The organism is Streptomyces sp. NBC_01515, from assembly GCF_045040345.1.
Lineage (GTDB): Bacteria > Actinomycetota > Actinomycetes > Streptomycetales > Streptomycetaceae > Streptomyces.
On sequence record NZ_CP109416.1, the window covers coordinates 4,910,056 to 4,967,010 of the forward strand.

51 protein-coding genes, 1 tRNA gene, 1 pseudogene and 1 riboswitch (2 of these 54 cut by a window edge) are annotated in these 56,955 nt (G+C 70.6%); of the genes and pseudogenes, 26 read left to right on the forward strand and 27 right to left on the reverse strand.

Annotation, left to right across the window (positions count from 1 at the left end; translation table 11 throughout):
• Together OG407_RS21800 and hutU are read right to left on the reverse strand one after the other, a co-directional pair.
• Positions 1-891: the 5' portion of an allantoate amidohydrolase gene (locus OG407_RS21800; RefSeq protein WP_405868531.1), read on the reverse strand. Its footprint begins 324 nt before the window's first position; only the first 891 of its 1,215 coding nucleotides appear in the window; the start codon lies at positions 889-891; its stop codon lies beyond the left edge, outside the window.
• 161 nt (positions 892-1,052) lie between these two features.
• Positions 1,053-2,717 carry a urocanate hydratase gene (gene hutU / locus OG407_RS21805; protein WP_405860396.1) on the reverse strand — a complete coding sequence of 555 codons (1,665 nt, stop codon included), beginning with the start codon at positions 2,715-2,717 and terminating at the stop codon, positions 1,053-1,055.
• A gap of 161 nt (positions 2,718-2,878) precedes the next feature.
• Here hutU and OG407_RS21810 point away from each other — a divergent pair, with 161 nt between their 5' ends.
• From OG407_RS21810 to OG407_RS21830, 5 genes are all read left to right on the forward strand, one after another.
• On the forward strand, positions 2,879-4,309 hold the full coding sequence (locus OG407_RS21810; RefSeq protein ID WP_405860398.1) for a diaminopimelate decarboxylase: 1,431 nt from the start codon (positions 2,879-2,881) through the stop codon (positions 4,307-4,309).
• A gap of 183 nt (positions 4,310-4,492) precedes the next feature.
• The gene (locus tag OG407_RS21815; protein WP_405860400.1) at positions 4,493-4,891 is read left to right on the forward strand and encodes a hypothetical protein; all 399 of its coding nucleotides are present in this window, start codon (positions 4,493-4,495) and stop codon (positions 4,889-4,891) included.
• Positions 4,888-5,706, forward strand: a complete 819-nt coding sequence (locus OG407_RS21820) for a transcriptional regulator (RefSeq protein ID WP_405860402.1) — start codon at positions 4,888-4,890, stop codon at positions 5,704-5,706. The genes OG407_RS21815 and OG407_RS21820 overlap by 4 nt, the downstream gene beginning before the upstream one ends.
• A 34-nt stretch (positions 5,707-5,740) precedes the next feature.
• The gene (locus OG407_RS21825; RefSeq protein ID WP_405860404.1) at positions 5,741-6,280 is read left to right on the forward strand and encodes a roadblock/LC7 domain-containing protein; all 540 of its coding nucleotides are present in this window, start codon (positions 5,741-5,743) and stop codon (positions 6,278-6,280) included.
• A gap of 22 nt (positions 6,281-6,302) precedes the next feature.
• Positions 6,303-6,677: a hypothetical protein gene (locus tag OG407_RS21830; RefSeq protein ID WP_033284364.1), complete on the forward strand. Its 375-nt coding sequence runs from the start codon at positions 6,303-6,305 to the stop codon at positions 6,675-6,677.
• Positions 6,678-6,685: 8 nt separating this feature from the next.
• On the opposite strand, the gene OG407_RS21835 is transcribed toward OG407_RS21830, so the two are convergent.
• The 3 genes from OG407_RS21835 to OG407_RS21845 all read right to left on the reverse strand — a co-directional run bounded on the left by OG407_RS21835 (position 6,686) and on the right by OG407_RS21845 (position 9,899).
• Entirely contained in the window at positions 6,686-7,279 is a 594-nt protein-coding gene (locus OG407_RS21835) for a hypothetical protein (protein ID WP_405860406.1), read from the reverse strand.
• A 140-nt stretch (positions 7,280-7,419) separates the two neighbouring features.
• Positions 7,420-8,313: a MurR/RpiR family transcriptional regulator gene (locus tag OG407_RS21840; RefSeq protein ID WP_405860408.1), complete on the reverse strand. Its 894-nt coding sequence runs from the start codon at positions 8,311-8,313 to the stop codon at positions 7,420-7,422.
• A 47-nt stretch (positions 8,314-8,360) separates the two neighbouring features.
• Positions 8,361-9,899, reverse strand: a complete 1,539-nt coding sequence (locus tag OG407_RS21845) for an aromatic amino acid ammonia-lyase (protein WP_405860410.1) — start codon at positions 9,897-9,899, stop codon at positions 8,361-8,363.
• Between the two features lie 142 nt (positions 9,900-10,041).
• Here OG407_RS21845 and OG407_RS21850 point away from each other — a divergent pair, with 142 nt between their 5' ends.
• From OG407_RS21850 to OG407_RS21880, 7 genes are all read left to right on the forward strand, one after another.
• Positions 10,042-11,097, forward strand: coding sequence for an ABC transporter ATP-binding protein (locus tag OG407_RS21850; protein ID WP_405860412.1), 1,056 nt, complete (start codon positions 10,042-10,044; stop codon positions 11,095-11,097).
• The gene (locus OG407_RS21855; RefSeq protein WP_405860414.1) at positions 11,094-11,735 is read left to right on the forward strand and encodes an ABC transporter permease; all 642 of its coding nucleotides are present in this window, start codon (positions 11,094-11,096) and stop codon (positions 11,733-11,735) included. Before OG407_RS21850 ends, OG407_RS21855 begins: the two co-directional genes overlap by 4 nt.
• On the forward strand, positions 11,735-12,406 hold the full coding sequence (locus OG407_RS21860; protein ID WP_405860416.1) for an ABC transporter permease: 672 nt from the start codon (positions 11,735-11,737) through the stop codon (positions 12,404-12,406). Before OG407_RS21855 ends, OG407_RS21860 begins: the two co-directional genes overlap by 1 nt.
• 116 nt (positions 12,407-12,522) lie before the next feature.
• A complete protein-coding gene (locus OG407_RS21865; protein ID WP_405860418.1) occupies positions 12,523-13,458 on the forward strand; it encodes an ABC transporter substrate-binding protein in 936 nt (311 codons plus the stop codon).
• 144 nt (positions 13,459-13,602) lie between these two features.
• On the forward strand, positions 13,603-14,271 hold the full coding sequence (locus OG407_RS21870) for a carbonic anhydrase (protein ID WP_405860420.1): 669 nt from the start codon (positions 13,603-13,605) through the stop codon (positions 14,269-14,271).
• Between the two features lie 79 nt (positions 14,272-14,350).
• On the forward strand, positions 14,351-15,949 hold the full coding sequence (locus OG407_RS21875; protein WP_405860422.1) for a SulP family inorganic anion transporter: 1,599 nt from the start codon (positions 14,351-14,353) through the stop codon (positions 15,947-15,949).
• Positions 15,950-15,968: 19 nt separating this feature from the next.
• Complete coding sequence (locus OG407_RS21880) at positions 15,969-16,403, forward strand: hypothetical protein (protein ID WP_405868533.1); 435 nt, start codon at positions 15,969-15,971, stop codon at positions 16,401-16,403.
• Between the two features lie 9 nt (positions 16,404-16,412).
• On the opposite strand, the pseudogene OG407_RS21885 reads toward OG407_RS21880, so the two are convergent.
• Positions 16,413-16,598 (reverse strand): annotated as a pseudogene (locus tag OG407_RS21885) (short-chain dehydrogenase); the annotation flags it as partial.
• Here OG407_RS21885 and OG407_RS21890 point away from each other — a divergent pair.
• Positions 16,588-17,418, forward strand: a complete 831-nt coding sequence (locus OG407_RS21890) for a helix-turn-helix transcriptional regulator (protein WP_405860424.1) — start codon at positions 16,588-16,590, stop codon at positions 17,416-17,418. The pseudogene OG407_RS21885 and the gene OG407_RS21890 overlap by 11 nt on opposite strands.
• Before the next feature lie 348 nt (positions 17,419-17,766).
• Here the strand turns inward: OG407_RS21890 and OG407_RS21895 are convergent, their stop codons facing one another.
• Positions 17,767-19,158, reverse strand: coding sequence for a cystathionine beta-synthase (locus OG407_RS21895; protein ID WP_328682793.1), 1,392 nt, complete (start codon positions 19,156-19,158; stop codon positions 17,767-17,769).
• Positions 19,159-19,304: 146 nt separating this feature from the next.
• Between OG407_RS21895 and OG407_RS21900 the strand changes: the two genes are divergently transcribed.
• From OG407_RS21900 to OG407_RS21910, 3 genes are all read left to right on the forward strand, one after another.
• On the forward strand, positions 19,305-20,345 hold the full coding sequence (locus tag OG407_RS21900) for an SGNH/GDSL hydrolase family protein (RefSeq protein ID WP_327403507.1): 1,041 nt from the start codon (positions 19,305-19,307) through the stop codon (positions 20,343-20,345).
• Between the two features lie 259 nt (positions 20,346-20,604).
• Entirely contained in the window at positions 20,605-21,825 is a 1,221-nt protein-coding gene (locus OG407_RS21905; RefSeq protein WP_405860427.1) for an acetyl-CoA C-acetyltransferase, read from the forward strand.
• Between the two features lie 274 nt (positions 21,826-22,099).
• Positions 22,100-22,888 (forward strand): hypothetical protein, encoded by a 789-nt coding sequence (locus tag OG407_RS21910; RefSeq protein WP_403589010.1) that lies wholly within the window; start codon positions 22,100-22,102, stop codon positions 22,886-22,888.
• A gap of 284 nt (positions 22,889-23,172) precedes the next feature.
• On the opposite strand, the gene OG407_RS21915 is transcribed toward OG407_RS21910, so the two are convergent.
• Complete coding sequence (locus OG407_RS21915; protein ID WP_043685908.1) at positions 23,173-23,454, reverse strand: hypothetical protein; 282 nt, start codon at positions 23,452-23,454, stop codon at positions 23,173-23,175.
• A gap of 132 nt (positions 23,455-23,586) precedes the next feature.
• On the opposite strand from OG407_RS21915, the gene OG407_RS21920 reads away from it, so the two are divergent.
• Entirely contained in the window at positions 23,587-23,817 is a 231-nt protein-coding gene (locus OG407_RS21920) for a DUF4287 domain-containing protein (protein WP_026151524.1), read from the forward strand.
• 92 nt (positions 23,818-23,909) lie between these two features.
• Here the strand turns inward: OG407_RS21920 and OG407_RS21925 are convergent, their stop codons facing one another.
• From OG407_RS21925 to OG407_RS21935, 3 genes are all read right to left on the reverse strand, one after another.
• On the reverse strand, positions 23,910-24,797 hold the full coding sequence (locus tag OG407_RS21925) for a Bax inhibitor-1/YccA family protein (protein ID WP_405860429.1): 888 nt from the start codon (positions 24,795-24,797) through the stop codon (positions 23,910-23,912).
• A 171-nt stretch (positions 24,798-24,968) separates the two neighbouring features.
• Positions 24,969-26,153, reverse strand: a complete 1,185-nt coding sequence (locus OG407_RS21930) for a 4-hydroxybenzoate 3-monooxygenase (RefSeq protein WP_405860431.1) — start codon at positions 26,151-26,153, stop codon at positions 24,969-24,971.
• A 282-nt stretch (positions 26,154-26,435) separates the two neighbouring features.
• Positions 26,436-26,522, reverse strand: a tRNA-Leu gene (locus OG407_RS21935).
• A gap of 438 nt (positions 26,523-26,960) precedes the next feature.
• On the opposite strand from OG407_RS21935, the gene OG407_RS21940 reads away from it, so the two are divergent.
• Both OG407_RS21940 and OG407_RS21945 read left to right on the forward strand, forming a co-directional pair.
• On the forward strand, positions 26,961-27,731 hold the full coding sequence (locus OG407_RS21940; RefSeq protein WP_328682782.1) for an ABC transporter ATP-binding protein: 771 nt from the start codon (positions 26,961-26,963) through the stop codon (positions 27,729-27,731).
• 433 nt (positions 27,732-28,164) lie between these two features.
• Entirely contained in the window at positions 28,165-30,693 is a 2,529-nt protein-coding gene (locus OG407_RS21945) for an ABC transporter permease (RefSeq protein ID WP_405860434.1), read from the forward strand.
• A gap of 83 nt (positions 30,694-30,776) precedes the next feature.
• Here the strand turns inward: OG407_RS21945 and OG407_RS21950 are convergent, their stop codons facing one another.
• Positions 30,777-32,069 (reverse strand): class I SAM-dependent methyltransferase, encoded by a 1,293-nt coding sequence (locus OG407_RS21950; protein ID WP_405860436.1) that lies wholly within the window; start codon positions 32,067-32,069, stop codon positions 30,777-30,779.
• Between the two features lie 298 nt (positions 32,070-32,367).
• A complete protein-coding gene (locus OG407_RS21955) occupies positions 32,368-33,753 on the reverse strand; it encodes an NAD(P)/FAD-dependent oxidoreductase (protein WP_405860438.1) in 1,386 nt (461 codons plus the stop codon).
• 487 nt (positions 33,754-34,240) lie between these two features.
• On the opposite strand from OG407_RS21955, the gene OG407_RS21960 reads away from it, so the two are divergent.
• The 5 genes from OG407_RS21960 (at position 34,241) to OG407_RS21980 (ending at position 37,557) form a co-directional block, all read left to right on the forward strand.
• Positions 34,241-34,990, forward strand: a complete 750-nt coding sequence (locus OG407_RS21960; RefSeq protein WP_405860440.1) for a methyltransferase domain-containing protein — start codon at positions 34,241-34,243, stop codon at positions 34,988-34,990.
• 6 nt (positions 34,991-34,996) lie between these two features.
• Positions 34,997-35,170, forward strand: coding sequence for a hypothetical protein (locus OG407_RS21965; RefSeq protein ID WP_405860441.1), 174 nt, complete (start codon positions 34,997-34,999; stop codon positions 35,168-35,170).
• A 276-nt stretch (positions 35,171-35,446) separates the two neighbouring features.
• A complete protein-coding gene (locus OG407_RS21970) occupies positions 35,447-36,502 on the forward strand; it encodes a zinc-binding dehydrogenase (RefSeq protein ID WP_405860443.1) in 1,056 nt (351 codons plus the stop codon).
• A gap of 501 nt (positions 36,503-37,003) precedes the next feature.
• A complete protein-coding gene (locus tag OG407_RS21975) occupies positions 37,004-37,291 on the forward strand; it encodes a type II toxin-antitoxin system Phd/YefM family antitoxin (RefSeq protein WP_405860445.1) in 288 nt (95 codons plus the stop codon).
• Positions 37,288-37,557: a type II toxin-antitoxin system RelE/ParE family toxin gene (locus OG407_RS21980; RefSeq protein ID WP_405860447.1), complete on the forward strand. Its 270-nt coding sequence runs from the start codon at positions 37,288-37,290 to the stop codon at positions 37,555-37,557. The genes OG407_RS21975 and OG407_RS21980 overlap by 4 nt, the downstream gene beginning before the upstream one ends.
• 72 nt (positions 37,558-37,629) lie before the next feature.
• Here the strand turns inward: OG407_RS21980 and OG407_RS21985 are convergent, their stop codons facing one another.
• The 14 genes from OG407_RS21985 to OG407_RS22050 form a co-directional block, all read right to left on the reverse strand.
• Positions 37,630-38,580, reverse strand: a complete 951-nt coding sequence (locus tag OG407_RS21985; protein ID WP_405860449.1) for an exopolyphosphatase — start codon at positions 38,578-38,580, stop codon at positions 37,630-37,632.
• Positions 38,577-39,107, reverse strand: a complete 531-nt coding sequence (locus OG407_RS21990) for a DUF501 domain-containing protein (protein WP_405860451.1) — start codon at positions 39,105-39,107, stop codon at positions 38,577-38,579. The genes OG407_RS21985 and OG407_RS21990 overlap by 4 nt, the downstream gene beginning before the upstream one ends.
• An 88-nt stretch (positions 39,108-39,195) precedes the next feature.
• Positions 39,196-39,672, reverse strand: coding sequence for a septum formation initiator family protein (locus OG407_RS21995; RefSeq protein ID WP_318016771.1), 477 nt, complete (start codon positions 39,670-39,672; stop codon positions 39,196-39,198).
• Between the two features lie 107 nt (positions 39,673-39,779).
• Positions 39,780-41,066, reverse strand: coding sequence for a phosphopyruvate hydratase (gene eno, locus OG407_RS22000; RefSeq protein ID WP_317881007.1), 1,287 nt, complete (start codon positions 41,064-41,066; stop codon positions 39,780-39,782).
• Positions 41,067-41,411: 345 nt separating this feature from the next.
• Positions 41,412-42,107: a transglycosylase family protein gene (locus OG407_RS22005; RefSeq protein WP_405860454.1), complete on the reverse strand. Its 696-nt coding sequence runs from the start codon at positions 42,105-42,107 to the stop codon at positions 41,412-41,414.
• 9 nt (positions 42,108-42,116) lie between these two features.
• Positions 42,117-42,298: riboswitch (cyclic di-AMP (ydaO/yuaA leader) on the reverse strand.
• Positions 42,299-42,491: 193 nt separating this feature from the next.
• Positions 42,492-43,487: a transglycosylase family protein gene (locus OG407_RS22010; protein WP_405860456.1), complete on the reverse strand. Its 996-nt coding sequence runs from the start codon at positions 43,485-43,487 to the stop codon at positions 42,492-42,494.
• A 225-nt stretch (positions 43,488-43,712) separates the two neighbouring features.
• Positions 43,713-45,047: a cytochrome P450 gene (locus OG407_RS22015; RefSeq protein WP_405860458.1), complete on the reverse strand. Its 1,335-nt coding sequence runs from the start codon at positions 45,045-45,047 to the stop codon at positions 43,713-43,715.
• Positions 45,044-47,344 carry a tetratricopeptide repeat protein gene (locus OG407_RS22020; RefSeq protein WP_405860459.1) on the reverse strand — a complete coding sequence of 767 codons (2,301 nt, stop codon included), beginning with the start codon at positions 47,342-47,344 and terminating at the stop codon, positions 45,044-45,046. Before OG407_RS22020 ends, OG407_RS22015 begins: the two co-directional genes overlap by 4 nt.
• Positions 47,345-47,413: 69 nt before the next feature.
• Positions 47,414-48,433: a nucleoside triphosphate pyrophosphohydrolase gene (locus tag OG407_RS22025; protein ID WP_405860461.1), complete on the reverse strand. Its 1,020-nt coding sequence runs from the start codon at positions 48,431-48,433 to the stop codon at positions 47,414-47,416.
• A gap of 180 nt (positions 48,434-48,613) precedes the next feature.
• Positions 48,614-49,261, reverse strand: coding sequence for a SurA N-terminal domain-containing protein (locus OG407_RS22030; RefSeq protein WP_403588994.1), 648 nt, complete (start codon positions 49,259-49,261; stop codon positions 48,614-48,616).
• 177 nt (positions 49,262-49,438) lie between these two features.
• On the reverse strand, positions 49,439-50,266 hold the full coding sequence (locus OG407_RS22035; RefSeq protein WP_405860464.1) for a glycoside hydrolase domain-containing protein: 828 nt from the start codon (positions 50,264-50,266) through the stop codon (positions 49,439-49,441).
• 81 nt (positions 50,267-50,347) lie between these two features.
• Positions 50,348-51,835 carry a protein kinase domain-containing protein gene (locus tag OG407_RS22040; RefSeq protein WP_405868535.1) on the reverse strand — a complete coding sequence of 496 codons (1,488 nt, stop codon included), beginning with the start codon at positions 51,833-51,835 and terminating at the stop codon, positions 50,348-50,350.
• Positions 51,836-51,873: 38 nt separating this feature from the next.
• The gene (locus OG407_RS22045; RefSeq protein ID WP_405860466.1) at positions 51,874-52,512 is read right to left on the reverse strand and encodes a hypothetical protein; all 639 of its coding nucleotides are present in this window, start codon (positions 52,510-52,512) and stop codon (positions 51,874-51,876) included.
• Positions 52,513-52,778: 266 nt separating this feature from the next.
• Entirely contained in the window at positions 52,779-55,097 is a 2,319-nt protein-coding gene (locus OG407_RS22050; RefSeq protein ID WP_405860467.1) for an N-6 DNA methylase, read from the reverse strand.
• Positions 55,098-55,356: 259 nt separating this feature from the next.
• Here OG407_RS22050 and OG407_RS22055 point away from each other — a divergent pair, with 259 nt between their 5' ends.
• Both OG407_RS22055 and OG407_RS22060 read left to right on the forward strand, forming a co-directional pair.
• Entirely contained in the window at positions 55,357-55,995 is a 639-nt protein-coding gene (locus OG407_RS22055) for a hypothetical protein (RefSeq protein WP_405860469.1), read from the forward strand.
• 227 nt (positions 55,996-56,222) lie between these two features.
• Positions 56,223-56,955, forward strand: partial view of a hypothetical protein gene (locus OG407_RS22060; protein ID WP_405860471.1) — the 5' portion only. The gene runs 17 nt beyond the window's last position; the window shows 733 of its 750 coding nt (coding positions 1-733); the start codon lies at positions 56,223-56,225; its stop codon lies off the right edge, out of view.

The window sequence follows — 56,955 nt, forward strand, 5'->3', positions numbered from 1 at the left end:
CTCACGGGCCGCCTTCTCGACGCCGGTGACCACGGTGTCGAGGGTCCGCTGGTCGGCGGCGCGGGAGTCGAGCCAGCCGCGCACCAGGGAGGGGATGGCGTTGACGCCGTTCGGTTCTACGGCGATCTTCCCGAACGTGGCGACGGCGCCCGCGAGTTGGGCCTCGCGGCGGGCGGCGAGCACGGTCTCGGCGTACGACAGCATGGGGTCCCGCCGGTCCACCAGCCTCGTCGTACCGGCGTGGTTGGCCTCGCCCCGGAAGTCGAACCGCCACCGCCCGTGCGGCCAGATGGCGCTGGCGATACCGACCCGGTCGCCGGAGAGGTCGAGGGCGCGGCCCTGTTCGACGTGGAGTTCGACGAACGCGCCGATACGGGCGAGCCGTTCGGGGTCGGGACCGATGGCGTCGGCGTCGTAACCGGCCGCCGTCATGGCCTGCGGCAGCGTGAGCCCGTCGCCGTCGGTCAGCCGGTGCGCCTGCTCGACGGTGAGCTGCCCGGAGGTCAGGCGCGACCCGACACAGGCGAGCCCGAAGCGGGCGCCCTCCTCGTCCCCGAAGTTCACGATGGCGAGCGGCCTGGTGAACTCCGCTCCCCTTCCCCGCAGTTCGTCGAGCGCGGCGAAGGACGACACGACCCCGAGGGGTCCGTCGAAGGCCCCGCCATCGGGTACCGAGTCGAGGTGCGACCCGGTGACGACGGCGTCCCCGGCGGCGGGGTCACCGAGCCAGGCCCACTGGTTGCCGTTGCGGTCGAGCTCGTAGGCCAGCCCGCGCGACTTGGCCTGCGCCTCGAACCAGGCCCGGCACTCGGTGTCGGCGCCGGTCCAGGCGAACCGTCGATACCCACCGGAGTCGGCGTGCCGCCCGATGGGACGCAGCTCGCGCCACATCTCGTGGAAGGAGGGCGCGTTGTGGCTTGCGGGCCGCTCGGACCGTGGGCAGTCGTTCCGCAGGGCGGGTCCTTCGTCGTCGGACACGGTCGGACCCGCACCCGGCGACGAAGGGCCCACTCCCACCGAGGAGTTGCCGCCCCGCTCATCTCCCGGAAGGGTCACGCGTCTCCACCCTCGCGCATCGGCACCCGCACGCCCCGCTCGTCCGCGACCCGTTCCGCGATGTCGTAGCCGGCGTCGACGTGACGGATGACGCCCATGCCGGGGTCGTTGGTGAGGACGCGGCGGATCTTCTCGCCGGCGAGGGGCGTGCCGTCGGCGACCGTCACCTGGCCGGCGTGGATGGAGCGGCCCATGCCCACGCCGCCGCCGTGGTGGATGGAGACCCAGGAGGCGCCCGATGCCACGTTGACCATCGCGTTCAGCAGGGGCCAGTCGGCGATCGCGTCGGAGCCGTCGAGCATGGCCTCGGTCTCGCGGTACGGGGAGGCGACGGAGCCGCAGTCGAGGTGGTCGCGGCCGATGACCAGCGGGGCCGCCAGCTCGCCGGAGGCCACCATGTCGTTGAAGCGCTCGCCGGCCTTGTCGCGTTCGCCGTAGCCGAGCCAGCAGATGCGGGCCGGGAGGCCCTGGAAGTGGACGCGCTCGCCGGCCAGCTTGATCCAGCGGTGGAGGGACTCGTTCTCCGGGAAGAGGTCGAGGATCGCCTTGTCGGTCTTGTGGATGTCGGAGGCCTCGCCGGACAGGGCGGCCCAGCGGAAGGGGCCCTTGCCCTCGGAGAAGAGGGGGCGAATGTAGGCGGGGACGAAGCCGGGGAAGGCGAACGCCCGCTCGTACCCGGCGAGTTGGGCCTCGCCGCGGATCGAGTTGCCGTAGTCGAAGACCTCGGCGCCGGCGTCCATGAAGCCGACCATCGCCTCGACGTGCTTCGCCATGGACTCACGGGCGCGGGTGGTGAAGCCCGCCGGGTCCTTGGCGGCCTCGTCGGCCATGTCCTCGAAGGCCATGCCCACCGGCAGGTAGGCGAGGGGGTCGTGGGCCGAGGTCTGGTCGGTCACGATGTCGATGGGGGCGCCCTCGGCCAGCATCTGCGGCAGCAGCTCGGCCGCGTTGCCGAGGAGGCCGATGGAGAGCGGGCGGCGAGCGTCGCGGGCCTCGACGGCCAGCTCCAACGCATGGCGCAGGTTGTCGGCCTTGACGTCGAGGTAGCGGTGCTCGATGCGGCGTTCGATGGCACGCGGGTCGACGTCGATACAGATCGCGACGCCGTCGTTCATGGTGACCGCGAGGGGCTGGGCGCCGCCCATGCCGCCGAGGCCGGCGGTGAGGGTGATGGTTCCGGCGAGGGTGCCGTCGAACTTCTTCGCGGCCACGGCGGAGAAGGTCTCGTAGGTGCCCTGGAGGATGCCCTGGGTGCCGATGTAGATCCAGGAACCGGCGGTCATCTGGCCGTACATGGTCAGGCCGAGGGCCTCCAGGCGGCGGAACTCCTCCCAGTTCGCCCAGTCGCCGACGAGGTTGGAGTTGGCGATGAGGACGCGCGGGGCCCACTCGTGGGTCTGCATCACGCCGACGGGGCGGCCGGACTGGACGAGCATCGTCTCGTCCTGCTTGAGGGTGCGCAGCGTGCGGACCATGGCGTCGAAGGAGCGCCAGTCGCGGGCGGCCTTGCCGGTGCCGCCGTAGACGACGAGCTTGTCGGGGTGTTCGGCGACCTCGGGGTCCAGGTTGTTCTGCAGCATCCGCAGGGCGGCTTCCTGCTGCCATCCCAGGGCGCTCAGTTCCGTACCGCGGGGTGCTCGTACGGGGCGGGGTCCTGACATGGTCTGCCTCCTAGCGGACTGCTCTCAGCGGATCTGCGCTACACGTTTTTACTGTTGCTATTCACATCCTGTCTTCGTGAATAGAACTAGTCAATACATGGGGGCGTCTCTGTGGGCAGGCTCTGAGTGTTTGGCCGGATGTACCGACCATGGGCGACGACATGACGGGGGCTCCAGTGAACGACGGAAACCAGGGTCACACGGACGGCACCGATCCCGGCATGGATCTCGGCATCGATCCCGGCGCCGAACACACCGCCCGCCGGGACGACGCCGTCCGGGCCGCCGTGGAGCAGGGGCTGCTGGGGCCCGGTGCCCCCATCGCCGCGCTGCTGGACGTCACCGGTATCCGGGAGTCCGCGGCGGCGCTCCGCGCGGCGTTCGACGCGGTGACGGCGCCCGGGACGCCCGTGCTGCACGCGTTCGCCGTGAAGGCGAGTCCGCTCGTGCCGGTGCTGCGGCTGCTGCACGAGGAGGGCATCGGCGCGGAGGTGGCGAGCCCGGGTGAGCTGGCCCTCGCGCGGGCGGCTGGCGTACGGCCGGAGCGGACGGTGCTGGACGCGCCCGCGAAGACACCGGCGGAGCTGCGGGAGGCGCTGGCGCTGGGGATCGCCGTGAACGCCGACAATCCGCAGGAGCTGGAGCGCATCGACGCGCTCATGCGGTCCGCGACCAGCCACTCCCCGCTCGGGATCCGGGTCAATCCGCAGATCGGCGGCGGGTCGATCGCCGCGCTGTCCACGGCGACGGCGACCTCGAAGTTCGGGGTGGCGCTGCGGGACGAGGGGGCGCGGGAGTGGGTGGTGCGGGCGTTCGCGGAGCGGCCGTGGCTGACCCGGCTGCACGCGCACACCGGGTCGCAGGGCATCCCGCTGTCGCTGCTGGCGCAAGGAGTGGCGGAGACGTACCAGCTGGCGGAGGAGATCAACGCGCGGCTCGGGCGGCCGCAGATCGACACGCTCGACATCGGCGGCGGCCTGGGGGTGAACTTCGGTTCGGACGCGACGACCCCGACCTACGCGCAGTACGCGCGGCTGCTGCGGGAGGCGGTGCCGGGGCTGTTCGACGGGCGGTACGGGCTGGTGACCGAGTTCGGGCGGTCGATGCTGGCCAAGCAGGGCACGGTGGTGGCCCGGGTCGAGTACGCGAAGAGCGCCGGCGGGCGACCGATCGCGATCACGCACGCGGGCGTGCAGGTGGCGACGCGGACGGTGTACGCGCCGCAGTCGTGGCCGCTGCGGATCGCCGCCTACGACGGGAAGGGGCGGCCCAAGTCGGGGGCGGACGTGGTGCAGGACGTCGCCGGGCCCGCGTGCTTCGCGGGGGATCTGCTGGCCGAGGGGCAGGCGCTGCCCTTGCTGGAGCAGGGTGACTACGCGGCGGCGCTGGACACCGGGGCGTACTACTTCGCGGCGCACTACGCCTACAACTCCCTTGCCCGGCCGGGCATTTACGGCTTCGTGCGGGACGGCTCCGGGGGCGTGTCGTTCGCGACGGTGCGCAAGCCGCAGACGGTCGCGGAGATCGTGGCCGAATCCGGCGGGGCGCACGCCGCCGCGCTCACCACCCTGCGGGCGCCCGGGAGCCGTTGACGCACGCCCGTGCGAGCAGGGTTCAACTGACCCATGCAACTCGTGTGAAGACGGGGTCAGTTGACCCACCTTAGTCACTCGGGGGCATGTTCCACCGGAAAATGCCAGATCCATCACCCCTCGGCCACACGGTGCGTAGCTTCGTCGTCACTCAGCCGAACCGCAGGCGGGAGGGGAGCCACGGTGCCCGGAATCGACGAGTGCTTACTGGAGGCCATGCGACTGCCCGGTGCCCGGGGCGCCGCGCTGGTCGACTGGACGAGCGGGCTTGCCCTGGGCGTCGTAGGGGAGTCGCCCGGGGGTGACCAGGAGGCCAGTGCCGCCGAGGCCGCCGAGTTGGCGCGGCTCGCGGCGGAGCACCGGGCGTTCGCGTCCGTCGGGGAGGACGGTGAGACGGCCGACGATCCTCCGCTGGAGGATCTGATCGTCAGCAACCGGGACAGCTATCACGTGCTGCGGTTCGTTCGGACGTCGTTCGACAGCAGTGTGTTCCTGCATCTGTGGCTGACCCGCGCGGAGGGCAACCTCGCGCTGGCCCGGATCCGGCTCGGCGAGATGGCCGGACGGCTGGTGCTGGGATGACCGCGGTCAAGGCCACGCCCACCACCCCGCCGCCCCGGCTGCCCGTGCGGGCCAAGGCAGCGGCCGGCGAACGGGGTTGGGGCGGTGTCTCGCCGATGCTGACCCGGCTCGCCGCCGAGAAGGCCACCGGTGTCCTCGTCCGCGAGCGCGGCAGCCTGCACCTCGTCGACGGCCACGTCGTGCACGCCGAGAGCCCGTCCGCCCCCGGCCTCGACCTCCTCCTCACCGCGCACGGCACCCTGCGCACCGAGGCCTGGGAGGCCGCGGCCAGAGCGACCGACGACCGGCACGCCACGACCCGACTGCTGCTGGACAGCGGCCAGTTGAGCCCCGGCGCGCTGGAACTGTGCCATCTCGGGGCGCTGTACGACGCGGCGTACTTCGTGCTCGCGCCGAGCAGCACCCCGGGCCGGTTCCGCTACGGCGTCACACATCCGCTCGGAGGTGTGCGGCCGGTTCCGGTGGCCGCACTGGAGCGCGAGACGCTGCGCCGCCGCGATCTGCTGCACCGGGTGTGGCCGGACGCGGCGACGGACGGCGCGCCGCTGGTGCGGGCCGACCCCGTCGCGCCCCCGCCGGTCACCGCCCGGCAGGCGGCGGTGCTGGCGCGGGTGGACGGCGTCCGCACGGCGCCGGACATCGCGCGGGCGCTGGGGCGGCGGGCGTACCCCACGCTGCTGGACGTCCGGCGGCTGGTGTCGGCGGGGCTCGTGTCGCCCCGCCCGCCCGCGCCCGCCGCCGCTCCCCTGCCCGACGTCACCGATCCCGACATCACCTTGCTGAAGAGGCTCAGAGATGCGCTGGAGGCCCTTTGAGTGGCAGCGAGCACGCGCCGAGAGGAGAGAGCCGATGGCCTCCGAGGCAGAGATCCTCGATGAACTGCGCCGGTTGAGAGCCCGCGTGCCCCAGCTGACCGGGGCGCTGGCGACGGGCGTCGACGGTCTCGTCCTGGCGCAGGACACCCCGGGCGTCGAGCCGGAGCGGGTGGCCGCGCTCACCGTGACGGCGCTCGGCGTGGCCGTACGGATGGCGGACGCGACCGGGCAGGGCGACTTCCGCGAGCTGATCGTGCGCGGGGTCTACGGCTATGTCGCGACCTACGCGGCGGGCCGCGGCGCCGTGCTGACCGTGCTCGCCCAGGACCGCGTCCACGTCGGCCGGCTGCTGCTGGAGGGCCGCCGCGCGGGGGCCCGGATCGGGGAACTGGTCGACGCCGGCGCGGCGGCCGCGGCAGAGGCCGAAGCCGCCGTAGCCGCCGTGGCCGAAGAGCAGGCCGACCCGGCGCCGCCCGCCAAGGCGCCCCCGAAAACCACCACCGCACGAACGAGAACAGCGCGCGCACCACGCACCACCACAGGCACCAACGCGCGTACCACCACGGAAAGTTGAACGGAACCAAAGGAGCACTGTCATGGCCAACACCGAAACCTCCCTCAAAGAGGCGCTGACCTCCATCGAGGGCGCGACCGGGGTCGCGCTCGTCGACTACACCAGCGGTATGGCGCTCGGCACGATGGGCGGCAGCAAGACCTTCGACCTCGGCGTCGCCGCCGCCGGGAACACCGACGTCGTGCGCTCCAAGCTGCGCACGATGGAACACCTCGGCCTGAAGGGCGAGATCGAGGACATCCTGATCACCCTGTCCAGCCAGTACCACCTGATCCGCCTGCTCAAGGGGCGCGGTGGCAACGGCCTCTTCCTCTACCTGGTGCTGGACGCCGGCCGCGCCAACCTGGCGATGGCCAGGCACCAGTTGAAGAAGATCGAGGCGGACCTGGAGGTCTAGAACCCCGGCTACGCGAAGACGTCGCTGCGGCGGCGCGCCCCGCCCGGGGTCGCGTCGCCCGCGGCGATGCCGGTGGAGCGGTAGCCCTTGACCGGCTTGCCGGCGGGGGCGCCGTCGCGCTTGTCCAGCCAGTCCACGCGGATCCACAGCAGGGCGTCGTCGGCGCGCTCGCGGCGGCCCAGCCAGGCGGCTTTCAGGCGCAGCCCGGTACCGGCACCGGCGAGCAGCATGCCGCCCGCCGCGGGCACGGCGAACCCGCTGGCCAGCGCGAGGGCGAAGGCGAGGACGAGCCACCAGCGGTGGGCGCGGCGCCAGTTCCGGGTGCTCACCGCGCGGTCCTGGAGCACGTCGTGCTTCCCGGCCCGGGCGGCGCCGCGGGCCAGCGCGGTGTAGCGCCTGCGACGCGCGTACGACACCACGAACGCCGCGAGAATGAACAGCGCGGCCCCGGCCATCACCCCGATCCGGCGCCCCGTGACACCGGGCAGCAGCACCCCGACACCCGCCGCCAGCACCCCGAACCACCACATCGGGGCCGCTCCGGCCCGTACGACGACTGCCACTCGGGCCAGCCCCTGGACTCTGCGATCTCCGCGTGCCACGTCCCGCCTCCTGGTCGTGCCGGCACAGTTCTGTCCGGCCGGGAGACTAGTGAGCGAACGTGAGACGAGTCTGAGAAGACACCGGAAGGGACGGGAAGACACCGGAGGAGACAGGCAGACACCGGAGGGGACAGGGTGTCTCACTCCACGAACAGCCCCCGCGCCGCCGCCCGCGCGTCGAACTCCTCCAGCCTCGCCTGCGCGTCCGGCAGGTCGTCGCACATCGCCTCCAGCAGCACCCGGCCCAGCAGCATCGGCGCGCAGGCCGTGTCGAAGGCGAGGCCGGTGCCGACGGCGGCCGGGATCAGCAGGTCGGAGACCTTGGCGACGGGGGCGAACGCCGAGTCCGCGACGGTGACGACGGTCAGGCCCGCCTCCCTCGCGTACGCCAGGGTGTCGACGACCTCGCGCGGGTGCCGGGGCAGCGCGAAGCAGAGCAGGGTGGTGGCGCCGGCCCGGACGGCCGCGTCGATCCGGTCGTGGATCATCGTGCCGCCCTCGTTGAGCAGCCGTACGTCCGGATGGACCTTGGCGGCGAAGTACGCGAAGCCGTACGCCTGGGAGGCCGCCGCGCGCAGGCCGAGGACGGGCAGCGGGCGCGAGGCGGCGAGCAGGCGGCCGGCCTTCGCGACCGGGCGGGGGTCGGCCAGTATCTCGGCGAGGTGCTTCAGGTTCTCGATCTCGGCCTCTACGGCCTGCTGGTACTCGTTGTACGACGCCGTGTCCGGGGCCGACTCCGAGGGCGCGACCTCGCGGAGGTGTTTGCGCAGCGCCGGGTAGCCGTCGAAGCCGAGGGCGACCGCGAAGCGGGTCACGGAGGGCTGGCTGACGCCGGCGAGTTCGGCGAGTTCGACGCTGGAGAGGAACGGCACGTCGGCGGCGCGGCGCACCATGCTGTGCGCGATGCGCCGCTGGGTGGGCGTGAGCCGGTGCCCCTCGAAGAGCGCCTGCAGCCGTGCGGCCGGGCTGTCGGTCACACCCGCGCTCCTGTCCACGGCCGAGTCCACGCCCGCATCAGCGCTCCCCTCCACCATCCCGTCCCCACTCCTGTCCACACTCCTGTCCCCACTCCCGTCCACGCTCATGACGTGCTCCCCCTCCAGATCTCGGTGAACCGGTCCAGCAGTCCCGCCGCCGCCGTCACATCGTCCGTGAGCGGCCGGTCCGCCGTCTCGTCGTCGAGCACCGATTCGGCCAGCTCCAGCGCGCGGCCGACCGGGAGTTCCGGGTCGGGCCGCAGGTCGCGCTGGCGCAACGCCCGTACGGCGGCGACCAGTTCGCAGCCGACGACGAGACGGTACGCGCGGCAGGCGCGCAGTGTCTGACGTGCGGCGAGCGAGGCGAAGCTGGCCTGTTCCTCGACGCCCCGGGAGAGTACAGCGTGGCCGAGCGAGGCGGGAGCCGAGAACGCGCGCAGGTCGCCGAGGGCGGCGGCAGCGGCGTACTCCAGGATCATCACGCCGGAGGAGGCGGCCTCGTTGTCCGCGAGGAACGGCTTGAGGCGGGTGAACGCGGGCTCGTTCAGCGAGGAGAGCCGGGACGTCGACAGCCGGGCGACCTGGGTGAGCGCGAGCCTGAAGTGGTCCAGGGCGAGGACGAGTTGGGCCTGGTAGAAGCCGCCGTGGTGGTAGGCGGTCATGTCCTCGGCGGAGATGAAGGGGTTCTCGGCGGCGGCGTTGATCTCGATCGCGAGCACCGCCTCCAACGCGTCCGCCGCGTCATGCGCGGGCCCATGGATCTGCGGCAGACACCGGAACCCGTACGGGTCCTGAATCCGCCCCAGCGGAGGAGTGGGCCGGTCGGCGGCCCCGATCAACTCCCGCATCCGCCGCGCGACTTCGACCGACCCGCGATGCGGCCGAGCGGCATGCACCGGCGCGGCATACGGCTCGTGCGACCCGTCGACAGCGAGCAGCGAGAGCGCCCCGACGACCTGGGTCGCCCCGATCAGTCCCCGCAACTCGTGCAGCGCGAGAGCGGACTGGCCGAGGGTGAGGGCGTTGCTGCTGATGAGCGCGAGCGCGTCGTTGTTGTCGAGGGGCTGGGGCTCGGGAACGCCCACAAGACCGGGACCGCCGAAGACGCTCCGCCAAGGATGCTCCCCCACCAACGCCAACCCCACCTGTGCCAGCGCCGCGATGTCCCCCGTCCCCACCGACCCGAACTCGTTGACGACCGGATACACGCCGTTCTCCAGCGCCTCGCACAGCGCCGTGACGACCGTGGGCCGTAGTCCCGCACCCCCGGCCAGCAACTGGTTCGCCCGGACCGCGAGCATCGCGCGGACCTCCCGCGCCGGGAGTTCGTCGCCGATCGCGCCCGCGTGGCTGCGGAGGAGCCGCAGGCCGTGTTCGGCGGCCGCCTCCGTGGGTACGTCCTCGTTCCGGTTGGCGCCGACGCCGGTCGAGCGGCCGTAGACGCGGCCGGTCGCGGCGATCTGGCGGGCCGCGTCCCAGGACTCGGTCGCGCGCTTCATCGCGTCGGTGCCGGGGACCGGGCGGGCGTCCCCGTCGGCGAGGCGTACGACGTCGGTGACCCCGAAGCCGACCCCGTCGAGGACGACCAGATCGGTGCCTCCGGACAGCGCCACATCGGGGGCGTCCACGATCTGAGACGACATAAGGTGACGAACTCCCCTCAATCAGGACACTCGATCTTGCCTGCCGGTCATCCGTTACCTCGGATTAACGCGGAGACATTGACAAACTATTCAGACACCGAGAACTCTGCATGACGTTATACAGCCGGGCAAGGGACAACTCATGATCCAGTTCGACGCGGTCCACAAACGCTTCCCCAACGGCACGACAGCAGTTCACGACCTCTCCCTGGAGATGCCGGAAGGCGGGGTCACCGTACTGGTCGGTTCCTCCGGTTGCGGCAAGACGACCACCCTTCGGATGATCAACCGGATGATCGACCCGACCTCGGGCGTCATCAAGGTCGGCGGCAAGGACGTCACCCGGCAGGACGCGGCCGAACTGCGCCGCTCCATCGGGTACGTCATCCAGCAGTCGGGGCTCTTCCCGCACCGCACCGTCCTCGACAACATCGCCACCGTGCCGCTGCTCCTGGGCCACGGACGGAAGAAGGCCAGGGCCCGCGCGGCCGAACTCCTGGAGACCGTCGGGCTCGCCGCCGACGCCGGGAAGCGGTACCCGCACCAGCTCTCCGGCGGCCAGCAGCAGCGCGTCGGCGTGGCCCGCGCGCTCGCCGCCGACCCGCCGGTACTCCTGATGGACGAGCCCTTCGGCGCCGTCGACCCGGTGGTCCGCACTCAGCTCCAGGACGAACTCCTGCGCCTGCAGAAGGAGTTGAACAAGACCATCGTCTTCGTCACGCACGACATCGACGAAGCCGTACGGCTCGGCGACCGCATCGCGATCTTCCGCACCGGCGGCCACCTCGTCCAGTGCGCGGCCCCCGCCGAACTCCTCGCCCGCCCGGCCGACGACTTCGTCGCCGACTTCCTCGGCGCCGAGCGCGGCCTCAAGCTGCTCTCGCTGACCACCCTCGCCGAGGTCCCGCAGGGCCCGGCCCCCGAGGGCGGCACCTGGACCCTGGTCGTGGACGAGGCCCGCAAGCCCCTCCACTGGGCGGCGAAGGATGCCGAGATACCCGTACGACCCCTGACGGACGGCGACTCCCTCCTCGCCGCCCTCAACGAGTCCGTCGCCTCCCCGAACGGCCTGATCGCCCGCGTCGACGCGGCCGGCGTCCTCACCGGCGTCTCCTCCCGCGACGACATCCACACCCACGCGGGCCAGGCCCACGCGGAAGCGCGGACGCACACGGAGACCGAGGCGGCCGCCGCATGACCATCGACTGGTCGTGGATAGGCGACCACACCGACGACCTCACCAGCCTCACGTTCTCGCACCTCCAGGCCGCGATGACCGCCGTCCTCCTCGGCCTGCTGATCTCGCTCCCGCTGGCGGTCGTGGCCCACCGCGTCCGGCCGCTCCGGGGCTTCCTGCTCGGCCTGTCGAACGTGCTGTTCACGATCCCGTCGATCGCGATCTTCGTCCTCCTGCTCCCGATCAGCGGCCTCACCCGCACCACCACCGTGATCGGCCTGACGGTCTACACGCTGGTCGTGCTGCTGCGGAACACGGTCGAGGGCCTCGACTCGGTCCCCGCGAAGACGAAAGAAGCCGCGAAGGCGATGGGCACGCGCCCCCTGCGCACGCTCCTCACCGTCGAACTCCCCCTCGCACTCCCGGTGATCATGGCCGGCGTCCGCATCGCCACCGTCATGTCGATCTCGCTCGTCTCGGTCGCGACCTACATCGGCGACGGCGGCCTCGGCCAGCTCTTCACCGACGGCTTCCAGCGCGACTTCCCGACGCCGGTCGTCGTCGGCGTCGTCCTGACCCTGCTGCTGGCCGTGGTCGCGGACGGGGCCCTGGTCGCCCTCCAGTACGTACTGACCCCCTGGAAGAGGCGGCGAGCCTGATGTTCGAACTCTTCAAGAACCTCGGCAAGTGGCTGACCAGCGGCTCCCAGTGGGCCGGCACGGACGGCATCGCCCACCGCCTCGCCGAGCACCTCCAGTACTCACTCCTGGCGACCCTCATCGCGGCCGTGATCGGCCTCCCGCTGGGCCTGCTGATCGGCCACACCGGCAAGGGCGCGTTCCTCGCCATCAACCTCGCCTCCTTCGGCCGCGCCCTGCCGACCGTCGGCCTGGTCGTCCTGGTCTTCCTCGCGAGCGGCCTGTCGATGTGGCCGGTGTACATCGCGCTGGTCGCCCTCGCGGTCCCGTCCATCGTCACGAACACCTACGCCGGGATGACGGCCGTGGACCCGGACGTGAAGGACGCGGCACGCGGGCAGGGCATGCGCGGCCACCAAGTCCTCTTCCAGGTCGAGTTGCCCCTCGCGCTCCCCCTGATCATGACCGGCCTTCGGCTCGCGCTCATCCAGGTGGTCTCCACGGCCACCGTCGCCGCGTACGTCTCCTTCGGGGGCCTCGGCCGCTACGTCTTCGACGGACTCGCCCAGCGCGACCTCGTGCAGGTGCTCGGCGGGGCGGTGCTCGTCGCCGTCGTGGCCATCGTCCTGGACCTCGGCCTGTCCGCCCTGCAGCGCTTCCTCTTCCGCCACCGCACGGCGGCGCTTCGCTGACTGTGCCGTCTATCGTCTGCGGCTTCGTCGTGGCTGGTCGCGCTCGCGCGGCGGTAGCCGCAAATCGATACAGTCCCGCCCCCCTTCGGGGCGCGCCGAACCTGAAGGAACCCGAAATGAATCGTCGTACCCTCCTCGGCGCCCTCGCCGGAACAGCCGTCGCCGTCCCCGTCCTCTCCGCCTGTTCGAGCGGCGTCACCTCGCTGGACGGCGGGGGCTCCGCCGGCGGTGGCAGCGCCTCCAGCAAGAACGGCGTCACCGTCGGCACCGCCAACTTCACCGAGAACCAGGTCCTCGGCTACCTCTACGCCGCCGCCCTCGAAGCGGCCGGCGTGAAGGTCAAGGTCCGCCCCAACCTCGGCACCCGCGAGATCGTCTTCCCCGCCCTCAAGAGCGGCGACATCGACCTCCTCCCCGAGTACCAGGGCTCCCTGCTCACCTACCTCCAGCCCAAGTCCAAGGTCGCGGAGGCGGGCGAGATGCAGAACGCCCTCACCCTCGCCCTCCCCTCCGGCCTCCAGGTCCTGCCCTACGGCATCGCCGAGGACGCGGACTGCTTCGTCGTCACCCGCGCGACCGCCAGGAAGTACGGCCTCACCTCACTGGCCGACCTGGCGAAGCACAACGGCAGGCTGACCCTCGGCGCCTCCGCCGAGGTGAAGACCCGTCAGGTGGGCGTCGTAGGACTGAAGGACGTCTACGGCGTGGAGTTCAAGGAGTTCAAGTCCCTTGATTCCGACGGGCCGTTGGTGAAGGGCGCGCTGAAGAAGGGCGATGTGGACGTGGCGAACCTGTTCACCACCGACACCGACATCAAGGCCAACGACTGGGTCGTCCTGACCGACCCCAAGACCCTGATCCCCAGTCAGCACATCGTCCCGCTGATCGCCGACCGCGTGGCCGACCCCACCGTCCGCAAGGCGCTCGCGCGGCTCGGCAACCTGCTCACCACGGCCCAACTCACCGAGCTGAACCGCCAGGTGGACAAGGACAAGAAGGACCCGGAGGACGTGGCGAACACGTACGCGAAGCAGCACGGCATCACGAAGTAATGACCGGTCGATGATCTGACGAGGAATCAGCCAAGTGTCGGCAATGTCCGGCAAACGGCAACTCAGGGTCACTGATCGCATGCGTAGGGTGATTGTGCGCTACAAGCACAACGTGCTCTCCCGGCACACCACCTGAGGAAACGCATGGCCTCGAACCGCAGGGCCTTTCTGACGGCCACCGCCGTCGGCGCGCTGGCCGCCACTCCTACGACCGCCACCGCCGCCGTCGGCCCACCGCCCCACCCGGCCACCGCCCCCGCCGCGCTCGCCGAACTCCTGGACGGCAACCGCCGCTACGCCACCGACCGCTCCCGCCACCCGGACGAGAGCCGCCGGCTCCGTCACCAACTGGCCACCGCACAGCACCCGTTCGCGGTGATCGTCGGCTGCATCGACTCCCGGGTGCCGCCGGAGCTGGTCTTCGACCAGGGCCTCGGCGACCTGTTGTGCATAAGGACGGCCGGCGAGGTCCTGGACGAGGCGGTGCTCGCGTCCATCCAGTACGGGGTGGAGGAACTGCGCATCCCGCTGGTGCTGGTGCTCGGCCACGAGCGCTGCGGCGCGGTGGCCGCGACCCTCGCGCACCTGGAGACCGGCGCCCCCGTCCCCGGCCATCTCGCCCTCCTGGTCGACGAGATCAGCCCGGCCGCGCGCCGCACCCGCGCCCTGCCCGGCGACTGGGCCGAGCACACCATGCGGGCCCACACGGCCTGGGTCCGGGACGCGATCCGCGCCGACCCCGCCTTCACCTCCGCGCAGGTCGTCGCGGCCCGCTTCGACCTCGACACGGGGCTCGTGTCGCTACTGCCGTAGACCCAACTCCCCACGGCGACAAGCCTGTTGGGCCACTCGCAACTCTCCGCTCCCCCACGCTCCTGACGCGAAGAAGCTCATGAACATGAACGGCGTGCTCTCCGTCCTGCCCTCCCCCGCCGACTTCCGCACCATGACCCGTTCCCCGCGCCGCGATCTGCTGTGCGGCCTCACGGTCGCCGTCGTAGCACTCCCCCTGGCCCTCGGTTTCGGGGTCACGTCCGGTCTCGGCGCCGCCTCCGGCCTGATCACCGCGATCGTCGCGGGCTCGCTCGCCGCGCTGTTCGGCGGCTCCGCGCGCCAGGTCAGCGGGCCGACCGGCGCGATGACCGTGGTCCTCGTCCCGATCGTCCACGAGTACGGCGCGAACGGCGTCCTGACGGTCGGTCTGATCTCCGGCTTCATGCTCCTCGTGCTCGCGTTCGCCCGCGCGGGTGCGGCGATGGCGTACGTCCCCGCACCCGTGATCGCCGGTTTCACCATCGGCATCGCGTGTGTGATCGGGCTCCAGCAGGTGCCGTCGGCGCTGGGGGTGCCCACCCCGAGCGGTGACCAGGTCGCGGTGGTCGCGGCCCGGGCGGCGGCGGAGTTCGACGCGACCCCGCACTGGGCCGCCCTCCTGCTCGCCCTCGGCTCGGCCGCGCTGATGCTGGCCGGGGCACGCTGGAAGCCGACAGTTCCCTTCTCCCTGGCGGCAGTTGCGGTGGCGACGGTCGTCTCGGAGGCGTTGCACCTGCACGTCACCCGCCTGGGCACCCTTCCGGCCTCGATCCCGGCCCCGTCCCTCGCCTTCCTGGACGTCTCCCGGGTCCCCACCCTCCTCCTCCCCGCAGCGGCGGTAGCGGCGTTGGCCGCCCTGGAGTCCCTCCTGTCGGCCTCCGTCGCGGACGCGATGCGCCCCGGCGAGCGCCACGACCCCGGCAAGGAACTCTTCGGCCAGGGCATCGCCAACCTCGCCGCCCCGCTCTTCGGCGGCGTCCCGGCGACCGGCGCCATCGCCCGCACCGCGGTCAACGTCCGCACCGGCGCCACCTCCCGGCTGGCCGCGCTCGCGCACGCCGTGATCCTCGCCGGGATCGTCGCGGTCGCGGCGCCGCTGGTGGGCCGTATCCCGCTGGCCGCGCTGGCCGGAGTGCTGCTCGCGACGGCGATCCGCATGGTGGAGACGGACGCGGTCCGCGCGATGGCCCGCTCGACGCACGGCGACGCCCTGGTCCTGGTCCTCACCGCGGCCGGCACCCTCGCCCTCGACCTGGTGCGCGCGGTGCTCATCGGCCTCGGTGTCTCGGTCCTGCTCGCCCTGCGCGCGGCGATGCGCGGCACCCGCCTGACCCCGGCCACGACCGACGAACTCCCGGGCGCGGCAGGCACGGTGACGTACCGCTTCGACGGCCCGCTCCTCTTCGCCGCCGCCCACCGCTTCCGCCGCAGCCTCGCCGACGTCCAGGACGTGACGGCCGTAGACCTACGGCTGTCAGGGCTGACGGCGGTCGACGCGACGGGTGCGCTCGCGCTGAAGGACGCGGTGGGCGAGCTGCGCGACCGGGGTATCGAGGTCAGCATCACGGGCGTCGAGCACGGTCATCGCCGGGTGCTGGAGTCACTCGGGGTGCTCCCGGTGAACCCGACGTCCAACAGGGGGGCTATCCCCAGTGCAGCGGGCGCGGCGGCTCCCTAATCTGAGTCGCATGACGGGAATGGATGCGAACGACGTCGAACTCAAGAAGGAACTCAACGCCACCCTGCAGGCGCGCAGGGAACTGGGCGACGAGTACGAGTCGGCGCTGGTCGACTCGTTCCTGGAGAAGGTCGACCAGCGGATCGACGGCGCGGTGGAGCGCCGGGTGCGCCGGCAGATGGCCGAGCAGCAGATGGTGGTCGCGCGCGGCTCGCGCGGACCGAAGGCCACCGACTCCTGGGGCGAACGCTTCGGCTTCGGCATCGTCTCGATGGTCCTGGCGATCCCGCTGTCCGCGATCGGCGGCGGCATCGCCCACCTCCCCGGCCTGCTGGTGGCCTGGGCCGGCATCGTCGGCGTCAACGCCGTCCAGGCCGCCCGCACCACCCCGGGGCTCTTCGGCGGCCGACGCGCGAAGTCCTCCCAGTCCGCGGACGACGCGTGGGAGGACTGACCGTCCCGGTCACGCCTGGCGGGTCGGCAGCACCACGATCTGCCGCAGGTTGACGTGCCGGGCGCGGCTCGCCGCGTAGGCCACGACGTCGGCGACCTCCTCGGCGGACAGTCCGCCCAACGCCCCGAACAGCTGGTCCAGTTGGGCGCTCAGCTCGGCGCTGCCGACGTGCGTCCCCAGTTCGGTGTCGGTCAGCATCCAGCCCGAGGAAGTGGGGCTGCCCTCGCACGGGCGCCGTCGCGTCCCCGGGCTGCGCCGCGAGGAGGTGGCGCAGCTGGCCGGGGTGAGCGTCGACTACTACATCCGGCTCGAACAGGGCCGCGGGCCTGGGGGCCCCTCCCGGACGAAGTCTGGGGGAGTCTCGGACGCGGTGCTCGCCTCGATCGCCCGCGTCCTGCGCCTGGACGACACGGAACACGCCTACCTGCGTACGGTGGCCCGCCCCCAGCGCGGGAAGAAGGACCGGACGCCCGCGCCCGGGGTCCGCCCCGGTGTCCAGGTGCTGCTGGACGGCATGGACCGCATGCCGGCGTTCGTGCTCGGCCCGCGGATGGACGTGCTGGCGTGGAACACGCTCGCCGACGCCCTGAGCGGCTTCAGCCGCATGCCCCCGGCCGTGCGCAACATCCCGCGCCATGTGTTCCTCGACCCGGCCTCGCGCGACCTCTACCCCGACTGGACCGCGGTCGCCGCCCAGGCCGTCGCCAACCTGCGGGTGACCTCGGGCCGCGACGGGGACGACCCGAAGCTGAGCGCACTGGTCGGCGAACTCTCCCTCCAGAGCGAGGACTTCCGCCGCCTGTGGGCCGACCACGAGGTCAAGGAGTGCGCCTACGGCGTGAAGCGCGTCCGGCACCCGGTCGCGGGCCTGCTGACGCTGCCGTACGAAACACTCGCGGTACCGGGGGAGTTGGCGCAGACGATCGTCGTCTACACACCGGAGCCGGGTTCGGAGACGGCGGAACGCCTTGCGCTGCTGGGGAGTTGGGCCACGACAGGGCCTACCGGGCCGTAGAAGAGTACGAGGCCGGAAAAAGCTGTGCGCGGGGACCGCCGCACCCCCCGTTGCCGGGAGGGCGGGACGACGGCGGTCCCCGCGAGGGACGCGTGCCGGGTCAGGGCCGGGCGTGCGCGTCCTAGGCGTCGGTGGAGGTCCGGGAGCCGCTCCGGAGGTCCGTGACGCCGTTTTTGTGTCGGCGAGGCGGGGAGCCGCTCCCGCCCTGCCGACATCCACTAATCTGCCCGACGCTTGTTAAGCGTGTGCTGCGTGGACGTGACGCCCTCGTACCACTTCCGCGAAGTCCACCGTTTCGGTGGGCAACCGCAAAGTCGCCGTCGGCACGGCCCGTTCACCGGACGTTTCCTACTGCTTCCCGCCCTTGGCGAGGAAGGACAGCAGGTCCTGCCGGCTGATGACACCGGTCGGCTTGCCCTCGACCAGGACGATCGCGGCGTCGGCGGCGCCGAGCACGGTCATCAGGTCGCCCACCGGCTCACCGGAGCCGACCTGCGGCAGCGGGGCCGACATGTGCTTCTCCAGCGGGTCGGTCAGCGAGGCGCGCTGGGTGAACAGGGCGTCCAGCAGCTCCCGTTCGACGACCGAGCCGACGACCTCCGCCGCCATGACGTCCGGGTGACCGGCGCCCGGCTTCACGATCGGCATCTGCGAGACGCCGTACTCGCGCAGCACCTCGATGGCCTCGCCGACCGATTCCTCCGGGTGCATGTGCACGAGGGACGGGATGGCGCCGTGCACCTTGTCGTTGAGGACGTCGGCGACGCGGGCGCTGGGACCCTCGTCCTCCAGGAAGCCGTAGTCGGCCATCCACTCGTCGTTGAAGATCTTCGAGAGGTACCCACGCCCGCTGTCGGGGAGGAGGACGACCACGACGTCGTCGGGGCCGAGCCGCTCGGCGACCCGCAGCGCGGCCACGACGGCCATGCCACAGGAGCCACCGACGAGCAGCCCCTCCTCCTTGGCCAGCCGGCGGGTCATCTGGAAGGAGTCCTTGTCGGACACGGCGACGATCTCGTCCGCGACGGTCCGGTCGTAGGCGGTCGGCCAGAAGTCCTCACCGACACCCTCGACGAGATACGGCCGCCCGGACCCGCCGGAGTAGACGGACCCCTCGGGGTCGGCGCCGACGACCTGCACCCGGCCCTCGCTGGCGTCCTTCAGGTACCGCCCGGTGCCGGAGATGGTCCCGCCGGTCCCCACGCCCGCGACGAAGTGGGTGATCTTCCCCTCGGTCTGCTGCCACAGCTCGGGGCCGGTCGAGTGGTAGTGGGAGAGGGGGTTGTTGGGGTTGGAGTACTGGTCCGGCTTCCAGGCGCCCGGCGTCTCACGGACCAGGCGGTCGGAGACGTTGTAGTACGAGTCCGGGTGCTCGGGGTCCACCGCGGTCGGGCAGACGACCACTTCGGCGCCGTACGCGCGCAGCACGTTGATCTTGTCGGTGGACACCTTGTCGGGGCACACGAAGATGCAGTGGTACCCCTTCTGCTGGGCGACGATGGCCAGGCCGACGCCGGTGTTGCCGCTGGTCGGCTCGACGATGGTGCCGCCGGGCTGAAGCTCCCCGCTCTTCTCGGCCGCCTCGATCATGCGCAGCGCGATGCGGTCCTTCACGGATCCGCCGGGGTTGAAGTACTCCACCTTGGCCAGAACGGTCGCCTGGATGCCCGCGGTCACGCTGTTGAGCCTCAGCAGCGGGGTGTTGCCGACGAGGCTGATCATCGAGTCGTGGAATTGCACCGTTGTCTCCGGTTGCTGCAAAGAAGTGTCGTGAATGGTCCTGTCAGCGTAAGGCCCCGAAATGACGTTCACCGCCCGTTGAGATTGGACGACGTGCTGTTCGGGGCAAGGAGTGGATGACGGCTACGAGGAGGTGGCGGCGACGTATGACGAGGATGTCGAGGGCGCGGGTGGCCCGGCGGATCGCGGCCGGTGCGGCGTACGGCGGTGGCGGGGTCGGACTGGTGGGCGCGGCGGCGATCGGGCTGGTGCTGGCCGAGGTCCGCTTCGTGAAACGGCATGTGGGCAACGACCATGCGCCGGGCAGCAACCATGTGCCGAGCGCCGACGGCCGGTACGGACATGTCTACGACACCCCGGGTGAACCCCCGATCCGGCTGACCATGCTCGGCGACTCCACGGCGGCCGGGCAGGGCGTGCACCGGGCGGCCCAGACCCCGGGCGCGCTGCTGGCGTCCGGGCTCGCGGCGGTCTCGGAACGCCCGGTCGAGCTGCACAACGTGGCCCTCCCGGGCGCCCAGTCCGACGACCTGGACCGCCAGGTGGCGCTCGCCCTCGCGGACACCACCCGGGTGCCCGACGTCTGCGTGATCATGATCGGCGCGAACGACGTCACCCACCGCATGCACCCGACCCGCTCGGTCCGCCACCTCTCGGCGACGGTACGACGGCTGCGCACGGCCGGTGCCGAGGTGGTCGTCGGCACCTGCCCCGACCTCGGGACGGTGGAGCAGGTCCAGCAGCCGTTGCGCTGGCTGGCCCGCCGGGCGTCCAGACAGCTGGCGGCGGCCCAGACGATCGGCACGGTCGAGCAGGGCGGCCGTACGGTGTCGCTGGGCGACCTGCTGGGCCCCGAGTTCGCGGCGAACCCCCGCGAGCTGTTCGGCCCGGACAACTTCCACCCCTCGGCGGAGGGCTACGCGACGGCGGCGATGGCGATCCTGCCGACCGTCTGCGCCGCCCTGGGCCTCTGGCCGGCGGAAGAGGACCGTCCGGACGCGTCCCGCCGTGAGGGCTTCCTGCCGGTCGCGCGGGCTGCCGCGGAGGCGGCTTCGGAGGCGGGCACGGAGGTCACGGCGGCGATGCCGACGGGGCCGCGGGGGCCGTGGGCGCTGCTGAAGCGGCGGAAGAGGAGGCGGGTACCGGAGCCGGAGGCGGCGACCCCCTCCAGCCCGTCCGGCGTTTGAACCCGAGGCGGCACCTTCCAGCCCGTCCGGCGTTTGAGGACGAGGCCCTTCGGGCCGACGGGGGGTCTGGGGGCGCAGCCCCCAGGGACGCCCGCCCCCACCGACCCGCACCACTCGCCCGCCCAACCGCCAGAGGCCCAAGCAAGCGCTTAGAAACTGCGGCCAGAGTCACACCGCGATCCCCGTGACCTGTGCCATACGTACGGGTAACTTCCCAAGAAGCCCCGCACATCACCGTACGTACGCCAATGGAGCCGTGATGCCCGAAGCCGTCATCGTCTCGACCGCCCGCTCCCCCATCGGCCGCGCCTTCAAGGGCTCCCTCAAGGACCTGCGCCCCGACGACCTCACCGCCACGATCATCGAGGCCGCCCTCGCGAAGGTCCCCGAGCTGGACCCGAAGCTCATCGAGGACCTGATGCTCGGCTGCGGCCTCCCCGGCGGCGAGCAGGGCAGCAACCTCGGCCGGATCGTCGCCGTACAGATGGGCATGGACCACCTGCCGGGCTGCACGATCACCCGTTACTGTTCCTCGTCCCTCCAGACCAGCCGCATGGCCCTGCACGCCATCAAGGCCGGCGAGGGCGACGTCTTCATCTCGGCCGGCGTCGAGATGGTGTCCCGGTTCGTGAAGGGCAACTCCGACAGCCTCCCGGACACGCACAACCCGGTCTTCGCGGAGGCCGAGGCCCGTACCGCCGAGGTCGCCGCGAGCGAGGGCGCGAGCTGGCACGACCCGCGTGAGGACGGCCTGCTCCCCGACCCGTACATCGCGATGGGCCAGACCGCGGAGAATCTCGCCCGGATCAAGGGCGTCACCCGCCAGGACATGGACGAGTTCGGCGTCCGCTCGCAGAACCTCGCCGAGGAAGCCATCAAGAACGGCTTCTGGGAGCGCGAGATCACCCCGGTCACGCTGCCCGACGGCACGGTCGTGTCGAAGGACGACGGCCCGCGCGCCGGCGTCACCCTGGAGGGCGTCTCCGGCCTCAAGCCGGTGTTCCGCCCCGACGGCCTGGTCACGGCCGGCAACTGCTGCCCGCTGAACGACGGCGCCGCGGCGGTGGTCATCATGAGCGACACGAAGGCCCGCGAGCTCGGCCTCACGCCCCTCGCCCGGATCGTGTCGACCGGCGTCTCCGGTCTCTCCCCCGAGATCATGGGCCTCGGCCCGGTCGAGGCGTCCAAGCAGGCGCTCGGCCGCGCCGGTCTCACCGTCGACGACATCGACCTGTTCGAGATCAACGAGGCGTTCGCCGCCCAGGTGATCCCGTCCTACCGCGACCTGAACATCCCGCTGGAGAAGCTGAACGTGAACGGCGGCGCGATCGCCGTCGGCCACCCCTTCGGCATGACCGGCGCCCGCATCACCGGCACGCTGATCAACTCCCTCCAGTTCCACGACAAGCAGTTCGGTCTGGAGACGATGTGCGTCGGCGGCGGCCAGGGCATGGCGATGGTCATCGAGCGCCTCAGCTGACCAACTCCCCGTAATCGCGCGGGAACTTTGCGTCACCTCTTGGCCCGGAACCCAGTAACCACCTGGGTTCCGGGCCGATTTGTGATCCAATCTCCCCCAGGATGTGACCTATCTCCCTTCGGAGAGGGATTTTCCCAGGTCAGGACCGTTTCACCACCAAACATCGGGCCCAAAGTCCTGCCCGTTTCGTGACGTTACGCACTGACAGCTGGTTAGTCCGCCCTTCAAGCTGATGTAGGAAGTCGGGGGTCGACTTTGAACCGGGAGTACGTCAGTGAGCGCCATGCCGATCGCTTTGCTGCTCACCACGGCCGCCACAGGCGCCGTGGGCGTCGCCGTCCTGCGCACCCTTTTGGTGCTCCGTCGACAGGTGGCGGACCTGCACACCGAACTGGCCGAGGGCCGGGCCGCCGCCGTACGGGCGCTCGTGCCCGCCGCCCGCAGCCACACCGACGCGGATGAGATACGCGCCGCCGTGGCCGAGGCGCTGGCCGAGGAGCGGGAGCGGGAACTGGCCGAGGCACGGGCCTTCTGGGCCGCCCAGGAGTCCCGCGACACCGAGGTGCCGACCCTGCTGGGTCTGCCCGACAGCGAGCTGTTCCTGCCCCGCCAGAGCGACTTCGTGGGCCTCGAACCGCTGGAGCCGGTCACCGAGCTGTCCGCGGACGCCGACGAGTTCGCCGGCGAGTCCCCCGAACTGGCCGCGGCCCGCCGCCGCCACCCGTCCCACCCGGACTTCGTCCCGGCCCAGTCACCCGTGGCCAACGACCACGAACGCACGGTGGCGACGCTGGAGGAGCTGGCCGAGTCCGCCGTAGAACTGGCCGACGTCCGCCCCGGCCCCCTGGGCACCCTCGATGTCTACGTCTTCGCCGACGGCACCACCCTCTGCATGACCCCGGGCCACCGCGAAACCGCCGAACGCCTCGCAGCGGCCCTCCACGCCGGCGAAACCCCGTTCCTCCTGGGCGGCTCGGGAGTATCGGGCGCCTACACGTTGACGTTCGCGTGCGGCGAGGAAAACGTCTACATCCTGGCGGACAGGGTCATAGCGTCGCTTTGATCGTCGAGTGCGGGCCCGGTGGTGGCTGGTCGCGCAGTTCCCCGCGCCCCTAAAAGAACACGGCGAGCGTACGTTTTTAGGGGCGCGACAGACCGCAAGCCACAAACGGCGAGCCGGCGGTTTTCAGGGGCGCGGGACTGTGCCCAATCTGCGGCTCCGCCGCGCGGGCGCGACCAACCACGACGGCGAGCCGGCGGTTTTTAGGGACGCGGGACTGTGCCCAATCTGCGGCTCCGCCGCGCGGGCGCGACCAACCACGACGCACCGCAAGCCGCCAACGCACCTCAGACCCCCGCCCTCTTCTGCGCCTCCGCGACCAACCCGAGCGCCTCGTCGACTTCGGCGTCATTGACCAGCACGAGCGCGAAGTCATGCACAGCCACGGTGATTTGGTCGGCGGCGGCAAACATCCCCGCGTCGGGCATCTCCCGAGGCTCCACCCCGGGCTCCTCCACCAACTGCGCCCGCCGAGTCATTTCCCTGGCCAGCGCCAGCGCCTCCGCGGCAGCGCCCCGTTGCAATCGACTCTGCGGCGCAGCCCTGAGCCGGTCCGCAAAGTGATCCACCGCTTGAGTCAACCGCGTCGTATCCACCACGCCGCGAGACTACGCGCCGTACCGGGACTGTTGCCAACGGGCGAACGCTCAGGCACGGTGACCTGAAGGACCGGCTTACACCCCATGCGTCCGGAGGCGCCGATGTCCCAAGTGTTCTCCCAGGAGACCCACCGCAACATGCTCGCCCGCATCCCCCACTGCACCGGTCGTGAAGTGTCCGACTGGCTGCGCACCGTCGACGAAGGCCCCGCCCTCTTCCGCTTCGAGGAGAAGGTCAGCTGGCTCCGCGCCGAGCACGACCTCGCGTACGGCCACGCCAAGGCGATCATTCACGAGTACGACCTGAGGAGGGCCGCGCGCAAACTGCTCTAGGCGCGCACCACGGACATGACGAAGGGCCCCGGGAACGAACCCGGGGCCCTTTCGCGCGAACAGGCGCGACTACACCTGACCTACCCGCTCCGCTAGTTGTTGCTGTTGAGGATCGAGAGGAGTCGCAGGAACTCCATGTAGATCCACACCAGCGTCAGCGTGAGCCCGAAGGCCGCGAGCCAGGCCTCTTCCTTGGGCGCGCCGTAGGCGATCCCGTCCTCGACCTGCTTGAAGTCGAGGGCGAGGAAGCACGCGCCGAGGATGATGCCGACGACGCCGAAGAAGATGCCGAGCGGGCCGGTGCGGAAGCCGAGGCCGTCACCGCCGCCGAACACCGAGAACAGCAGGTTCACGACCATCAGCAGCACGAAGCCGAGCGCGGCCGCCATCACGAAGCCGTAGAAACGGCGGTTCACGCGGATCCAGCCCGCGCGGTACGCGATGAGCACGCCGGCGAAGACCGCCATCGTGCCGATCACGGCCTGCATGGCCGCGCCGCTCGCGATGCGGTTGTCGACGACGCTGGAGACGACGCCGAGGAAGACGCCTTCCAGTGCGGCGTACGACAGGATCAGCGCCGGGACGGGCTTGCGCTTGAAGGACTGGACGAACGCCAGGACCATCGCGACCAGCGCGGCGCCGATCCCGATGCCGTACGAACGGCCGATGTTGGCGTCGTCGACCGGGAGCAGCGCCCAGGCGAGCGCGGCCGTCACGATCAGCGTGCCGAGGGTGGTGCCGGTGCGCAGGACGACGTCGTCCATGGTCATCCGGCCGGTGGTGGCCGGGGCCTGCGGCGGTGCACCCTGCTGAAGGTCCTGCTGGGCGTACGGGTTCTGCGCGTACGGGTTACCGCCCGCGTAGGGGCTGCCCTGCGTGCCCACGGCGGGGCCCCCGGCCTGCGGCGCGGTGTTGAAGCCCGCGTAGCCGTTGTCGCGGCTGAACCCCCGTCGCGAGAAGACCGGGTTTCTGCTCCTCATTTCACTCCTCCATGGCCGCCTCGCGCGGCCTTGGGCTCAAGAGTAATAGGTAGGCAAAGGATTGACCCTACCTCTTGGGGAGGATCTTCCCCTCGTCCTGACAAGGTACGCGGTGGATCGCACGCCGTGCGAACACTGGTACCAAGCCGTGACGCCCCTCTTAGAGCCCCCTTATCCCTGTTCATCGAGAGGGAACCCGGTGTACGCCTCGGCAAGATCCGTCTCGGCCGCCCGCGAGGTCGCGATCCGCTCCAGCCGGGCCAGCTGGAGCCGCCCCTCGAAGGCCGTCGCGTCGGGCGCGCGGTGCAGGAGGCTCGTCATGTCGTAGGAGAACCGCTCGGCCTGCCACACCCGCCGCAGACAGGTGGCGGAGTACCCGTCGAGCCGCTCGTCGCTCCCCGTCTCCTTCTGGTACGTCAGCGCCCTCGCGAAGGTGACGACGTCGCCGACGGCGAGGTTGAGCCCCTTGGCGCCGGTCGGCGGCACGATGTGCGCGGCGTCACCGGCGAGGAAGAGCCGCCCGTACCGCATGGGCTCGTGGACGTACGACCGCATGGGGGTGACGGACTTCTGGGTGATGGGGCCGCGCTCCAGCCGCCACCCGTCCTCGGTCTCGAACCGTCGCTCCAGTTCCCCCCAGATGTCGTCGTCGCTCCACTTCTCGGCGTCCGCGCCCTCCTCCACCTGGAGGTAGAGACGGGAGACCGACGGGGAGCGCATGGAGAGGAGGGCGAAGCCGCGCTCGTGGCGGGCGTAGACCAGCTCGTCGTGGGAGGGCGCGACGTCGGCGAGGATGCCGAGCCAGGCGTAGGGGTACGACCGTTCGAAGACGCGGGTGAGTTCCGCGGGGATCGCGTTGCGGGCGACGCCCCAGAAGCCGTCGCACCCGACGACGTAGTCGCAGTCGAGGACGTCCTCGCGGCCTTGGTGCCGGAAGCGAATACGCGGGTCGCCGGTGTCCGCCCCCGCCACCTCCAGCGCCTCCGCCTCGAACAACAGCGGCCCGCCGTCGGCGAGTTGAAGGGCGATCAGGTCCTTGCACACCTCGGTCTGCGCGTAGACGGTGACGCTACGGCCGCCGGTGAGGGCCGGGAAGTCGACCCGGTGCCGCTTCCGGTCGAACCGCAGCTCGATCCCGTCGTGCCGCAGCCCCTCCCGGTCCATCCGCTCGCCGGCACCGGCCGCCCTCAGCACGTCGACCGTGCCCTGCTCCAGGATCCCGGCCCGCTGCCGGTGCTCGACGTACTCCCGGTCCCGGCTCTCCAGCACGACCGAGTCGATCCCGGCGTTGTGCAGCAGCCGGGCGAGGAGGAGCCCGGCGGGGCCGGCTCCGATGATGCCGACGGTGGTACGCATCGGGGGTTCCCTTCGGGAGTGAGCCGTTCGGTGGCGGTCGTTCCGGTTCGATCGCTTGCTCTGCTTCGATCGCTTGCTCTGGCTTGATCGCTTGCTCTGGCTTGATCGCTTGCTCTGACCTGGTCGGTGTTCGTCTGGTGAAATTCTCTTCACCTCATCGGTACGACTCAAGTCTCCGACCGCACGGGTCACCTGTCAACGGCCGGGAAGGGGGTGGCGAGGGCCGCCGAGGGGACGCTGTGGCAACTCACCGTTGCCATGCGTCACGCCGAGTAACTGCGATGGTGCCCGGAGCCGGACTTGAACCGGCACGCCCGCGAAGGGGCAGCGAGGTTTAAGCTCGCCGTGTCTGCATTCCACCATCCGGGCAGGCCGTGGGCTCCGCATCGAGGTCACGAGCCTATCGGGACGCGCGTCCCCAACAGCGGGCAGGCGGACCGATGTTGTCTTATTTTATTGATGTCTGAGGGTGCATCAGACCACGGAATGCGCCATCAGCACTTGCCAACAGCCTTGCGTGCGATCTGGGGCCTCGTATGCGGAATGACGGAATTTCACCGCCCGAACGAGGGTGCTCCACCGGTTCTTGACGTGATCGTTCACAGAGGTGGGCCCAGGTGCCGTCTCAGGGGCCGTCTCGGGGGCCGTCTCGGGGGTGGTCCTCATCCCCAGGTATGACAGCGCTGAGCGCAGTCCGACTGAAGGCTGCCCCCGGAACCGGAACAGCGGCTGACTACACGGCGCGATGGGGCGGAGAGGATGGGTGGCGTATCCAGCAATACCGTCGTCCCGACAGGAGCGCCCTCCGTGACCACCACCCCCATCGCCGACCGGACCACCTCCGTGGCCGCGCGTGCCACGGATCTTTCCAAGATCTACGGACAGGGCGAGACCCAGGTGGTCGCCCTCGACCGGGTCTCCATCGCCTTCCGGCAGGCCGAGTTCACCGCGATCATGGGCCCCTCGGGGTCCGGCAAGTCCACGCTGATGCACTGCGTGGCCGGCCTGGACACGTTCTCGTCCGGTTCCGTGCGCATCGGTGACACCGAGCTGGGCTCCCTGAAGGACAAGCAGCTCACGAAGTTGCGCCGGGACAAGATCGGTTTCATCTTCCAGGCGTTCAACCTGCTGCCGACGCTGACGGCCCTGGAGAACATCACGCTCCCGATGGACATCGCGGGCCGCAAGCCGGACAAGCAGTGGCTGGACTCGGTGATCACGATGATCGGTCTCGCCGACCGGCTGAAGCACCGGCCGTCCGAGCTCTCCGGCGGCCAGCAGCAACGCGTCGCCGTGGCGCGGGCGTTGGCCTCCCGCCCCGACATCATCTTCGGCGACGAGCCGACCGGAAACCTCGACTCGCGCTCCGGCGCCGAGGTGCTGGGCTTCCTCCGCAACTCCGTACGGGAGTTGGGCCAGACGGTGGTCATGGTCACCCACGACCCGGTGGCGGCGGCGTACGCGGACCGGGTGGTCTTCCTCGCGGACGGCCGCATCGTCGACGAGGTCTACGAGCCGACGGCGGACTCGGTACTGGACCGCATGAAGCAGTTCGACGCGAAGGTCCGCACCAGCTGACGTTCCATCAGTGAGGCGCCCAACCGACCCGGTGATCCTGCTGACGGTCCCTCAACTCACGCTACGGGCCGACAAGTCAGCCACCCGGACACCTGCCTTCACCAACCGGGCACCCACCTTCGCCGCCCCGTCCTCCGGCTTCACCGCCGGGGTTTCGACTCCATCGCCCGGGACCTCGACTCCACCGCCCCGGCCCTCAACTCCATCGCCCCGCAACCGGCTTCACCACCGGGCCGCCCGACCACACCGCCCCGGCAACCGACTTCGCGGCCCCAGCGCCCAGCTGCGCCACCCCGGCCGCGATGTCAAAGCCCCGGCCCCCGACCTCACCGCCGAGGCCCTCAACTCCGCTGCCCCGGCTCCGACTTCGCCACCCCGGCACCCAGCCCCGCCGCCCCGGCCGGCCCCTCGTAGACCTGGACTGAGACAACCCATGTTCCGTACCGCCTTGCGCAACGTACTCGCGCACAAGGCCCGGCTCCTCATGACCGTGCTCGCCGTGATGCTCGGCGTCGCGTTCGTGTCGGGGACCCTGGTCTTCACCAACACCATCTCGAACGCCTTCCAGAACAGCTCGGCCAAGGGCTTCGACCAGGTCGACGTCGCCGTGGAGGCCAAGTACCAGGACGACAAGGGCGACACGGTCGGCAAGACGCCCGAGCTGACCCAGGCCATGCTCGACACCAGCGCCAAGGTGCCGGGGGCCGCGTCCGCGACCGGGGTCGTCAACGGCTTCACCGCCATCGCCGACAAGAAGGGCAAGCTCATCGGCGGCGGCTTCCAGTCCGAGGGCGGGAATTACTGGGGTGGCAAGGATGCGCGTTATCCCCTCACCTCCGGTGCCGCACCGCATGGCAGCGAACAGGTCGCCATCGACTCCGAGACCGCCAAGCGCGCCGGGTACAAGGTCGGCGACACCGTGCGCATCTCGGTCGACGGCCCGGTGCTGACCCCGAAGATCACCGGCATCTTCACCACCGACGACGGCAACGTCGCCGCCGGCGGCAGCCTCGCCCTCTTCGACACCGCGACCGCGCAGAAGCTGTTCGGCAAGGCGGGGACGTACGACGAGATCGATGTGAAGGCCGCGGCCGGGACCAGTCAGGCCGCACTGAAGTCGCAGCTGGACAGCGCCCTGCCGAAGGGCCTCACCGAGACCACCACCGCCAAGAAGCTCGCCGACGACCAGGCCGAGATGATCGCCTCCTCGATGAGCGGGCTGAAGTCGGGGCTGCTGGTCTTCGCCGGCATCGCGCTCTTCGTCGGCACGTTCATCATCGCCAACACCTTCACCATGCTGGTCGCCCAACGCACCAAGGAACTGGCCCTGTTGCGCGCCGTCGGCGCCTCCCGCCGGCAGGTCACACGGTCGGTGCTCCTTGAGGCGTTCGTGGTCGGCGCGATCGCCGCGGTGGCCGGTCTGCTCGCCGGAATCGGCATCGGCGCCGGACTGCGCGCGCTGATGGGCACGATCGGCGCGACCGTCCCTGACGGCCCGCTGGTCATCACCTCGAACACGGTGCTGAGCGCCCTCGCGGTCGGCATCCTCATCACCATGCTCGCCGCCTGGCTGCCCGGCCGCCGCGCCGCGAAGATCCCACCGGTCGCCGCGATGAGCAGCCTGCACGCGACGGCCACCACCAAGTCGCTCGTCCTGCGCAACACGCTGGGCGCGCTGTTCTCCGGCGCGGGCATCGCCGTCGTCATCGCGGCCACCACGATGAGCGGTTCGGACGGCCAGGCACCCATGGGCCTCGGCGCCGTACTCCTCATCATCGGTGTGTTCATCCTGACCCCGCTGCTGTCCCGCCCGCTGATCGCGGCCTCCGCGCCGGTCCTGCGGATCTTCGGGATCTCCGGCAAGCTGGCCCGCCAGAACTCGGTGCGCAACCCGCGCCGTACGGCCGCCACCGCCTCCGCGCTGATGATCGGCCTCACCCTCATCACCGGCATGACGGTGATGGCGGGCAGCCTCCAGCAGGCGATCGACAAGATGGCCTCGTCCGCGATCAGCGCCGACTACATCGTGTCGATGGCGAACGGCAACTCGCTCTCCCCGGACGTCGACAAGACCCTCACCACGACCTCCGGCATCACCGCCAGCAGCCCGCTGCGCAACGCCGCCTCGCGCATCGACGGCCAGTCCGAGTTCCTGACGGGCGTCAACGGCTCCGCCATCGGCAAGCTCACCGACCTCAAGGTCGACAGCGGCACCTTCAAGGTCGCCGGCACGCAGGTCGTCGTGGACGACGACACCGCCAAGTCCTATGGCTGGAAGGCCGGTTCGACCTTCACCACGCACTACGAGGACGGCAAGGCGCAGCAACTCACCGTCTCCGCGGTCTACGAGGGCAACGCGCTGATCCGCGGCATCATGCTCGACAACGCGACACTCGCCCCGCACCAGACCGACCCGGCCGACATGCAGATCCTCGTCAAGACCGCCGACGGGGCGTCGAGTTCGACGAAGGACCGGCTGGAGAAGGCCCTCGGCTCCAACCCGGCGGTCAAGGTCCAGGACAAGAAGGACCTCTCCGACAGCATCGCGCAGGTCTTCACCCTGATCCTCAACATGGTCTACGGCCTGCTCGCCATGGCGGTGATCGTCGCGGTCCTCGGGGTCATCAACACCCTTGCCATGTCGGTCTTCGAGCGCTCGCAGGAGATCGGGATGCTGCGCGCGATCGGCCTCGACCGCAAGGGCATCAAGCGGATGGTCCGCCTGGAGTCCCTGGTGATCTCGCTCTTCGGCGGGGTGCTCGGCATCGGTCTCGGCGTGTTCTTCGGCTGGGCGGCCGGTGAGCTGATCGGCTCGAAGATGGCGACGTACGAACTGGTCATTCCCTGGGCCCGGATGGCGCTCTTCCTGCTCCTCGCGGGCACGGTCGGCGTCCTGGCGGCGCTGTGGCCGGCCCGGCGCGCGGCCAAGCTGAACATGCTGTCGGCCATCAAGTCCGAGTAGCAGAGCATGAGTTGACCAAGAAAAAGGCAAGGGCCCCGTTCCGGTGCGGAACGGGGCCCCTTTCTGTTCCCTGCCGCCCGCGCTCAGTTCCAGGTACGGGCGCGCAACGGCATCCCGGAATCACCCGGTTCGGGGGTCCGAACGGCCAACACCTGGTTGACCCCTATGCGGTTGCGCTCGAAGCCGAGCGCGGAGGCCGCCATGTAGAGGCGCCACACGCGGGCCCGCCCGGCGCCGACGATCCCGACCGCGCGCCGCCACTCGGACTCCAGGTTGGCGACCCAGCGGCGCAGGGTGAGCGCGTAGTGCTCGCGGATCGCCTCGACGTCCCGCACCTCGAACCCGGCACTCTCCAGCTGGGTCACGGTGGTGCCGATCGGGGCGAGTTCACCGTCGGGGAAGACGTACGCGTCGATGAACTCGTCGATGTCGTACGCCGATTCGTCCTGCCACGGGCGGCGGGCGATCTGGTGGTTCAGCAGCCGCCCGCCCGGTCTGAGCAATGCGAAGAGGTCCCTGGCGTACTCCAAGTACCGCTCGCTGCCCACGTGTTCGGCCATTCCGACGGAGGAGATGGCGTCGTAGGGCCCGTCGGTGACGTCACGGTAGTCCTGCACGCGGATCTCGACCTTGTCGGTGAGCCCCTCCTCGGCGACGCGCTTACGGGCGTAGGCCGCCTGTTCCTGCGAGAGGGTCACGCCGACGACGCTCGCGCCGTACTCGCGGGCCGCGTGGATCGCCATCGAACCCCAGCCGCAGCCGACGTCGAGGAGTCGCTGACCCGGCGTCAACTCCAGCTTGCGGCAGATGAGTTCGAGCTTGTCGCGCTGTGCGTCCTCCAACGTGCCGTCCGGGGAGTCCCAGTAGGCGCACGAGTAGACCATGGACGGGCCGAGGACGATCTCGTAGAAGTCGTTGCCGACGTCGTAGTGGTGGCTGATGGCGCGTTTGTCGGTGCGTTTGGTGTGGAGGTGGGCCCGGCTGCGGCGGACCTCCTCCGGGGGCGGGGCGGGCGGCAGCGGGAGCCCGCCGAGCTTGACCAGCCCGCGGACGGCGGACCGTACCTCGGGGTCGCGCAGGGCCTGGGTGAGGGTGCGGGCGTCGTCGCCGCGCTCCCACACGAGGGCGGACATCCGGTCGAGCCCGGCGTACAGGTCGCCCTCGATGTCCAGGTCGCCGGCGACCCAGGCGCGTGCCATGCCCAGTTCGCCGGGCTTCCACAGGAGTCGGCGCAGGGCGCGCCGATTGCGTACGACCAAGGTCGGCGCATCGGGCGGCCCTGCCTCGGAACCGTCCCAGGCGCGGATGCGCATCGGGATGGGGGTTCCCAGTAGCTGTTCGAAGAGGGATTTGAGCCGCAGCGCGGCATCAGCCATGGCGCACACCTCCGTGACGCGGATCCCGGAATTGTCCATCACTACGTAAACACCGGCCAGGCCCGATCGCAGTCCTGCTTGAGCGTTACGAGTAGGCAAAATAGATGTAGCGGCCATGAAGGTGACACGTGCAGCGACGTGCGGCACGCCGAAGGGGCCGCCCGCACCACGGATGGCGGACGGCCCCTTCGGGCGCAACAGGTGCTACGGGTACTACGCGTTCTTACTACAGGTATTACGGGTGCTACGGGTGCTACGGGTGCTACGGGTATTGCGGGTCAGGCGTGACCGGAGGCGGTCAGGAGGCCTTGGCCTTCTCCTCGGTCTTCGCGGCGGCGGCGGGCGCCGGTGCCGGCTTGGCGGCCTCGTAGAACTCCTCGCGGGGGTTCTCCATGGCACCGAGCGAGACGACCTCGCGCTTGAGGAACATCGCGAGGGTCCAGTCGGCGAAGACGCGGATCTTGCGGTTCCAGGTCGGCATGGCCAGACCGTGGTAGCCGCGGTGCATGTACCAGGCGAGACGGCCCTTGACCTTGATCTTCACCTTGCCCATGACGATCATCGCGACGCCCTTGTGCAGGCCGAGACCGGCGACCGCACCCTTGTTGGCGTGCGAGTACTCCTTCTGCGGGAAGCCCCGCATACCGGAGATCACGTTGTCGCCGAGGACCTTCGCCTGGCGCAGCGCGTGCTGGGCGTTCGGCGGGCACCAGGCGTTCTCGACGCCGGCCTTGCGGGAGGCGATGTCGGGGACCTGGGCGTTGTCGCCGGCGGCCCAGACGTAGTCGGTGCCGGTGACCTGGAGGGTCGGCTGGGCGTCGACGTGACCGCGCGGGCCGAGCGGGAGGCCGAAGCGGGAGAGCACGGGGTTCGGCTTGACGCCGGCCGTCCACACGATCGTGTTGGAGTCGACCTCAAGGCCGTTCTTCAGCACGACGTGGCCGTCGACGCAGGAGTCCATCGAGGTCGAGAGGTAGATCTCGATCCCGCGGCTCTCCAGGTGCTCCTTGCCGTAGAGGCCGAGCTTGGGGCCGACCTCCGGGAGGATCCTGTCGGCGGCGTCGACGAGGACGAAGCGCATGTCCTCGCGGGAGACGTTGTTGTAGTACTTGGCCGCGTCCCGGGCCATGTCCTCGACCTCACCGATGGTCTCCGCACCGGCGAAACCGCCGCCGACGAAGACGAAGGTGAGCGCCTTGCGGCGGATCTCCTCGTCGGTGGTGGAGTCGGCCTTGTCGAGCTGCTCAAGGACGTGGTTGCGCAGACCGATGGACTCCTCGATGCCCTTCATGCCGATGCCCTGCTCGGCGAGGCCGGGGATCGGGAAGGTGCGGGAGACCGCGCCCATCGCGATGACGAGGTAGTCGAAAGGCAGCTCGTACGCCTCGCCCACGAGGGGGGCGATCGTGGCGACCTTGCGGTCCTGGTCGATGGTCGTGACCCGGCCGGTGAGGACCTCCGCCTTCGGCAGCACGCGTCGCAACGGGACGACGACGTGCCGAGGGGAGATGCTGCCGGCGGCGGCTTCGGGGAGGAAGGGCTGGTAGGTCATGTACGACCGGGGGTCGACGACCGTGACGGTCGCCTCGCCGTAGCGCATCTTCTTGAGAATGCGCCGAGCTGCGTACAGGCCTACGTACCCACCGCCTACTACGAGGATCCTGGGACGCTCCGTGGTGCTCATGGCATCGAGTATCCACCTGCCCCAGGGGGGTCGCTCGTGCGCCCCTTCACAAGCTTGGGTGGGGGGTGTGTTATCCTCCGCGACTCGCATGATCCAAGTCACTCCGCGGGCGGGGAACCACGGGTCGGTTCGCCCCGTTGTCAAGGCCGCGTGAGCTGCCGCTCTACCCCTTCGGGCTCCCTGGACCACACCTCCACGACACCCTCCCGAAACTCCCCCGAATCACTCCCGCACCACCCCGCCGAACACGCTCCCAGGGCCGCCGGGACCCCGTAAGGGCCAACCGGGGCAGTCTCGTCGTCCAACAGGACAGAATTCCTTGTGAAGAACTTCACGAACTTTCTTACGGACGTGTTCCGGAGGGGGTCCGCGAGCGCCCCTGCAACCGCTCATACGTTATATGGGCTGCTCAGGAGTTTAATACCGGCGAGTAATAATTCGGGGTCGCGAGGGTCAGGCAGAGCGCCCTCTCCCCATACTCGGAAGCATGGCCGTCTACGACACGCTCGGCACGACGTATGCCAGAACCCGGCGCCCGGACACCCGCATCGCCGCACGGATCCACGCGGCCCTCGGGGACGCCGAGGACGTGATCAACGTGGGCGCGGGCCCCGGCTCCTACGAACCCGCATCACCGCGCACGCTTCTCGCCGTGGAACCCAGCCGGACCATGCTCGCCCAGCGCCCGCCAGGTTCCGCACCCGCGGTGTGCGCGGTGGCCGAACGCCTTCCCCTCCGCGACAACGCGGCCGACGCCGTCATGGCACTGCTGACCGTCCACCACTGGACCGACCTCGCAGCGGGCCTCGCGGAACTCCGCCGGGTCGCCCGCCGCCGCGTCGTCGTCCTGACCTGGGACCAGCAGGTCTTCCGCGAGCACTTCTGGCTCGTCCGCGACTACCTCCCCCAGGCCGCCGCCTACGACGACACCCGCGCCGTCCCCACCGAACGCCTGGCCGCACTGCTCGGCGGGGCCCGGCTGGAGACCGTCCCGGTCCCGCACGACTGCACGGACGGTTTCGGCGCGGCGTACTGGCGCCGCCCGCACGCCTACCTCGACCCCGAGGTACGCGCCGGCATCTCCATGCTCGCCCAGACCGGAGACGACGCCCTCGCCCCCGGCCTGGCAGCGCTCACCGACGACCTCGCGACGGGCCGCTGGCACGCCAGGTACGCCGACCTGCTCACCCGCGACACCGCCGACATCGGCTACCGGCTCCTGGTCACGGACCTCTGACCCCGGGTGCCCGCCGCCATCTCCACGCTCGCCCAGACCGGCGACAACGCCCCCCTCACCCCCGGCCTGGCGGCCCTCGCCGACGACCTCACGACAGGCCGCTGGCACGCCCGGTACACCGACCTGCTCACCCGCGACACGGTGGACGTCGGCTACCGGCTCCTGGTCGCGGGCCTCTGACCCCGAGGTACCCGCCGCCATCTCCACGCTCGCCCAGACCGGCGACAACGCCCCCTCACCCCCGGCCTGGCGGCCCTCGCCGACGACCTCACGACAGGCCGCTGGCACGCCCGGTACACCGACCTGCTCACCCGCGACACGGTGGACGTCGGCTACCGGCTCCTGGTCGCGGACCTCTGACCCGTGCGTACATCAACTGACCTACATGTGCGCCAACGGCCGTGGATCCGGGGCGAGTCGGGAATGAAGCCGCGGCGGTCGCACGTTGGCAGCCCCATGACGTCCTCGCCGAGCACCATGCGCGCCGTCCAGCTCTCCGGCCCCGGCCCCGTGGAGAACCTGCGGCTGACCACGCTCCCGCTGCCGCCCGAGCGGGACGGGTGGGTGCGTATCCGGGTCGAGGCGTTCGGGCTCAACCGGTCGGAGTTGAAGCTGCGGTTGGGGGTGAGTGAGGGCGTCAGCTTCCCCCGGGTGCCGGGCATCGAGGCCACCGGCACGGTCGACACGGCGCCGGCGGGGAGTGGGCTGGTCCGGGGGCAGAAGGTCGTCGCGATGATGGGCGACATGGGGCGGACCTACGACGGCGGGTACGCCGAGTACACGTCGGTGCCGCTGGCCCAGGTGATCCCCGTCGAGACCGACCTGCCCTGGGAAGTCCTGGGCGCGCTGCCGGAGATGGTGCAGACGGCCTACGGCTCGCTCACCGTCGGCCTGGATCTGCAACCCGGCCAGACCGTGCTGATCCGGGGCGGCACGTCCTCGGTGGGCCTGGCGGCAGCGGCGCTGGCGACCTGGCGCGGGGCGACGGTGCTGTCCACGACCCGCCGCCCCGATCGCCTGGCTCTGCTGAAGGAGCGGGGTGTCGACCACCCCCTCCTCGACACCGGCGAAGTGGCGCCCTCCGTGCGGGAGTTGTACCCGTCCGGCGTCGACACCGCTCTCGACCTCGTCGGCACCCCGACCCTCCCCGACACCCTGCGCGCGGTACGCGTCCACGGCACGGCCTGCTTCGGCGGCAGCCTCTCCAACCAGTGGACGGTGCGGGACTTCTCTCCAAATGAGTACCTGCCGAGGGGAGTTCGCCTCGCGGGCTACTTCGGCGACGCGTCCGACCTGTCCCCGACGGTCTTCCAGGAGATCCTCGACGCGGTCGCCACCGGCCAACTCGCCTTCCCTGTCGACCGGGTGTACGACGGGCTGGAGCAAGTGGCGCGGGCCCACGGGGACATGGAGCACGACCGGGCCACGGGGAAGCTGGTGGTGCGCGTCCGGCACCGGCACGGCGGCCTCGGACGCGATGCCGGGGGTGCGCCCGCGTCCGCCCTCGCCTAGCGAGTGGAGACGAGGGCGATCAGGGCGATGAACAGCCCGAGGATTCCGGCAATCTCGGCAGCCACCGTCAGCATGGGACGCCGCCCCGCGTCACCGGCCGGTGAAGGTGCGGAAGGGGCACGGCCCCCTTGGTCGCGTGTCTGTGGGACGCGTGGAAGAACGGTCGGTCCAGCCCCGGCCTGACGTCGCGCCTGGGCACGTCGACTGCTGGAACGAACCAATGCCCAGATCAGCAACCCGATCAGGACAACGATCACGATGTCGAACGGCAACACGGCCATCATCCGCACCCCCCGTCGCACACGTTCCGCTCACCGACCACAGGTCCGCGAGTTCCCTGCACCGACTATGCCCGACGGGCGACGCGGGCAAGGGCCGAATCTCATCGAGCGTCGCCCCGGGCATGAAGAGACCCCGGCCATGGCCCTGGTCCTGTGCTGCCTCAGCCGCCCCGCTTGCCCGCTTCGACCACGTGTACACGCATGCGCGTACACTGGCGTCATGACCGAGGAGACCGTGACCATACGGGAAGCCCGCGCGCATCTCGCGGAGCGCATCAACCTGGCCGAGGAAGGCACCCCGACGGTCATCACCCGCAACGGCACTCCGGTGGCTGCCGTGGTACCGATCGCGGACTTCGAAGCCCTGGAAGAGGCGGCCGACGTCATGTTGGCCCGAGAAGCCGAAGCGGTCCTGGCCGAGAACGGCCCCACCGTGACCATGGCCGAGTTGCTGGCAGATCTCTTCACCGAGCACGGTGAAGGCGAGCACGGTGAAGGCACCGCGTGAAGTACGCGTTCCGGTTCACCACGGCGGCGCAGCGGCGGCTGAGGGACATCGCTCGGCTCGACGCCATGCGCATCCTGACCGCGCTGACCGCGCTCGGCGACGACCCGTACCGTGAGGGTGCCGACGTCAAGAAACTCACTGGCACCTCGGGGCTCTACCGGCTCCGGGTCGGCAACTACCGGGTCGCTTACCAGGTGAACGACGGTGAACTCGTCATCCTCGTCGTCAAGGTGGGCAACCGGCGGGACATCTACCGCAGCCTGTGAGGCACGCGGGTCCTCGCGGGCCCGCGCACCTTGAACCACCGACTCCGCCGAGAATCGCTGCCTACCGCATCATCACGAGGTGAGTGCCGTATGGAACGCGATCCCGTCCAGGATGTCGTGCTCGCTCACCACGACCTCCGTCGCTCCGACCCGCTCCATGATCGAGAGGAGTACGAGGGCGCCCGCGCCGATGACGTCGACGCGGCCCGGGTGCATGGAGGGGATGGCGGCGCGTTCGGCGTGGGTGGAGCGGAGGAGGGACTCCGTGATCTCGCGGACGCGGTCGTAGGAGACGCGGGAGTGGTGGATGGCGTCGGTGTCGTACTCGGGGAGGTTCTGGGCGATCGCCGAGACCGTGGTGACCGAGCCGGCCAGGCCGACCAGGGTGCGGGCCTCGCGGAGCGGGACCGTCTGTTCGGCGAGGTCGAGGGCGGCCTCGATGTCCGCGCGCATCGCCGTGATCTGGTCCGGGGTGGGCGGGTCGGTGACCTTGCCGTCGCGGACCAGGTGGCGCTCGGTCATGCGGACGCAGCCGATGTTCACGGAGCGGGCGGCGCGGACGGCGTCGTCGCCGACCACGAACTCCGTGGAGCCGCCGCCGATGTCCACTACGAGGTAGGGCTTCGCGAGGTCGTCGCGGCCGGTGAGTTCCTTCGTCGCGCCGGTGAAGGAGAGTTCCGCCTCCTCGTCGCCGGTGATGACCTCCGGCTCGACGCCGAGGATGTCCAGGACGCCGCGGACGAAGTCGTCGCGGTTCGAGGCGTCGCGGGAAGCCGACGTGGCCACGAAGCGGAGGCGTTCCGCGCCGAGTTCCTTGATGACCGTGGCGTAGTCGCGGCAGGCCGCGAAGGTGCGTTCCAGTGCCTCGGGGGCCAGGCGGCCGGTCTTGTCCACGCCCTGGCCGAGCCGGACGATCGTCATCCGCCGGTCCAGGTCGACGAGTTGACCCGTCGCGGGGTCCACGTCGGCGACGAGGAGGCGGATCGAGTTCGTACCGCAGTCGACGGCGGCGACACGGGTCACTTCTCGTCCTCCTTCGTCACCGTCACGCACGGCCCCTTGGCCCACCACTCCGGCAGCATCGCGATCGCCTCGTCGCCGAGCGGGTTGACGCCCGGGCCCGCGGCCAGGGAGTGGCCCACCAGGACGTGCAGGCACTTCACGCGGTCCGGCATGCCGCCCGCGCTCGGGAAGCCCTCCAGGACCTCGATGGCGTCGCGGCGCGCGATGTAGTCCTCGTGCGCGGCACGGTACGCGGCGGCCAGTTCGGGATCGGACTCCAGCCTCGCCGTCATCTCCTTCATCACGCCGTTCGCCTCAAGCGTGCCGATCGCCGAGGCCGCGCGCGGGCACGTGAGGTAGTACGTCGTCGGGAAGGGGGTGCCGTCGGGAAGGCGGGGGGCCGTCTCCACCACGTCCGGCTGTCCGCACGGGCAACGGTGTGCGATCGCGCGCAGCCCGCGCGGCGGACGCCCGAGCTGCTGCTTGAAGGCCTCGACGTCCGCGTCGGTGGGCTCGGTGCGCGGAGTGGACGGCGGGGGCTTTTCCATGCCGGTACGAAAGTCTCTCTGTCAGTTCAATTCGGTTCAGCGACTGGGCAGTTCAGTCACTGGTCGGGGCAGTCACTCGTCAGGGCAGTCACTGGTCGGAGGCGTCGGACTTGTCCACGCCGTCCCAGACGTTCGAGTACCACGGGCGGTCGGCCGCCCCCAGTTCCGCGCGCGACTGCTTGGCCGCGTCCGGGTCGATCACGATGTAGCCCGTCTCCCCGGGCATCACGTAGTGCAGCCGCTGCCGGATCTGCTGCTCCGCGTACGAGTCGTCCTGCCAGCGTGCCTTGAGGTCGCGGAGCTGCTCGACGCGCTGCCGCGCCTGCGCCTGCTGCCGCTCCAGGTCGGAGATCTCGGCGCGCTGGGAGACGTACTGCCTTATCGGGTACGCCAGCGCCACGATCAGCGAGCACAGCACCAGGGCGAGGAGCGCCGCCCGGCCGGTGAGCCGGGAGCGGCGGGCCTGCCGCTTGGTCTGGGAGCGGTAGACACGGGCCGCCGTCTGCTCGCCGAGCAGCTTGAGCCTGGTCGCGGTGGAGAACCGGTCCCGGTCCTTCACGGCCATGTCCCGCCTCCCCTTCACACGTGCGTACGTCCCCGCACACGGTACGGGACCGGGTGCGGGGACGTACGTACGACTGGCTAAGGATTGACCCGGTGGATCCCCGGGGGTCAGCCCTTGAAGCGCGGGAAGGCGCTGCGGCCCGCGTACTCGGCCGCGTCGTCGAGGATCTCCTCGATGCGGAGCAGCTGGTTGTACTTGGCGACGCGGTCCGAGCGGGCCGGGGCGCCGGTCTTGATCTGGCCGCAGTTCACCGCGACGGCGAGGTCGGCGATGGTGGTGTCCTCGGTCTCGCCGGAGCGGTGGGACATCATGCACTTGAAGCCGTTGCGCTGGGCCATCTCGACGGCGTCCAGGGTCTCGGTCAGCGAGCCGATCTGGTTCACCTTGACGAGCAGGGCGTTGGCCGTGCCCTCCTCGATGCCGCGGGCGAGGCGCTCCGGGTTGGTGACGAAGAGGTCGTCGCCGACGATCTGGACCTTGTCGCCGATGCGGTCGGTGATGACCTTCCAGCCGGCCCAGTCGTCCTCGTACAGCGGGTCCTCGATGGAGACGAGCGGGTAGGCCGCCACGAGCTCCTCGTAGTACTCGGTCATCTCGGCGGCCGAGCGGGACTTGCCCTCGAACTCGTACTTGCCGTCCTTGTAGAACTCGGACGCGGCGACGTCGAGCGCGAGCCCGATCTGCTCGCCGGGGATGTAACCGGCCTGCTTGATGGCCTCGATGATGAGATCGAGCGCGGCGCGGTTGGACTCCAGGTTCGGGGCGAAGCCGCCCTCGTCGCCGAGACCGGTGGACAGGCCCTTGGTCTTCAGCACCTTCTTGAGGGTGTGGTAGACCTCGGCGCCCCAGCGCAGCGCCTCGGAGAAGGACTCCGCGCCGATCGGGGCGATCATGAACTCCTGGATGTCCACGTTGGAGTCGGCGTGCGAGCCGCCGTTCAGGATGTTCATCATCGGAACGGGCAGCAGGTGCGCGTTCGGGCCGCCGAGGTAGCGGAAGAGGGGGAGGTCGCTGGCCTCGGACGCGGCGTGCGCGACGGCGAGGGAGACGCCGAGGATGGCGTTGGCGCCGAGCGAGCCCTTGTTGTCGGTGGCGTCCAGGTCGAACATCGCCTGGTCGATCAGGCGCTGCTCGGTGGCGTCGTAGCCGACGAGCTCCGGACCGATCTGCTCGATGACGGCGAGGACGGCCTTCTCGACACCCTTGCCGCCGTAGCGGTTGGGGTCACCGTCGCGCAGCTCGATGGCCTCGAAGGCACCCGTGGAGGCGCCGGACGGAACGGCGGCACGACCCGTGCTGCCGTCGTCGAGGCCGACCTCGACCTCGACCGTGGGGTTGCCTCGGGAGTCCAGGATTTCCCGGGCTACGACGACGTCGATGGACGGCACGAGCATCTCCTTCTTGGGATCTGACGCGACTACGGCAACACCGCAGCGGCTCTGCGAGACGAGCCTAACCGGCTCGGGGCGATTGGCCATCCGGTCGGCCGCCTGATGGACAGAACCGAGAGTAAATTGTTTCCGAACGGAACAAAAAGTCCCGGCAAGCGGCAGGTATGGGGACGGGGGCGGCAGGCCGGGGACACGAAAAAGCCCCGCCCCGGTGCGTACGGGGGAACACGCACCGGAGCGGGGAGCCCGTGGGGGACGGGGGTGACCCTCACGAGGTCTCCATGATGGGGACCACGGATGTGAGGGCGCTGTGGTTCGGCTACGAGCCCGATATGTCGTTTCGGGCTGTCACTTCAGGTGGAGCTGCTGGCCCGGGAAGATGAAGTCGGCGTCGTCGACGATGTCCTTGTTCAGCTTGAACAGCTGCTGCCAGCCGCCCTTCACCTTGTGCTTCTCGGCGATGGAGCTGAGGCTGTCGCCCTTGACGACCTTGTACTCGCCGTCACCCTTCTTGACCTTCTTGCCGGTCGGGGTGGAGACGGTCTTCTTGGCGGCCGGGCGCTCGGCGGAGCGGGAGGCGGTGGTGTCGCTCGTGGAGCGCTCGGTGGTGCTCTTGGAGGAGCTGGAGCTGTTCGAGCCGCTCGACGAGCTGGAGCTGCCGCCGGAGTAGGAGGCGCCCGAGAGGCCGGTGCCGCAGGTGGGCCAGGCACCCTTGCCCTGGGCGGCGAGAACCTTCTCCGCCACGGCTATCTGCTGGGACTTGGAGGCCTGGTTCGCGGTGGAGGCGTAGGCGGTGCCGCCGTACGCGGCCCACGTCGAGGCGGAGAACTGCAGACCGCCGTAGTAGCCGTTACCGGTGTTGATGGACCAGTTGCCGCCGGACTCGCAGCTGGCGACCGTGTCCCACTCGGACGCGGTGGCGGCGGATGCGCTGCCGGTGGCCATCAGCGGCGCGGCGATCGCGACACCGGTGACGCCGGCGAGCGTGGCGACGCGGGTGGCCTTGGACGGACGGCGGTGCTTGCCCTTGCTGGAAAACAGCATGGAAGATCCCAATCCCCTCACCGACGCCTACGAGGTGAGCTGTCGGGTTCGGGCCGTGTGAGTTGCCCGGCCGTGCTCGTACGTCTCGTACGCGGCACGACTTAACCCCAAGCCGGTTCCGGTCGTCTCTCAACTCCCGGGCCCGGCGCTTACCTTGGGTCCCCCGCTCCTGCCTACGGCGCTTGACGCGACGACTGTTCCCGGAGGCCGCTGGCAGGACTCGGCGTGTGCGGCAACCGGGGCTCGTGGTGACGAGCGGCCTTGACCGTAGACACGGAATCGGCGGAATTCCAAAGACGATCAGGGCTTCTGAGACTCATCCCACACTTTGATCAAACCGGACATTCGACTCGAAGCGTGACGTGAACTCCCGCTGTTCTCTTGCTACTTTTCGTCCGCTTCCGTACCGACGTCCAAGGTCTGACCGGCGGCGATCTGGGTCGGATCGGCGCCTATCACCTTTTTGTTCTCGGCGTAGAGCGCGGTCCATCCGCCGTCGTAGCCAAGGGAGTCGGCGATGGACGCGAGGGAGTCGCCGGCGCGGACGGTGTAGGTCTGCGGCGACACGCTCTCCTCGGCACTGGCGCCGCGATGCTTACCGGCACTCTGCTGAGTGCTCTGCTGATCGCCCTGCTGGTCGTCGGAATCGCTGAGCGCGCCGGTGTCGACGAGGCTCCACTTGCCCACCGCCTGGGCCGGGTTGTCCGATTCGTCGATTTTCGGGGAGGCGGCGACCGAGTCGTTTCCGGTCGAAGGAGTGGTGGACTTGTCGGACTTGCTGGAGTTGTCCGTCGCGGTGGGCGAGGGGCTGTCGGACGACGAGTCGTCGCCGGACGCGTCGGACGAAGTCGAGTCCGTGGTGCCGGAGTCGGACAACCCGGAGGAAGCGGACGAGTCAGACGAACCGGAGTCGGAGCCAGAGTCGGAACCGGAGTCGGAGGAGCCGGTCGGGGTGGCCGACGGGGAGTCACTCGCGAGGCCGGTGTCGACGTCCGTCGAACCCGAGGTGGTGGTGAGACCGGAGAGCAGCGCGCAGGTGGTCCACGCGGAGGTGCCCTTGTCGTCGAGGACCTTCTCGGCGACGGCTATCTGCTGCGAGCGGCTGGCCAGGTCGGCGCTCGGGGCGTAGGCGAGGCCGCCGTACTTCTCCCATTCGTCCTGGGTCATCTGCAGGCCGCCGAAGTAGCCGTTGCCGTCGTTCATGCTCCAGGAGCCGCCGCTCTCGCAGTTGGCCACCTTGTCCCAGGTGGTGCCGTCGGCGGCGTTCGCGGAGGCGGCGGCGAGGAGGGGGATGGCGATGGCGGAGCCGGTCACCCCGGCCGCGACGAGGAGTGCCGGAGCCTGACGGGGGCGACGGTGACGACCGTTCCCGGAGAGCATGCGGAGGCCTTTCGCGTGACAGCGGGGGGACCGCGCGGCGGGTGGTGCGGGGGTACTGCGAGGGGTGATGCGGGGCGCCGCGCTGGTACGTGAACGTACCCACAGTCGATCACTTGTCACAAGTTAATGCCACGGAGATCACGTGAAGATCACAGAGTTGAAGAACTGTCACTTTTGGGTTTAGGGGGCTGGATTGCCGGTTCAGCGGTGCCCCGGACCACCTGTTCAACGGCGTTCCGGGGTGAACTCCACGGGGAGGGTGCGCAGTCCGCGCATGATGAGGCCGCCGCGCCACCGCAAGTCGGCCGGATCTCCGGCGAGTTGCAGGTCGGGGAGGCGGGTCAGGAGGGTGGCGAGCGCGGTCTGACCCTCCAGGCGGGCGAGCGGGGCGCCGAGGCAGTAGTGGATGCCGTGGCCGTAACCGAGGTGTTGATTGTCACGGCGCCCGAGATCGAGGACATCGGGATCGGCGAACCGTTCCGGGTCCCGGTCCGCGGCGGCCAGTACGACCAGCACGGGGTCGCCGGCCGCGATGTCCTGCCCGCCGAGGGTGAGGGGACGGGTGGCGAAGCGCCAGGTGGCGAGCTCCACCGGGCCGTCGTAGCGCAGGAGTTCCTCCACGCCGGTTTCGAGGAGGCCGTGCTCCCCCGCGGCCAGGGACTTCTCCAGGCGGGCACGCTGCTCAGGGTGGGTGAGCAGGGCGTACGTGCCGTTGCCGATGAGGTTGACGGTCGTCTCGAAGCCGGCGAAGAGCAGGATGAAGGCCATCGCCGCGACCTCGTTCTCGGTGAGGTGCTCACCATGGTCGGAGGCGCGGATGAGGCCCGACAGGAGGTCTTCGCCGGGGACGGGAGTGGGAGTGCCGGAGAGGTTCCCGCCGGGGTGCGGTGTGGGGGCGTCGGAGAGGGCTTCGCGCTTGCGGTGGATGAGGTCGGCGAGATAGCTCCGCATCTTCTTGACGGACCGCGCGACTCCGCCGCGCGGCCCGCCGCCGTGCCGGATCATCATGCCCGCCCAGTCCCGGAAGTCGTCCTGGTCCTCACGGGGGACGCCGAGGAGGTCGCAGATGGCGTAGATGGGGAGCGGGAAGGCGAAGTCGTGGATGAGGTCGGCGGAGCCGTCGGCTGCGAACCGGTCGATCAGATCGTTCGTCAACTCCTGCACCCGGGGCGCGAATTCGGCCACCCGCCGGGGTGTGAACGCCTTGCTGACCAGTCGTCGGAGGCGGGTGTGGTCCGGCGGGTCGATGTTCAGCAGATGCGTCATCAACTCGGCCTTGCGCTCACCCGGGATACCCGTCTTGCCCTTCGCGTGCGCCGGTTCGTCATGATGCGCGGGGTTCTTGGAGAGGCGGGGGTCGGCGAGGGCCTGCTTGGCATCGACGTAACGGGTGACCAACCAGGCCTCCACCCCGCTGGGGAGCCGCGTCTTGTGCACGGGGGCGTGCTCGCGGAGCCAGGCGTAGGTGGGGTAGGGGTTGGTGGCGAATTCCCACGTGAAGAGGTCGGGGGTGGGGGTCGCGGGGTTGGGCGGGGTGGAGTGGCTGGGCTGGTTGGTCACTCCTTGACGGTATCCGGGGTGGGGGTGGGGGCGTCCTCGGGTGGTGGGGGCAGCGCGGCGGGGAGGCCGATGGGGTTGGCGGTGGCGGCCCTGCGGTACCAGTCCTGGGCTTCGGCGGACTTGCCCTGCAGTTCCAGCAACTCGGCGATGGACCGCTCCGCGTCGGTGACGCCCCCGTCGAGGGCCTGGCGATACAGCTCCATCGCCTCGTCGAACCGGTCCTCCTCGACCATGCATGCGCCCAGGTTGTGCGCCGCGGTCGCGTCTCCGGCACACGCGGCCTGCTGCAGCAGGAGGATGATCTTTTCCGCGTCGGGCTCTGGCTGCCATGAGAGATAGAGGCCCAACTCGCCTGCGCCACGCGCCTCGCCCCATGCGGCGGCGTGGCGCAGCCAGACGTCCGCCTCTGAGTCGCGCCATCTGCTGAGGAGAACACCGAGGCTTACCGCGACCTCCCGACGGCCGGCGGCCGCGGCCTTGCGGTACCAGCGCAGCGCCTCGTCCTCACGGCCGGTGCCGACCAGCATGTCGCCCAGTTCGTGGGCGGCTACGGCGTTGCCTGCTGCGGCGGCTTTGCGCAACCAGGCTTCGGCTTGGTCGCGGAGGACGGCTCCGAGGGTGGCCGCAGCCCAGGAGCTGCCGGCCTCGGCTGCCTGCTCCAGATATGGCATGGCCAGCTTGATGCCGCCGAAGGTCAGGAAGAACGTGGCCAGTTCCTCGTCCCCTTGGATGCCGTCCACTTCTGCCGCCCGGCGGAGCAGGTCCCGGCGCTCATCGAGTCCGACGCGGCTGGCGAAGGCGATCATCAGGACCGTGTCATCCCCCTTGAGCCGAGGGTGCAACGCGGTACGAGCCGCGTCGAGCACGGCATCGCGGTCGACGGAGGGACCCGGCCCGGACTGGTCCAGCAGCGTCCACCACACCCCGTCCGGTACCGGTTCCAGGTCGCTTCCCGATCTCAGGGCTTCCGCGACGAGAGCCCCGTACGCCCGCCAGGTCCCCGCCTCGTCCCCTTGCACCAGGAGCCCCGACACACCGAAAAGGGGTGTCGTCGCCCAAGCGAAAGCGTCCTCGAACGACTCGCGTTTCTCCGTCCCGTACTGATCCTGGAGCGTTCTCAGCAATTCAAACGGCACCGCTCCCCTGACCCCGCACCGGGCGACGTCCACTGCGGCACGGACCAGCAACTGACCACGTGGGTGCTGCACTTGGGTCCCCACGCGCCGCCACTCGTCGAACAGCAGATGCCCGATCGCGAAGTACGAGGCCGCTCCCTCCCGGCCGCTCCACATGTACGCCGAGTACGCGCGCGGGTCGTCGAGCCCCGCCAGCCGCTCCAGTTCGGCGTCGCTCCACTCGCGAGCCAGCTCCACCGTGCGGGCCGCGGCGATGACCCGCTCGCCCGGGGCCGTCCCGGAGCGGCGCCGGTAGTACTCCTCGGGGCTGATCGTGCCGACCATGACCGCTCCGAGGGAGGTGAATCGTCCCAGGAGCCTCAGGTCGAGACCGCCGCTTCCCAGGTGGTCGGTCACCTCGTCCAGCCAGATGACGTAGTCACCGGGCTTTCCGTCCAACGCGCTCAGCACGGCACGCAGGTCGTCTCCCGGGTCCGGGGCGCAGAGGGTGTGCCCCTCCAGCGACCGCACTCCTTGCCACGCCATGTACGACTTGCCCGCGTACGGCTCTCCGAGGATCAGCACCAGGCCGTTGTGCGCGAGACGGGTACGGAGGTCGTCGTCGCAGTCCCGCCGCACGTACGGCGGCACGTCGGGCAGACCGGGCACGTGCCGCGTCGGCCGTACGCCGAACTCCACGGGGCCTACGTGACCGACGGGGCGCCAGGCGGGCAGGGCGGGGGTGGGGGTGGAGGTAGGGCCGTAGTGGTTGTGCTGGACTGCGGCGACCGTGCCTTTGAAGGTGCTGCCTCGGAAGTCGAGGTGGTCTCGGGAGGGGGATGGTTGTTCGGGCGGGTGTGCGGCCAGGGTGGGATCGAACTCGTTGATGAGTGAGGTGAGTTCGGTGGCCGCCGCCGCTGGGGTGGCCGCGTTCATGAGCACGTCGAGCAGGAAGAGGCGCCAGTGCCGCCTGAGCTCGACGAAGGTCGGAGGGTTCGGTCCCCGTAGTCGTCGGTCGAGACTTTCGAGCCGGCCGAGGTGACGGTCCGTCTCGGTCGACGCATGGCGCCGTAACCACGCCGCGAAGCTGTCGCGGATCGGCGCCCACAAGTCGGTTGACGCCGCCCCCACGATGACCACGTGGGCGCCCGCAATCGCCAGCCGCTCCTGTTCCTCTGTCACGCTCGCCCCATCCCCCGCGCGATCCCCCGTCGCTCGCCGTCAAAGGTACTGATTCACAAGCCCGTTGAGTCAGTCTTCGGCAGCGACTACGCCTTCCGCCTCCCTGATCGCATCCCGATAAGCCCGCCCCGCCGCCCGCAACGCCGCCTCCGGATCCACCCCGGCCGCCTCCGCCCGCACAGCCAGCGCCAGCAGCTCGTACCCGATGCCGGCATCCCCCGTAGGCAGCGGCACCTCAAGTCCCGCCGTCCGCACGCGTGATGCCAGCTTCGACGCGAGGGCGAGGCCGGGCTGGCCCATGGGGATGCCCTCGGTGATGGATGTGCGCTGCTTCTCCTCCGCCTTGGTCCGCAGCCAATGCGCCTTCACCTCCTCGGGAGTTGACGCCGTCTCGTCGCCGAAGACATGGGGGTGACGGTGGATCAGCTTGGTGATGATGCCCGCGGCGACGTCGTCGATGGAGAAGGGGGTGTCGGGGTCCTCCTCGGCGATGCGGGCGTGGAAGACGACCTGGAGGAGGACGTCTCCGAGTTCCTCGCGGAGTTCGTCGCGGTCGCCCTCCTCGATCGCCTCGACGAGTTCGTACGCCTCCTCGATGCCGTACTTCGCCAGGCCCTTGTGGGTCTGCTGGGAGGACCACGGGCACTCGGCGCGGATGCGGTCCATGACCTGGACGAGGTCGAGGAAGCGGGCGCCGGGCAGGTCGTAGGAGGCGGGGAGCAGTTCCAGGTCCGGCATCTGGACGCGGCCCGAGCCTGCCAGGCGGGCCAGGCCGTCGGTCAGGGCGGGTTCGCCCTCGCCCGTGGCCACGACCACCACCGTGGAGCCGTCCGCGCAGGCGGCGACCAGTTCCTCGGCGGCCGGGGACGCCTCGACGACGGTTATGCCCGCCTCGCTCAGATACGGCAGCTGCGGATGCGCGCCGTCCGCGCACAGCACCCGGTCGGCGTCGCGCAGCGCCTGCCAGGCGGGCCAGGACAGCAGGCCGGGGGCGACGCGGTGGCTGGTGGTGAGCAGGACGATGCGGCCGGGGTGGGCGCCCTCGGGGGTGGGGCCGGTCGCGTCGGAACTGGGGCTGGTTGCGTTCACCCACCGAACGTAACCCACGCCGCCGACAGCCCCGGAGTTATCCACAGGCCGACGGGCACCGGGCGCCGGGCTCCGCTGTTGTCCACAGGCCGGCCTCCGACCCGCCAGCCTCCCGACCTGACCTGCCTGCCTGCCTGCCCGCCTGCCCGCCTGCCGACCAGTCAAGCCGCCGCCGTACCGTTACGCCGACTGCTGCGTCTGCGTCGCGGTGACTTCCCGCACCCACGGCGTCTTCGCGTCCACCCGGCTGCTCTTGGCCACGTCCCACGTGCCGTAGCGCGGGTTGAGGTCGACGTGGAGTTCCTTGGAGGCGGTGGAGAGGGCCTTCCAGAAGGCGGGCTGGGTGGTGTCGGTGCCGAGTTTCGCGGCGAGTTTGCGTCCCTCCACCTGGAGGCGGAGGTTCTCGTCGAGGCGCTGCGGGGGGACGCCGTACTGGGCGAGCCAGGTCGCCTCCAGGGCCTTGGCGCCGCCCGCCTGCTGGGCCAGGGCGGTCCGCATGTCCTGGATGTCCTTGCGGGTGACGGTGACCCCGGCGTCCTGGGCGGCGCGGTGGACTACCTGGTCGAAGACCATGCCGTAGAGCGTCTCGCGGGTGAGGCCGCCGGTGGTGGCGATGGCGCGCTCGTACTGTGCCTCGTTCTGTACGGCCGACCGCTGGGCCGTGCGCACCTCGTTGACCCGGCTCTGCAGCTGCGCGACGGTGATGCGCTGGCCGCCCACGACGGCCGCGGCGCCCGGATGCGCCTCGTTTCCGCAGGCGGTCAGGGCGGGGGCCGCGGCGGCGATCACGGCGGTGAGGACGAGCGCGGTGCGACGGCGGCGGTGCAAGTGAGCCTCCCGTTGGAGATTGTGCGACGGTGCACAAAGTCTTGCGGTGATCGATGTTAGGCAGTGGGTCGCCCGGGGCCAACCCATTCGACCAACGATTCACCAGGACTTCGGGCACCGGCACGCACGCGTGGGCTCCGCAAGCTCCGTCACGCCCGCCCTTGAAGGGGCTCGCGCTCAGCCGGTGATGGCGACCGGCGCGTCCCACGCGTCGCGGTCCACGGTGATCGTGTAACCGCCGCGGGTCTCCTTGCTGTTGACCAGGTACTGGTGGGCGCGGCTGTGGTTGGTGAACTGGGTGGAGCCCCAGGGCCAGTCCGAGGTCGTGGTGTACGTCTTGTCCCACAGCGCGTACCAGAGGTTGCCCGGCAGGTCCGTCTTGTTGGTCGCCGTCGCGATCGCCTTGGCGCTGGAGCTGCTGAAGCCGTAGTAGCCGGTGCGGTAGATCTTGGCGTGCAGTTCCTTGTCGAAGGCGCGGACGTACGTCAGTACGGCGTTGTTGCAGGCCGTGTTCGTGATGTCGTACGACTCCATGTCCAGGTAGACCGGGCTGCCGGCCTTGAAGCCGAGCGCCTTCGCCTTGGTCACCGCGTCGTCCGCCTCGGACTTGCCGACGGACGCGGCCGTGGAGGCGCTGATCTTCACCGAGCCGCCGGAGCCGCAGGACGGCTGCGAGCCTACGTAGAGCGGGATGAACTTCCAGCCGACCGTGCTGAGGGACTTGACCCAGGACGCGGTGAGGTTGGGCTGGCTGCAGCCGCGGTTCTTGCCGCCGATGTAGACGGCCGCGGCACCGTAGGCGCCGTCGGTGTGCCAGGCCTTCATCGCGGCGAGGGAGGGGGCCGCGCAGGTGTCGAAGGCGTGGCCGGTGTAGGTCTTCTGGGCGGGCCAGGCGGTGGCGGCCATCGATTCCGTCGCGGCGATACCGCCGCCGGCGACGACGGCGGCACCGGCGACGCCCCAGGCTATGTATCTGCGCTTCTTCGACTGCCGGTGCTCGGACATGAAAAGACCCCACCCCTGGTGTACGTGTGCTTGATGTCGCGCTACGCGCGCGTGCTGGGCAAAATCTAGCCGCCGGTCGCGCTAGCCCCGCACCTGCCCCAGCCATTGCAGCGTCCGCCGGATGTCCGCCGCGAGCGGGTGGCCGGGGCCGTGCCGGCGTTCGACGTCGACCAGGAGGCGGGCGAGGGTCTCGTGGGCCGCGCCCCGGTCGCCGAGGGCGAGCAGCAGGTGGCCCATGCGGCGGCGGACCTCGTGGGCGAGTTCGGGGTCGCCGGCCATGTACTGGTTCTCGTAGTACGGCAGCAGCGCGCGGTACTCCGTGAGGGCCGCCGCCGGGTCGCCGAGCGACTCCAGGCACTGGGCGGCCTCGTAGCGGTAGCGCAGGGACTGCGGGTCGGACGGGCCGGCCTCGGCGGCGCGTTCGTCGGCGAGGCGGCGCAGTTCGGGCAGCGCGCGCCGGTACTGGCCGTCGTCCATGAGCGTGGCCGCGTACTGCTTGCGCAGGGTGCGGACGACCGGGGAGTGCACGCCGTGCTGCTCGGCGGCGGTGGGCAGGATCGCGCCGAGGATGTCGACGGCCTGCGTGATCCGGCCCTCGCCGAGCAGCCGCTTGACCTCGTCGACGGCGGCGGCGACATCGCGTTTCTCGGCGGCGGGCGGCGCGAGCGGGGCGGGCTGCGACGCGGGCGTGCGGGCGCGGTCCGGCCAGGGGGCGTGCGGGCGCAGGAACGGGCGGGTGGGGTCGAGCGGCGCCCCGGTGGGCATCCCGCGCGCGGGCAGCAGCAGCGCGAGACGTTCGTAGACCTCCTGCGCGGAGCCGGGGCGGTGCTGCGGGTCCTTGGCGAGGAGGTGCAGGACGAGCGCTTCGAGCGACTCGGGGACCTCGGGGCGGATACGGCGGACGGGCACCGGAGGCTCGTACAGGTGCCGGTGCAGGACACCGAGGGCCGTGGAGCCCGCGAACGGCACGTCCCCGCTGAGGAGTTCGTGCAGGACCACACCGAGCGCGTACAGGTCGGTGTACGGGCCGACCGCGCCGCCCATCGCCTGCTCGGGGGCCATGTAGGCGGGCGAGCCGATGGGGGTGCCGGTGTGCGTGAGGCGGGTGGTGTCGGCGTCCATGACGGAGGCGACGCCCAGGTCGAGGACGGTGACCGTGCCGTCCTGCTTCACCATCACGTTGCGCGGCTTCAGGTCGCGGTGGACGATCGGCACGGCGTGCACGGCGCTCAGGACGGCGCACAGTTGGGCCGCGACGGCGACCGCCCACTGCCACGGGTACGGGTCCTGCTCGGCGAGGTGGTCGGAGAGGTCGGCGCCGTCGATGTACTGCATGACGAGGAACAGCTCCTCGCCCTCGCTGCCCGCGTCGTGCACCGTGACCAGGCCCGGGTGGTCGACCTGCGCCGTCACCCGGCACTCGCGCACGAAGCGGCGGCGCAGTTCGTCGGCCTCCTGGCCCGCCACCTTGTCGGGGCGCAGCAGCTTCACCGCCACGCGCCGGTCAAGCCGCCGGTCGTACGCCGTCCAGACCTGGCCCATGCCGCCCTGCCCGATCAGCGTGGACAGTTCATAGCGGTCCGCGACGACCCGTCCTGCCGCCACGGTCACCTTCCGCCCTCGTCGTGCTTGCGCAGATAGTCACTCAACTCGTCCAGCTCGGCCCGCACTTGGTCGATGCGGGCGGGCGCGGGGCGCTGCGGCGGCGGGGTGTTCATCGGCGGCTGCGGCACGGGCGGCGGGGTGTGCTGCTGCGGCACGGGCGTGTGGGGCATCGGCGGCGGGGTGTGCCGCGGCGCGGTCGTCGCGGTGTACGGCGACGGGGTCGGCGTCGGCTGCGAGGACTGCGGATAGCCGTACGCCGGGGCCGGGGGCTGCTGCCCGCCGTAGCCGCCGCCGTAACGGAGTTGCTGGAAGTGGCGTATGTCCGCCGCCAGGTAGTACGCGATCGACGCCACCAGGGTGCCCAGCAGCAGGGTGATGCCCACATAGCCGCCGGCGGTGTGGACGTCCTCGCCGGGCTCGGAGCCGAGCAGCACGATGCTGAGGACGTCCGCCGCCAGCGCGGCCACGAACAGGCCCCAGTCCAGGGACTTGCGGGTCACGATGGCCAGCCGCAGCAGCATCGTCCAGGCCAGGAACCCGATGCAGAACACCGAGATCCCCACGAACAGCACGCGCACGAGGACCAGCGCCCCGGTGGGCGGCGGTGGCTTCGCCGGCTGCGGGTAGCCGTGGCCTTGCATGGCTGCTCCTGGTGCCTTCGGAGGACGTACGGTGCCGCGACCGCCGTCGGTCCGGCGCGTGTTCGGCGCGCGGACAACAGCGGTCGTGCGATTGTCGCTTCGAGCGTATAGGCCGACACCGACAACCGGTCCCGGGTTGTACCGAACCGTTGTCGTGCTGATCACTTCGTACGACGTCGCAGGTGCGGTCGGGTACGCGCGGAGCGGGGCCTTCCGGGACGAGGCGGGCAACGGGGCGGATCGAGGGGGCGGCCGGATGGCTCGCCTCAGTCGGGCGTGACCGTGCCGTCCGTCAGGCCGTCGTACATGCCGCGCACGAGCTGCTCGCCGAGCCGGCCCGCCTGCCGCAGCGCCCGCTCGAAGTCCTCCAGGGCGCGGAACCGGGCTCCGTAGCGCCGCTGTTCGTCCAGGGGGAGGCGCGGCAACTGGAGCCTGCGGACGTCGAGTCGGGTCGCCGTGGACGCGTAGCTGCTGGCCTGGCGGTTGTTGGCGGTGCCGCGCAGGAAGCCGGCGAGGAACCACGGGTCCAGGGCGTCGGGATCGGGCCGCAGGAGTACGAGGCTGCGCCCCAGGGCGGCGCCCGCGGTCGTGCCGTCGATCACGCGGGCCATCGAACCGCCGCCCAGCACCGGGACGACGACATCGCCGGGCTCCGTGAGGACGGCCTCCTCGTCACTCTCGGGGAGGATGCCGGAAGGGGCCGTTCCGGCGAGGACGTCGTGGTCGGTGAGAACGGGCACACGCGCGTGGCCGCCGTTTCCGCCGGTACGCATCACCAGGGCGCCCCCGCGCGCGAGTTCACCGATCGTGGTGAGCGGCCAGCGCGTGGGGCGGTCGGGGTCGGTGGAGTGGTCGACGGGTGGCGGGGTGAGGTCGGCGGTCAGCCGGAGCGTCTCGCCGAGCCGTTCGCGCACGGCCGTGAGCTCGTCGGCGCCGTCGGCCGCGGTCGCTGGCGGGAGGTGCCGGGCGGGGGCGAAGTCCACGTCGTCGTCGAGGAGTTCGATGACCGGCACGGAACGCGCCAGCCCCGGCTCGTCGTCCAGCCGCCCCGCGCGGTCGAACGCCTTCCAGGCGTCGAGCACCGCACCCCGCACGGCCTGCCAGTCCGGCCCGCCCCGCCCCTCGGTGGCGAACCGCCCGGTGTCCACCAGCAGCACCTCCGGCTGCGCCGCCGCCCGCTCCGGCCGCCGCAGCACCCACAGGTGCAACGGGATGTTGTACGGCGGCGCCGCCCCGATCGGCAGCGCTACGACCGCCTTCAGCGCCCCGCGCCGCAACAGGTCGGCGCGGATCCGGCGCCCCGAACGCCGGGAGGCGGCGGCCGGCGGCATCAGCAGTACGGCCGTGCCGCCGTCCTTGAGCCGGGCCAGCGCGTGCTGCACCCAGGCCAGCTCGGACTCGTTGCGCGCCGGGAAGCCGTACTCCCAGCGGGGGTCGTAGGCGAGTTCGTCGTGGCCCCAGTTGCGCTCGTTGAACGGCGGATGACACAGGACCACGTCGGCCCGCAGCGCCGGGTACGCGTCGGCGCGCAGCGTGTCGCCGGCCGTGCCGCGCACGGTGACCTGCGCGTGCAGGGCGAGCCGGAGCGCGGTGAGCGCGGCGAGGTCGGGGGCGTCGTCCTGGGCGTACAGCTCCTGGCCGGGGCGGGGGGTGACGGCACGCAACAGGGCGCCGGTGCCGCAGGCCGGGTCGAGCGCGATACCGGCCGGGCCCCCCACCTCGGCCAACTCGGCCATCAGGCGGGCGAGTTCGGTCGGGGTGAGCGTGTACTGGCGCGGGTTGGCGTCGAGATGCCGCCCTAGCAGGAACTCGAACGCCTGGCGTGCGCCCAGCTCCGCCGCGAGTTCCGCGGTGCCTCGGAGGAGGGGGGCGGAGGGGAGGAGTTGGGGGCCGGTGGGGGTCTGGACTGCGGGGGTGGGGGGTGTGGTGGGGCTCGGGGTGGGGGCGAGGTTCGCGGCGGGCGGTGTGTGAACGGCGGGAGTGGTGTTCGCGGCCGGGGCCGTGTTCACAGGGTGTGCGGTGTTCACGGGGGCCGGGGGCGTTGTCGGGTCGGCCGGGGTGTTCACAGCGTTCTGGATGTTCACAGCGTTCTGGGTGTTCGGGGTGTTTCGGGCGGCATGGGTGTTCGGCGTGTTCACAGCCGCCGCGGCGCTCCCCTCTCGCCCCCTGTGAACTCCGCGGCCGCGCACCGCGCCGAAGCGCGGCACGATCACCTGCTCCAGCGCGCCGGGCAACATCGCGGCCATCCGCTCGTCCGAACCGGCGCTCACGTCCAGCCAGACGGTGGGGCGTTCGTGGATGAGCAGCAGGGCGCAACCGGCGTACACCAGGGCGGTGACCGGACCCTCGGGGTGACCGACGAGTTGCTGCCAGACCCGTTCACGCAACGGGACTTCGGCGAGTTTCCCCTGCTTGCGCAGCCAGGACTCGATCTCGGCGAGGGCGAAGGCGGGGCTGGTCTCGGTACCGCCGACCGGCTTGGGGAAGTCCGCGTGACGCCGACGCCAGTTGCTGACGGCGGCACGGCCGACGCCGGCGAGCCGGGCGATTCCGGCGGCGGTCACCTCTGTCGCGTTGTCCTGCACTCGCCCCACTCCCCTCGTCGCACCGGCCTCGCCGCGTCCGGGCTACCTCTGCGCCGTGTCCGCATTGTGTCCACGTTGCGCCTGCCGTCCGTCTGTGACGCCGAGCATACCGACGCATGCAAGATCTACCCCTTCACGGCCGTGTACACACGGCATCCCGTGAATCGTGTTGACTCGGTTCACAGCCTCTGCTCTTATTGACCCAGCGAACGAGCGGCCGCTGGAGGGAGGCGGTCGCCGCATCGGGGAGGGGACAGCCATGGGCATGATGGGCAGGCTCACGCTCGGCGCCGTCGTGGGGGTCGTCGTCATCGGGGTCGTGTCGGCGAACGCCGGCGCGGAACACAGGGCGACCGGCAAGAAGAACACGGGCACGACCAAGGCCGCCGGGACGAAGAAGGCCGCGTTCGACGGGGACGGCGACTTCCGGGTCGGCACGGACGTGAAGCCCGGTACGTATCGCACCAGCGGCAACACCGACGGCATGTGTTACTGGGAGCGGGCCAAGGACGCCTCGGGCGACACGGACTCGCTGCTGGCCAACGACAATGTGAGCGGCGCCAGTTACGTCACCGTCAAGGCCACCGACAAGATCTTCAAGTCCAGCGGCTGCAAGGACTGGGAGGCCGTCGACGCGAAGCCGCAGGGCGCCCCCGCCACGAAGATGGCCGGCGACGGCGGCATGTTCAAGATCGGCACCGACATCGCCCCCGGCACCTACAGGTCCACCGGCAACAAGGACGACCTGTGCTACTGGGAGCGCGCGAAGGACGCCGAGCACGGGCTGGACTCGATCCTCGCGAACGACAACGTGACCGGCACGGCCGTCGTCACGATCAGCACCAAAGACGCCTACTTCAAGACGACCGGCTGCAAGAACTGGACGAAGACGGCCTGACGTTCTGACGGCCTGCCGTTCCGATCAGGTCAGGTCAGGTCAGGTCAGGTCAGGTCAGGTCAGGTCAGGTCAGGTCAACGCTCCTCCGTCTGCCACGCGCGTGCCCATCCCGCCGTAGGCCCATCTCTGCGCGTCGGTCTGCCCGGCGCCTCTCCGGACCCCGCTTCGGGGCACCTCCCTCACCTCCCTCATCTCGTCACCGCTCACCACTCCACCAAGGAACTGCCATGCGTCGTACCGCACTTGCCGCTCTCTGCCTCACCACTGTGGCCGCCGCGGGACTCACCGGATGTCTGCCCGGTGCGGACAAGGCGGACAGCAAGCCGAAGGGACCGTTCGCCGGGCTGACGGGTGGCGAGATCGCCGACCGGTCCCTGACCGCCACCACCGGCGCCTCGTCGCTACGGCTGAAGGGCGACATACCCGACGACGAGAGCGGCGGCACGATCGTGATCGACATGGCGCTGGACAAGAAGGGCGAGTGCGCCGGCACGTTGAGCTTTCAGGGCAAGGGCAAGGCCGACATGGTCAAGTCCGGGGACACCATCTACATGAAGTACGACGAGGCGTTCCTGCGTGCGCAGAGCGACGGCGAGTCCAAGGCGGACACCGATGCGGTCGTGGACATGATGGCCGGGAAGTGGACCAAGATGTCCGCGAAGGGCGCGGACGCCAAGGACATCGCGAGCTTCTGCGACCTGAACTCGATGCTCGGCGGCGCCGCCGACGGCAACTCGGACGCGACGCGCGGGAAGACGACCACCCTCGACGGCACCCCGGCGATCGCCCTGCACGAGAAGGACGGCAAGGACAGCTACACGCTGTACGTGGCGACCGAGGGCAAGCCGTATGTGCTGCGCATCGACAGCGTCTCCGCGAAGGACCCCGGGACGCTCACGTTCGGCGAGTACGAGAAGCCGGTACCGGCGAAGAAGCCCACCGGCAAGATCCTGGACCTGG

What these genes read in the sequence shown, in the direction of transcription:
- OG407_RS22010 (WP_405860456.1), bottom strand. Translation starts at nt 43,487, where the DNA reads ATGCTCTCCGGGAACGGTCGTCACCGTCGCCCCCGTCAGGCTCCGGCA.
- OG407_RS21960 (WP_405860440.1), top strand. Translation starts at nt 34,241, where the DNA reads ATGGCCGTCTACGACACGCTCGGCACGACGTATGCCAGAACCCGGCGC.
- OG407_RS21880 (WP_405868533.1), top strand. Translation starts at nt 15,969, where the DNA reads ATGGATGCGAACGACGTCGAACTCAAGAAGGAACTCAACGCCACCCTG.
- OG407_RS22005 (WP_405860454.1), bottom strand. Translation starts at nt 42,107, where the DNA reads ATGCTGTTTTCCAGCAAGGGCAAGCACCGCCGTCCGTCCAAGGCCACC.
- OG407_RS21945 (WP_405860434.1), top strand. Translation starts at nt 28,165, where the DNA reads ATGTTCCGTACCGCCTTGCGCAACGTACTCGCGCACAAGGCCCGGCTC.
- OG407_RS21995 (WP_318016771.1), bottom strand. Translation starts at nt 39,672, where the DNA reads ATGGCCGTGAAGGACCGGGACCGGTTCTCCACCGCGACCAGGCTCAAG.
- OG407_RS21840 (WP_405860408.1), bottom strand. Translation starts at nt 8,313, where the DNA reads ATGGTGGAGGGGAGCGCTGATGCGGGCGTGGACTCGGCCGTGGACAGG.
- OG407_RS21860 (WP_405860416.1), top strand. Translation starts at nt 11,735, where the DNA reads ATGTTCGAACTCTTCAAGAACCTCGGCAAGTGGCTGACCAGCGGCTCC.
- OG407_RS21920 (WP_026151524.1), top strand. Translation starts at nt 23,587, where the DNA reads ATGTCCCAAGTGTTCTCCCAGGAGACCCACCGCAACATGCTCGCCCGC.
- eno (WP_317881007.1), bottom strand. Translation starts at nt 41,066, where the DNA reads ATGCTCGTGCCGTCCATCGACGTCGTCGTAGCCCGGGAAATCCTGGAC.
- OG407_RS21845 (WP_405860410.1), bottom strand. Translation starts at nt 9,899, where the DNA reads ATGTCGTCTCAGATCGTGGACGCCCCCGATGTGGCGCTGTCCGGAGGC.
- OG407_RS21875 (WP_405860422.1), top strand. Translation starts at nt 14,351, where the DNA reads ATGAACATGAACGGCGTGCTCTCCGTCCTGCCCTCCCCCGCCGACTTC.
- OG407_RS21820 (WP_405860402.1), top strand. Translation starts at nt 4,888, where the DNA reads ATGACCGCGGTCAAGGCCACGCCCACCACCCCGCCGCCCCGGCTGCCC.
- OG407_RS21975 (WP_405860445.1), top strand. Translation starts at nt 37,004, where the DNA reads ATGACCGAGGAGACCGTGACCATACGGGAAGCCCGCGCGCATCTCGCG.
- OG407_RS21870 (WP_405860420.1), top strand. Translation starts at nt 13,603, where the DNA reads ATGGCCTCGAACCGCAGGGCCTTTCTGACGGCCACCGCCGTCGGCGCG.
- OG407_RS21955 (WP_405860438.1), bottom strand. Translation starts at nt 33,753, where the DNA reads ATGAGCACCACGGAGCGTCCCAGGATCCTCGTAGTAGGCGGTGGGTAC.
- OG407_RS22035 (WP_405860464.1), bottom strand. Translation starts at nt 50,266, where the DNA reads ATGTCCGAGCACCGGCAGTCGAAGAAGCGCAGATACATAGCCTGGGGC.
- hutU (WP_405860396.1), bottom strand. Translation starts at nt 2,717, where the DNA reads ATGTCAGGACCCCGCCCCGTACGAGCACCCCGCGGTACGGAACTGAGC.
- OG407_RS21970 (WP_405860443.1), top strand. Translation starts at nt 35,447, where the DNA reads ATGACGTCCTCGCCGAGCACCATGCGCGCCGTCCAGCTCTCCGGCCCC.
- OG407_RS21950 (WP_405860436.1), bottom strand. Translation starts at nt 32,069, where the DNA reads ATGGCTGATGCCGCGCTGCGGCTCAAATCCCTCTTCGAACAGCTACTG.
- OG407_RS22045 (WP_405860466.1), bottom strand. Translation starts at nt 52,512, where the DNA reads ATGCAAGGCCACGGCTACCCGCAGCCGGCGAAGCCACCGCCGCCCACC.
- OG407_RS21990 (WP_405860451.1), bottom strand. Translation starts at nt 39,107, where the DNA reads ATGGAAAAGCCCCCGCCGTCCACTCCGCGCACCGAGCCCACCGACGCG.
- OG407_RS21865 (WP_405860418.1), top strand. Translation starts at nt 12,523, where the DNA reads ATGAATCGTCGTACCCTCCTCGGCGCCCTCGCCGGAACAGCCGTCGCC.
- OG407_RS21850 (WP_405860412.1), top strand. Translation starts at nt 10,042, where the DNA reads ATGATCCAGTTCGACGCGGTCCACAAACGCTTCCCCAACGGCACGACA.
- OG407_RS21925 (WP_405860429.1), bottom strand. Translation starts at nt 24,797, where the DNA reads ATGAGGAGCAGAAACCCGGTCTTCTCGCGACGGGGGTTCAGCCGCGAC.
- OG407_RS21830 (WP_033284364.1), top strand. Translation starts at nt 6,303, where the DNA reads ATGGCCAACACCGAAACCTCCCTCAAAGAGGCGCTGACCTCCATCGAG.
- OG407_RS21930 (WP_405860431.1), bottom strand. Translation starts at nt 26,153, where the DNA reads ATGCGTACCACCGTCGGCATCATCGGAGCCGGCCCCGCCGGGCTCCTC.
- OG407_RS21855 (WP_405860414.1), top strand. Translation starts at nt 11,094, where the DNA reads ATGACCATCGACTGGTCGTGGATAGGCGACCACACCGACGACCTCACC.
- OG407_RS21810 (WP_405860398.1), top strand. Translation starts at nt 2,879, where the DNA reads ATGACGGGGGCTCCAGTGAACGACGGAAACCAGGGTCACACGGACGGC.
- OG407_RS21900 (WP_327403507.1), top strand. Translation starts at nt 19,305, where the DNA reads ATGACGAGGATGTCGAGGGCGCGGGTGGCCCGGCGGATCGCGGCCGGT.
- OG407_RS22055 (WP_405860469.1), top strand. Translation starts at nt 55,357, where the DNA reads ATGGGCATGATGGGCAGGCTCACGCTCGGCGCCGTCGTGGGGGTCGTC.
- OG407_RS21825 (WP_405860404.1), top strand. Translation starts at nt 5,741, where the DNA reads ATGGCCTCCGAGGCAGAGATCCTCGATGAACTGCGCCGGTTGAGAGCC.
- OG407_RS21905 (WP_405860427.1), top strand. Translation starts at nt 20,605, where the DNA reads ATGCCCGAAGCCGTCATCGTCTCGACCGCCCGCTCCCCCATCGGCCGC.